Source organism: Nonomuraea sp. PA05 (assembly GCF_008086045.1).
Lineage (GTDB): Bacteria > Actinomycetota > Actinomycetes > Streptosporangiales > Streptosporangiaceae > Nonomuraea > Nonomuraea monospora.
Genome location: NZ_VSEY01000056.1, coordinates 1 through 57,671, shown reverse-complemented (window position 1 = coordinate 57,671; position 57,671 = coordinate 1). Strand labels below are relative to the sequence as shown.

Sequence of the window (57,671 nt, the reverse complement as noted above, 5' to 3'; positions counted from 1 at the left end):
GGGTGTGCCGCACGCTGCGCCTACGCCGTCGCGTGACCGCGAGGGGAAGGGTGCTCATTTGATCTTCTGTACGTCCTCGAGCACCTGCGCCCACGCCTCTTCCGGCGTCTGCTTGCCCTGCTCGACGCGGCCGAGGCCGTTGCCGATGGCGGTGCGCACGTCGGCCTCCTTGGGGCCGAGGTGCTGCGGCTTGAGCGCCTTGGCGGCGTCGGAGTAGATCTTGCCGATGGGGGCGTCGCCGAAGAACGGCTTGGTGAAGTTCTGGATCGACGGGTCGTCGTACAGGGCCGGGATCGACGGGAAGGTGCCCTCCTCCTTGAAGACCTTGGCCTGGTTCTCCTTGGAGGTGAGGAAGTCGATCAGCTCGGCCGCCTCCTTCGGGTGCTTGCTCTGCTTGGGCACCATCAGGTGCGAGCCGCCGCTGTTGCCCGAGCCGCCGGGCACGTTGGCGATGTCCCACTTGCCGGCCGAGTCCTTGGCCTGCTCCTGGATGAAGCCGGTCATCCAGGCCGGGCAGATGATCGTGGCGAACGAGCCCTTGGCGAAGCCGGTGTTCCACGGCGGCGAGAAGGCGGCCAGCTTGGCGGTCAAGCCGTCCGCGGTGAGCTGGTTCGACAGGTCCCAGGCCTTCTTCACGTCGGGGTTGGAGTCCACGATGATGTTGTCCTGGGCGTCGTACAGGCCGACGGGCGCCTGGTTGACCATGGCGCGGAAGATCTCACCGGGGGAGTCCACGAACTTGGCCCCGGCCACGTTGGCGGCGGCGAACTTCTTGCCCGTCTCGATGTACTGCTCCCAGGTGGGCCAGAGCGCCGACACCTCCTCGCGGCCCTCGGGCAGCCCGGCCTTCTTGAACAGGTCCTTGCGGTAGCACATGGCCAGGCCGCCGACGTCGGTGCCGAGGCCGAGCACCTGGGCGCCGTCCTTGCTCAGGCCCTGCTGCCACTTCCAGTCGAGGTAGTCGGCCTGGCGCTTGTCGAGCCCGTACTGCTTGAGGTCGGCGAACTTGCCCGGCTGGGCGGTGAACGTGCTGATGTAGCCCACCTCGACCGCCGCGACGTCCCCCGCGCCGGCGTTCGTGGCCAGCCGCTTGACCAGGTTGCTGTGGTGGTCGTTGAACTGCGTGACGTTCTCGACGATCTCGATGTTCGGGTGGGTCTTCTTGTACTCGTCGTAGAGCGGTTTGAAGCCGAAGTCGCCGAACAGGTCGACGGTCAGCTTGATCTTCTCTCCGGGCTTGGCGCTCGACTCGGTGGCGGTGTCGCCGCCTGCGCCGCCGCCTCCGCCGCACGCCGTCGCCAGGGCGAGAAGGGACGCGGTGAGCAACGGCAGGCCGAGCCGCCGGATGCGAGGGGCCATGGGAAACCCTCCTGGGGTCCTGCTAAGGGGGATGGGTGAGAGAGCGCTCTCTCAAGAGAGTCTCGGTGCTCACATGCTGCTGTCAACCGGGGTTAAATAACGATCTGTGTTACCCGAGAGAGCGCGTTCTCTCGAACGACACACCCCTCGGGAAGGCTGGGAGGAGGTTAGGTTAGGCTCCCCTAATTGAAATTAGGCATACCTAACTTGGAGTTGATGTGGCATCCCTCATCCGCGCCGGCCTCGCCGCGCTCCTGGCCGCGGTCAGCCTCGCCGCGTGCGGGTCCGGCGACGACCCGGCCCCCTCGGCGCAGGCGGGACCGGTACGTACGGTGCAGCACGAGGCCGGCACGACCGAGGTGCCCGCCACCCCGAAGCGCATCGTGTCCACCAGCGTCACCATGACCGGCCAGCTCCTCGCGCTCGGCGCCCCCGTCGTCTCCTCCCAGGCCACCCCTCCCGGCCCCATCACCGACGCCAACGGCTTCTTCAAACAGTGGTCCGACGCCGCCACCAAGGCCGGCGTGACCGTGCTCTACCAGGGCTACGAGGCCGACATCGAGAAGGTCATCGCGGCCAAGCCCGACCTCATCGTCGGCAGCGCCTCCGGCGCCGACAGCACCGCCAAGGTCTACGACCAGCTCAAGGCCGTCGCGCCGACCATCCTGTTCCGGCACGACAACGTCACCTGGCAGGAGCTCAGCACCAAGCTCGGCCAGGCGCTCGGCCTGGAGGCGAACGCCGCCAAGCTCGTCGCCGACTACGACCAGCGCGTCACCGAGGTCAAGGGCAAGATCAAGCTCCCCGCCGAGGACGCCGTCGTCCTGCGCGACAACAACACCGACATCCCCGTCTTCACCGACGCCTCCGCCCAGGGCGGCCTGCTCACCGCGCTCGGCTTCAAGCTGCACCCGGTGGACGCGGCCCTGGCCGCCGAGTCCAGCAAGGAGGGCGGCGGCCGCAAGGACATCGTGAACATCTCCCAGGAGAACGTCATCAAGGCGTTCGGCGACAGCTCCATCTTCTTCGCCGGCCACAGCCCCCAGCAGATCGCCGCCACCGAGGCCAAGGCCCTGTGGAAGGACCTGCCCGCCGTCACCGGCAAGCGCGTCTACGACCTGGGCCTCGACGCCTTCCGCATCGACTACTACAGCGCCACCAACATCCTCGGCCGCATCGAGCAGCAGTTCTCCTGATGCGCGACCGCCCGCCGCGGGTCCCCAGGCCCGCACCTCCGCAGACCCTGCCCGCCCCGACGCTCGACCTGGACGTCTCACCCCTGGTGACCGAAGTGGACGCCGGCCACCGGGCCGTGACGTTCTCGTGGCGCGGGCAGGCGGCGGAGGTGCGGGTGCTGGCCAACAAGCTGACCCACGACACCGACGCCGCCCTGATGGAGCGCACCGGCGACCTGTGGCACCGCACCTACCTGGTGCCCGCGGGCTGGCGCGCCTCCTACCGCCTGTCCGTGGACGGCGCCCTGACCGCCGACCCGCGCAACCCGCGGCTCTGGCAGGGCTTCTCGATCGCCGAAACCGTCCCGCCGTCGCCCTGGCTCACCCCCGGTGGCGAGCCGCGGCACGAGCTCACCCGCCACCCCATCGGCTGGCGGTACGACCCCGTGCGCCCGCCGCGCGCCACCCTCGTCGTGCTGGACGGCGAGCACTGGGTGGACGACCTGCCCGTCATGCTCGACAACCTCATCGAGGCGGGAACGCTGCCCCCGGTCACCGCCTGGCTCGTGGAGTCGGGGGCGGAGCGGGCGCGGCTGCTCACCTGCGACCCCGCCTTCGTGGACGCGCTGCCGTACGAAGGGGCCACGGTGATCGCGGGGCAGAGCTTCGGCGGGCTGGCGGCCGTGTACGCCGCCCATCGCCGGCCTGATCGGTTCGTGGCCGCGGTGTCGCAGTCGGGGTCGTTCTGGTGGCCCAACGGACCTTCGCCTGAGTGGCTCACGGGGGAGCTGTCCGGGGCTGCGCCGCCTACCGTGCACCTTCAGGTCGGCAGCGATGAGTGGGCTCTGGTGGGGCCGACGGCTCGGTTGCGGGAGCGGCTGGGGGAGATGAGCACGTTCCGGGAGTATGCGGGCGGGCATGATCGCTACTGCTGGCGCAACGAGCTCGCCGACGGCCTCATCACGGCCTTCGCCACCCTGCCCCGCTAGCAGCTAGCGGCGCCACTCCCGATACAGGAGCCAGGCCAGGTACAACCCGCCGAGCCCCCCGGTCAGCACCCCCACGGGAAGCTGGCCGGGCGTCGGCAGTCGTTGCGCCACCAGGTCGGCCGCCGCCAGCAGCAGCGCCCCCATGGCGGCCGACGACCCGATCCCCGGCCCCGGCGCGCGAGTGACCCGCTTGGCGAGCTGCGGCGCCGCCAGCGCCACGAACCCGACCGGCCCGGCACTCGACACCGCCACCCCCGACAGCCCGACCGCGACCAGCAGCAGCACCAGCCGCAGCCGCTCGACCCGCAACCCCAGCGCCCCCGCCGCCGCGTCTCCCATCTCCATCAGCGCGGCCGACCGGCCCAGCCCGAGCGCGACGGGCAGCCCCACGACGACGGCCAGCGCCACGGGCCACACCCGGTCCCAGCCGGCCCCGGCCAGGCTGCCGATCAGCCACACCTTGGCCCCCTGCGACTCGTACAGGTCGGCCCGGGTCAGCAGGTACGCGATGAGCGAGTGCAGCATCGCCGTCACCCCCACCCCGACCAGCACCAGCCGGGTCCCCTTGACTCCCCGCCTGAACGACAGCGCGTACACCGCCAGGCCCGCCGCCAGCCCGCAGGCCAGCGCCCCCAGTGAGACCCCCTGCCCGGTCTCCGAGCCCAGGACGAGGATCATCAGCACGGCTCCGGCGGCTGCTCCCGCGTTGACGCCGATGACGTCCGGGCTGCCCAGGGGGTTGCGTGACAGGCTCTGCACGACCGCCCCGCCGACGCCCAGCGCCGCCCCGACGAACAGGGCCAGCAGCACCCGGGGCGCTCGCAGGGTGTAGACGATCATCTCGGTGGCGGCGTCGCCGTACCCGAGGAGCGTCCGTAGCGCGTCGCCCGCCGACAGGGCCGACCCGGTGCTCAGCGCGACCAGGGCCAGCGCGGCGCTCGCCGCCAGCAGGCACACCAGCACCACGCAGGCCCGCACATGCACGCGCAGGGTCAACCCGGAGATCCGAACAGTCCTCACGCCTGCCACCGCCTTGCCGGCCCCGAGATCCGCACCGTCCTCACGCCGCCACCGCCTTGCGTCGGCGCAGCAGGTAGATGAAGATCGGCCCGCCCACGAACGCGGTGACGATCCCGCTCTCCAGCTCCCCGGGCCGCACCACCACCCGCCCCACCACGTCGGCGGCCAGCAGCAGCGCGGGCGCGAGCACGGCAGAGTAGGCCAGCACCCAGCGGTGGTCGGGCCCGGTGAAGGCCCGTACGGCGTGCGGCGCCATCAGCCCGACGAACCCGATCGGCCCGGCCGCCGCCGTGGCCGCCCCGCACAACAGCGTGATCGCCACCCCGGCGAGCAGCCGGGTACGCCCCAGCCGCACCCCCAGGGCCTGCCCCGTCTGCTCGCCGAGTGCGATCACGTTCAGCCCGCGCCCGAGCGCCAGCGCCAGCACGGCCCCCACCACCACGAACGGCGTCACCTGGATCACCACGTCGAGGGAGCGCCCGGCCAGCGCTCCGACGTCCCAGAACCGCCACTGGTCGAACACGCCGGAGTCCAGCGCCAGCACCCCGTTGATCGCGGCGACCAGCGAGGCGCTGATGGCGGCTCCGGCGAGCACGAGGCGGGTGGGGTGCTGGTTGCCGAGGGCGTACACGGCCACGGCCGCCACCAGCGCCCCCGCCATGGAGAACCACACCCAGGTGGTCATGTCGTGCGCGCCGAAGAACAGGATGGAGCAGACGACGGCCAGGGAGGCGCCCGAGTTCACGCCGAGCAGCCCTGGGTCGGCGAGCGGGTTGCGGGTCAGGCCCTGCATGAGCGCTCCGGCGAGGCCGAGCGACAGGCCGACGCAGAGGCCGAGGAGGGTGCGGGGCAGGCGCAGGTCGTAGATCACGGCGGCGGTCTCGCCGCCGTCAGGGTGCCAGAACTGCTGCCACACCTCGCTGATGGGTATCGCCTGCGCGCCGACGGCCAGGCTCAACGCCGCCATGGCCACCAGCACCGCCAGGGACAGCCCGAGTCCCGTCCACCGCATGCAACCTCTCCTCGTTAGGCAAGGCTTACCTTAGCGGTGGAGGGTTCAGGTGGTCAGGGCGCGTCCCGCCATGCGGGCGTACATGCGGCCGGGGCTCGGCGCCGCCGTCAGGAAGCCCGGCAGCATCGGCAGGTCCACGGCGAAGGGATCGAGCCGCCCGTACAGCTCGTCCGCGTCGGCGGGCCGGTCGTCCGGCTTCTTCTCCAGCAGTTGCGCCAGCAGCGCGCTCAGCGCGTCCGGCAGCCCGGGGATCAGCGGCGGGCGCTCCTTGACCTGCTTCTCGAAGACCACGTAGTCGGTCGGCCCGGTGAAGAGCTGCCGTCCGCTCAGCATCTCGTGCAGGACGCACCCGAGCGAGTAGAGGTCGCTGCGGGGCTCGGCGACGCCGTGCTGGATCTGCTCGGGCGCCATGTACGCCGGAGTGCCCAGGATCTGCCCGATCCGCGTGAACGTCGTGACGTCCGACTCCCGCAGCATGGCCAGCCCGAAGTCCAGCACCTTCACGCTGCCGTCGGGGCAGAGCATCAGGTTGGTCGGCTTGAGGTCGCGGTGGCAGATCGCCAGGCTGTGCGCCGCCGACAGCACCGCGCACGCCTGCGCCGCGATCGCCGCCGCCCACGGCACCGGCAGCGGCCCGTGCTCGTGCACCACGTCGGCCACGGTGACGCCCTCGATGAACTGCATCACCTGGTAGAGGCGCTGCTCGTGGGTGCCGAAGTCGTACAGGACGGGAGCGCCCGGATGCTCCAGCCTGGCCAGGATGCGCGCCTCGCGGATGAACCGGCGCTCCAGCTCGTGATCGGGCCCGCTGGGCAGCCGCAGCAGCTTCACCGCGACCCGGCGGTCGAGGTGGCGGTCGTGGCCCGCGTAGACCGCTCCCATGCCGCCCTGCCCCAGAGGGAGGTCGTCGAGCTCATAGCGGTCACCGATGACCATCAACGCCCCTCCCGCAGCCTTTCGGGGAAAAACTACACCGTCAGGACTGCGGGTGCAGGTGCCCGTCGGCGAGGCCGTCGAGGCCCAGCCGGATCAGGGTCTGCCCCAGCGTCGAGGTCTCACGGATGGCGTCCTCCAGCACGGCCAGTTGCCTGAACGCCTCGCCGTACGCGCGCTGCTCCTTCAGCGACAGCCGCGGCAGGCGGGTGCGCCGCACGTCGAACCTGCTGGAGCCGGTCGTCACCCGGCCGCCGGCCGCGCGCAGGAACCCGGCCAGGAAGTCGGGGTCGAGCCGGCGCGCGTCCACCCGGTAGAGCGTCAGATGCGGCCCCAGCACGGCTCCGCCGCCGTCCTCCATGACCCGTACGGCCGAGTAGGAGGCCACCACGTCGCCCGGCTGGATCGGCACGAGCCCCTGCTGCATGGTCGTCAGGCCGGACGGGGCGCCGCCGTTCAGCACGTCGTCGGAGGTCAGGACCGGCACCTCGCCGCCGTCGGCGGACATCTTGGGCGGCGCCTGGGACGTCGTCACCAGGCCCTCCTTGATCAGGTCGCCGAGCGTGGTGGCGGGCTGGTCGAGCGGCTGCTCCAGCACCTTCAGGTCGGGCGGCACGGCCGCCGCCGACAGGAAGCGGTCGCGCGCCTCGGCGAACGCCCGGCCCACGTCGTCGCGCCGCTGGTGCCGGGCCGGCGTCATGTCGACCTCGTCGGCCAGCAGGTCGATGATGCGTACGGTCTGGTCGGAACGGTCCTCCAGGTACGCCTGCCAGGCCGGCTCGACGATCGACAGGTCGGCCGTGGCGTCCAGGATGAGCACCTCGGACGGCGGCCGCTCACCGGCGGCCGGGCGGCGCAGCAGCCACAGGTCGCTGCCGGGCAGCGCGACGACCGCCCGCAGGGCGCCCGCGCGCAGCAGGTTGGCGCGGATGCGGCGGCCCGCCTTGCGGCTGGCGGCGGCGGGCGGCATGAGGATGGCGACCAGGCCGCGCGGCTTGACGTGGGTGAGGCAGTGCTGCACCCAGGCCAGCTCGGGCTCGCCGCGCGGCGGCAGGCCGTACTCCCAGCGCGGGTCGCCGGTCAGCTCCTCGTAGCCCCAGGCCCGCTCGTTGAACGGCGGATCGCACACGACGGCGTCGGCCCGCTCGCCCGCGAAGCCGTCGTGCCGCATGGTGTCGCCGGCCACGATGCTGGCCTCGACGCCGCGCAGCAGCAGCCTGGAGGCGGTGATGGCGGCCGCGGTCTCGCTCAGCTCCTGGCCGAGCACGCGCGCCGGGGCGAACGCGTCCCGGTCCTGGCCGAGCACGCGCGCCGGGGCGGACGCGTCCCGGTCCTGGCCGAGCACGCGTGCCGGGGCGGACGCGCCCGGGGCGGCGCCGCGTTCCTCTCCCTGCGCCCTCGCCGCGCGGAGGGGGGCGAGCAGCAGGGTGCCGACGCCGCAGGCCGGGTCGAGTACGGTGCCGCCGCCGGCCCCCACCAGCCGCACCATCAGGGCGGCGACGTCCTCGCGGGTGACGGAGAGCTGGCGTGAGTGGGCTTCGAGGTAGCGCTCGCAGAGGAACTCGTAGGCGGCCGACGCGCCGTGCTGCTCACCCAGCTCCCGGACGAGCCCGGCCAGCTCGCTGTCGAGCTCCCGGGCGGTGTCCGTACTGGTCAGCAGGGCTCCGGCCTGGGCGACCAGCTCGCCCAGCCGCAAATCGCCCGCGGCTTTCAGGCGTTGCCAGACCCGATCTCCCAGCGATACCTGGTAGGACTTCCCATAGCGCCGCAGCCACGCCTCGACCTGCCGCAGCGAGAAGAGGGGCTGGTTGGCGGTACCGCCGACGGGCTGGGGGAAGTCGTCGTGGCGACGGCGCCAGTTGCTCACCGCGGCACGCCCGACACCTGCGAGCCGGGCGATGTCCCCGGCGTTCACGGTCGGGTCGTGGCTCATGGAGCCCACAGTAGTTCACAAGAGTCTTCAGCGCATCTGCTTGTGAAGTCTTTCAACCAATGATTTACTGCAGGGTATGAAGCACAACATCCGCTATGCCGCCGGATCAGACGTGGGCCGCCGCAGGGAGCAGAACGAGGATTCTGGCTACGCGAGCGGCCGGTTGCTCGTGGTGGCTGACGGGATGGGTGGACATGCGGCCGGCGAGCTGGCGAGCTCGGCGGCGTGTGCCGTCATGCGCGAGCTGGATGCCACGCTTCCCGAAACGGGCTCCGACCTGGAGGCGGCGCTGGAAGGCGCCGTGCACGAGGCGGCTCGCAGGCTGGTCGAGCTGGCCGACATCGACCCCGCGCGCAGAGGCATGGGGACCACGGTGACCGCCATGCTGTGGGATGGCTACCACTTCGCCCTGGCTCATCTCGGTGACTCCCGCGGATACTTGCTTCGTGATGGCGCGCTCTACCAGATGACCAAGGATCACACACTTGTGCAGTCGATGGTGGACGAAGGCCGGATAACGGAGGATCAAGCCGCCGTGCACCCCCGCCGCTCGATGGTGCTGCGGGTGCTGGGCAGCGAGGGCAGGGCGGAGCCCGACATGGCGCTGCGCGAAGCCGAGCCTGATGATCGCTACCTCCTCTGCTCCGACGGGCTCACGACCGTGCTCGGGCCCGAGATGCTGCACGAAGTGCTGACCACGGTGACAGACCCGGCGGCGTGCGTCCAGCGGCTCATCGACCTGGCGAACGAGGGAGGCTCGCCGGACAACGTGACCGTGATCGTGGCCGACGTCGTCGCGCCCGGACTCGGCGACGAGGGCGTCTACCGCGTGGGCGCCGGCTCCTAAGGGCAGTAGTAGCCCGCCACATCCGTCTCAGGAGTCACATAGCCACCATTTCTGCTTACAACTAGACACTTTCCAGGGAGATACGCGCGAATTCGCGATGGCGCTACTACAGTCCATCGTGATTTGTCGGTTTTCTCGGGAGGAGTCACCCTGGACCCGATCGCGGACGAGCTGCTGAAGACGGTGCGGCAGGAACTCGGCTACAAGGAGAAGAGCGGCCAGTTCACCAAGTTCGGCCAGTGGTACGCGGATCGCGTCCAAGACACCCAGTACCGCGACGCGCCATGGTGCGACATGTTCCTCGCCTGGGCCGCGAACAAGTCCGGCCTCTCCGACTACGTCGGCGAGTTCGCCTGGACACCCTCCCACGCGGCCTGGTTCATCCAGCAGAACGCCTGGAGCAGACAGCCGGAGCCGGGAGCGCTGGTCTTCTTCGACTGGCGCGGCGGCAAGAGCTACAAGGGCATCGACCACGTCGGAGTCGTGGAGCGGGTCGAGGGCAAGAAGATCCACACCATCGAGGCGAACGTCGACCGGGTCTGGCTCAAACGCAAGACCAGGGAGACGGACAAGGTCGTCGGGTACGGCCTGCCGCGCATGGTCAAGGAGAACGTGGAGCGGCTGGAAGAGATCCGCTCCACCGAGCGGCCGATCGTGGCGCCGCCGCGCACCGGGACGGAGCACGGGTCGCCGCTGGACGTCCTGGGCACGCCGCCCGCGCTGCTGGCCGCGATGGTGCTCATGACGATCGTGCTCTCGTTACGCGTCACCGGACGCCGCCGGGGCACGCATCGGCGGCTGGCGTGGCTGCCGTGGCGCGGCGAGCGGACGAGCCCTCCGGCCGGGCCCAGGGTGCCGTCGCCCCGCAACCCGTTCGCGGACGCCGAGCAGGAGCAGCCCAAGCCACGTGCCGCCGCGAAGGCGCGCGTTCCGGCAGGAGCCGGTCCCGCCTCCCCGAAGCCGCACCCCACCCCGAAGAGGCGCAAACCCTACGACCCGAGCTGAGCGCCCGCGCGGCGGCCGTGCTCATGGCGTCGGTCCGCGCCTGCCTTGTCGGCTTCGCGTTCACGCCGTCAGGTCGATGACCACCTTGACGTCGTCCTCGGCGGGCTGGAACGCGTCCAGCGCGCTCGACAGCGGAACCCGCCGCGTGATCAGCCGCTCCAGCCACCCCCGATCCGCCGCCGCCAGCGCCGCCGCCGCGTCGCGGAAGTGACGCAGGTTGGCGTTGACGGTGCCGAAGATGACGTCGTTCTCCAGGACCACGTCCCGGTTGATGACCCCGGCGTCCACCCGGTGCGTACGCCCGCCCGGCGCGAGCCCGCACAGGCACACGATCCCCGTGGCGGCCGTGGTGATCATGGAGTCGATGACGAGCTGCCCCGCCCCCGTGCACTCGATGATGATGTCCGGCTTGTCCTGGGCGAACGACTCCAGGGACGAGGCCGAGTGATAGGTCCCGCCCAGCGCCTCGACCAGGTCCGACTTGAAGCCGCGCGGCGCGCGGTCGAGCACGTGCACCTCCATGCCGCGCTGCCGCCCCAGCAGCGCAGCCAGCAGCCCGATCGGCCCGGCCCCCGTGACCAGCAGCGTGTGCGGCTCGAACCAGGCCCGCGAGCCGATCCGCTCGATCTGCTCCCAGCCCTTGGCCACCACGGACGCGGGCTCGACCAGCACGCCGACGTCCGCCAGCGACGGGTCCAGCCGCACCGCGTAGGCGGCCTCGACGGTCCACTTCTGGCTGCCGTACCCGTCGATCTCCTTGATGCCCCGCTCGGTGTAGCGGCCGTTGCGGCACATGTCGAACTCGCCGTGCTTGCAGGCCCCGCACGGCTCCGGGTCGGGCCGGCGGACCACGCCGACCACCAGGTCACCAGGTGAGAACGCGGAGCCGTCCGGCGACTCAAGTACCCGGCCGAGCGACTCGTGGCCGATGACCATGCGGTCCTTGCCGGGTGGCGGCCAGCCGTACTCGGCCTCGTCCAGCTCCCGATCGGTCCCGCAGATCCCCAGGGCGAGTCCCTCGACCAGCAACTCGCCCCGATGTGGTTCCGGGTCCGGTAGTTCCTCCACGTCGAGCGTGCCCTTCTCCCCCGGCACGAACGTCAGCGCGCGCATCGGCGTCACCCCCCTGCACACCCCTCTACCCCGACGCTCTTGGGAAATAGTAGGACGTCCTAGTATCTTCGGAAGGAGAGGCCTCCACGAAGGAGTGATCAGGCGTGCACGTCCCGGTACACCCAGTACGCTTCGTGACCGCCGCGGCCCTGTTCGACGGGCACGACGCGGCGATCAACATCATGCGGCGCATCCTCCAGTCCCAGGGGGCCGAGGTCATCCACCTCGGGCACAACCGTTCGGTCGACGAGATCGTCACGGCCGCCATCCAGGAGGACGTCCAGGGCGTCGCGATCAGCTCCTACCAGGGCGGCCACGTCGAGTTCTTCTCCTACCTGGTGGAGCTGCTGCGCGAGCGCGGCGCGGGGCACGTCAAGGTGTACGGCGGCGGCGGGGGAGTGATCGTCCCCGAGGAGATCGAGCTGCTGCACTCGCGCGGCGTCACCCGCATCTTCTCGCCCGAGGACGGCCAGCGTTACGGCCTGCCCGGCATGATCAACAAGCTGATCGAGGACTGCGACGCCGAGCTGGGCGACCCGCCGCCGGTGGAGGCGGTCGTCTCCGGCGACCAGGCCGCGCTGGCCCGCGCGATCACCCTGATCGAGTCGGGCCGCGCCCCCGAAGGCCTGGTCGAGGGCCTGCGCGCGGCGGGCAGGCAGGCCCCCGTGCTCGGCATCACCGGTACGGGCGGCTCGGGCAAGTCCTCGCTCACCGACGAGCTGGTCCGCCGCTTCCGCGTCGACAACGACGACAAGCTGCGCATCGCGATCATCGCCATCGACCCCACCCGCAGGCGCGGCGGCGGCGCCCTGCTCGGCGACCGCATCAGGATGAACAGCCTGAGCGCCCAGACCTACTTCCGCTCCCTGGCCACCAGGGGCGCGCCCAACGAGGTGCCCGCCTGCCTCGACGACGTGATCACCGCCTGCCGCGCCGCCGGCCACGACCTGGTGATCGTCGAGACGCCCGGCATCGGCCAGGGCGACGCGGGCATCGTGCCGCACGTGGACGTGCCGATCTACGTGATGACGCCGGAGTTCGGCGCGGCCTCCCAGCTGGAGAAGATCGACATGCTGGACTTCGCCGAGGCCGTGGTGATCAACAAGTTCGAGCGGCGCGGCGCCGAGGACGCCCTGCGGGACGTGAGCCGCCAGCTCGTCCGCAACCGCGAGGCGTTCGGCGCCTCGCCCGGTGACATGCCGGTCTTCGGGACGATCGCCGCCCGCTACAACGACGCCGGGGTCACCGCGCTCTACCACCACCTCAAGCCGCTGCTCCCGACCGGCGCCGACGGCTCCGGGCTGCTCGCGGCGGTCGAGGGACGCACGTCCAAGGCGTCGGCCGCGATCGTGCCGCCCGCGAGGGCGCGTTACCTGGCCGACATCGCCGAGACCGTGCGCGCCTACCACGCCGAGACGCTCGCCCAGGCGGAGGTGGCGCGCCGCCGCCAGCAGCTCGCCGCCGTCCGTGACCTGCTGACCGAGGAGGGGGAGCGGGAGATCGAGCGGGCCGGGCGGGAGCTGTCGGACGAGAGCCGCGCCCTGCTCGACGGCTGGCCCGCCGTCAAGGAGCGCTACACCGCCGACGAGCTGGTGGTGAAGGTACGCGACCGCGAGATCCACACGCCGCTCTGGCGCGAGACGCTCTCCGGCAACCGCATCCCGAGGGTGGCGCTGCCCCGCTACAGCGACCACGGCGACCTGCTGCGCTTCCTCAGGAGCGAGAACCTGCCGGGCATGTTCCCGTTCACGGCCGGGGTGTTCCCGTTCAAGCGCGACGACGAGGACCCGACCAGGATGTTCGCAGGGGAGGGCGACCCGTTCCGCACGAACAGGCGGTTCAAGCTGCTGTCGGCGGGGCAGCCCGCGACCCGGCTGTCCACGGCGTTCGACTCGGTGACGCTGTACGGTCACGACCCCGACGTCCGACCCGACATCTACGGAAAAGTCGGCACTTCGGGGGTTTCGATTGCGACGCTCGACGACATGAAGGTGCTCTACGACGGGTTCGACCTGGCGGCGCCCAACACGTCGGTGTCCATGACCATCAACGGCCCGGCCCCCACCATCCTGGCCTTCTACCTCAACGCGGCCGTCGACCAGGCCAGGGACCGCTTCCGCGCCGAGCACGGCCGTGACCCCGGCGCGGACGAGGACCTCGAACTGCGCGCCCGCACCCTCGCCACGGTCAGGGGCACCGTCCAGGCCGACATCCTCAAGGAGGACCAGGGGCAGAACACCTGCATCTTCTCCACCGAGTTCTCCCTGCGGATGATGGCCGACATCCAGCAGTGGTTCATCGAGCACGGCGTCAGGAACTTCTACTCGGTCTCCATCTCCGGCTACCACATCGCCGAGGCCGGGGCCAACCCGATCAGCCAGCTCGCCTTCACCCTGGCCAACGGCTTCACGTACGTGGAGGCGTACCTGGCCAGAGGCATGCGGATCGACGACTTCGCGCCGAACCTGTCGTTCTTCTTCTCCAACGGCATGGACCCCGAGTACAGCGTGCTCGGCAGGGTCGCCCGCCGCATCTGGGCGGTGGCGATGCGCGAGCGCTACGGCGCGGGCGAGCGCTCGCAGAAGCTGAAGTACCACATCCAGACCTCGGGCCGCTCCCTGCACGCCCAGGAGATGAACTTCAACGACATCCGCACCACCCTCCAGGCCCTCATCGCCGTCTACGACAACTGCAACAGCCTGCACACCAACGCCTTCGACGAGGCCGTGACCACCCCGTCGGCCGACTCGGTGCGCCGCGCCATGGCCATCCAGCTCATCATCAACCGCGAGTGGGGCCTGGCCAGGAACGAGAACCCGTTGCAGGGCGCGTTCATCGTCGAGGAGCTCACCGACCTGGTGGAGGAGGCGGTGCTGAGCGAGTTCGAGCGGCTGTCGGACCGGGGCGGCGTGCTCGGCGCGATGGAGACCGGCTACCAGCGCGGCAAGATCCAGGACGAGTCCATGCTGTACGAGATGCGCAAGCACGACGGCTCGCTGCCCATCGTCGGCGTGAACACGTTCACCAAGGACAGCGACGAGCCCGAGCCGCACAAGCTGGAGCTGGCCAGGGGCACCGAGCAGGAGAAGCAGTCGCAACTGCGGCGGCTGCGCGACTTCCACGAGCGCAACCGCTCCGAGGCGCCCGCCCACCTGGCACGGCTGCGGGAGGCGGCGATGTCGGACGGGAACGCGTTCGCGGTGCTGATGGAGGCGGCCCGCCACTGCTCGCTGGGCCAGATCACCGACGCCCTGTTCGAGGCGGGCGGCCAATACCGGCGCAACGTCTGACGAACGGGTGATGGCGGGGTTGTGTCACGGCGGGTATTCGCCAGCCCGATGCCCTTCCCCGCCGATCATCCGAACCGGTGGAATCCGGTGCATGCCCCTCACTCCCAGAACCCTCACCGGCGTCCTGGCGGCGGCGCTGGCGGCGACCGGCCTGTCGGCGCCCTTAGCGGCGCACGCGGACACCCGGCCGGCCGCGCAGACCCCGCAGGACACGGAGATCACCCTCATCACCGGCCACCGGGTCCACTACGTGGACGGCCCCGGCGACCAGGACACCGTCACCGTGGACCGCCCGGCCGGCGCCCAGGGCGGCGTCCAGATCCAGCAGTCGGGCGGCGACCTGTACGTGCTGCCCGACGAGGCCGTGCCGCTGCTCGCGGCCGACCGGCTGGACCGGCGGCTGTTCAACGTCACCGCGCTGGCCGAGATGGGCTACCGCGGCACCCCGCCGGTGATCGTCTCCTACGCGGGCGCCGCGCCGCGCTCGGCGACCGGCGCGCAGGTCGTCCGGGCGCTGCCCAGCGTCAAGGGCGCGGCGCTGCGGCTCGGCGCGGACCCGCGCCCGTTCTGGAACTCGCTCGGCACGGCCGCGACCGCGCGGTCGGGCCCGGCCAAGGTGTGGCTGGACGGCAAGGCCAGGGTCGCGCTCAAGGAGAGCGTGCCGCAGGTCGGCGCCCCGCAGGCGTGGGCGGCCGGGCTCGACGGCGCGGGCGTCAAGGTCGCCGTGCTCGACACCGGCGTGGACGATACCCACCCCGACCTCAAGGGCCGCATCGCCGAGTCCACCAGCTTCGTGCCGGGCGAGGAGGTCAAGGACGTCAACGGCCACGGCACCCATGTGGCCTCCACGGTGGCGGGCACCGGCGCCGCGTCCAACGGCGACAACAAGGGCGTCGCCCCCGGCGCCGAACTGCTGATCGGCAAGGTGCTCGGCGACGACGGCTACGGCCAGGACTCGTGGATCATCGCGGGCATGGAGTGGGCGGCGGCCAGGGCCGAGGTCGTCAGCATGAGCCTGGGCAGCAGCCTGCCCGACGGCGGCGCCGACCCCATGGCGCAGGCCGTGGACACCCTGTCGGCGCAGCACGGCACGCTGTTCGTGATCGCCGCGGGCAACAGCTACGGCGAGGGCACGATCGGCGCGCCCGGCTCCGCGGCCTCGGCGCTGACCGTGGGCGCGGTGGACAAGTCCGACAGGCGGGCCGCGTTCTCCAGCATGGGGCCGCTCGACCGGACCTACGGCCTCAAGCCCGACATCTCCGCGCCCGGGGTCGCGATCAACGCGGCGCACTCGTCGTACAACACCGAGGCGGACGGGCCGTACTGGAAGCTGGACGGCACCTCCATGGCCACCCCGCACGTCGCGGGCGCGGCGGCCATCCTGCTCCAGCGGCACCCCGGCTGGACCGGGCAGCGGCTCAAGGACGCGCTGATGAGCTCCGCCGAGGCGGTGCCGTACACGCCGTTCGAGCAGGGCACGGGCCGGCTCGACGTGGCGGCGGCCGTGCGGGCCACGGTGACCGCGACGGGCTCGGTGCCCACCGCGTTCTACGACTGGCCGCACGCCGACGGCGACCCGAGGACCGACCGGACGATCACCTACCGCAACGACGGCGACGCCGGCGTCACGCTCGACCTGGCGGTCAGCGGCTCCACCGCGGCCACCCTGTCCGCGCCGCAGGTCACGGTGCCCGCGCACGGAACCGCCGACGTCACGCTGAGCATCGACCCGGCGGGGCTGGAGCCGGGCGCCAAGGCGTCCGGGCTGGTCACCGCCACGGCGGGGGAGACGTCCGTGCGCACCGCGTTCGGCGCGGTCAAGGAGCGCGAGCTGTACGACCTGACCCTGAAGCTGCGCGACCGCGACGGCGAGCCCGCCGCCGGACGGGTGGTGCTGGCCGCGTTCAACGGCGACATGATCCCGTACGACGTGGACGGCGAGCGGGTGCTGCGCCTGCCGCCGGACACCTACGTGGCGTACTCGCTGCTGGAGGTGGCCGGGCAGCGCGCCGACGCCCGCGGCATGGCCCTGCTGATCGACCCCGAGACCGTCCTCGACGGGAACAAGGAGGTCGTGCTCGACGCGAGCGAGGCCAGGCCGCTGAACGTCAGCACGCCGCGGCTCGCCGAGCGGCGGCAGACCCAGCTCGACTTCGCCAGGACGATCCCGGGCCAGGACCGCCCGATCAGGCTCGGCTACGTGCTGCCCATCTGGTACGACAGCGTCTACGTCTCGCCCACCGAGCGGGTCACGAAGGGCACGTTCGACTACCTGACCCGCTGGCGCGCCGGCGAGCCGAGCCTCACGCTCGACGTCTCCGGCCGCGCCCCGCTGATCACCACCGTGCAGGGCGGCGGCACCCTCACCGACGGCCGTTCGCTGCTGCGCACGGTCAGCGCGGGCAAGGGCGCCGCGCAGGACTACGCGGGCGTGGACGCCAGGGGCAAGGCCGTGATCGTCACCCGCAGCGCCGAGGTCACCGCCGAGGAGCGGGCCAAGCAGGCCGTCGCAGCCGGCGCCAAGCTGCTGGTGGTCGTCAACGACGCGCCTGGACGCCTGTACGAGAGCTACGGCGAGGGCCTGCCGATCCCGATCGTGCTGGTCACCCGCGACGAGGGCGCGAGCCTGGCCGGCAAGCTCGCCGTGGTGCGGCAGCGCGCCTACGCCACCTACCTGTACGACCTGGTGGACCTGCACCGGGGCGCCGTCCCCGACCGCGACCTGACCTACCGCGCCCGCGGCCTGGCCGAGATCCGCGGCGTGTACCGGGGCGCCACCACCGGCCAGGAGGGCGGCGGCTTCCGCTACAACCTGGTGGACGGCTGGGGGCCCGCCTTCGGCTTCCAGGAACGCGAGTACTTCCCGGCCGAACGCACCGAGTGGGTCACCACCGGATCGGGTTACCGCTGGTACGAGAACCACTTCATCGGCGGCGCCGACGACTGGGAGATGCGGCAGAAGCCGCAGACCTACCGGGCGGGGCAGAAGGTCACGCACGAGTGGTTCGCGCCGGTCGTCCGGCCGCGGCTGAGCACCGAGTACTGGGGGCCGTTCCGCGACCAGGGCAACGGCATGCAGTTCAACATCCCGCCGCTGGCCGACGGCACGCCGGGACACTCCGGTGGCGGCGGCGACGAGTACGCGAACATGTCGATCGCGCTCTACCAGGGCGACAAGCTGATCAGGAAGTCGGCGGGGCGCGCCATGGCCGTCTGGAACGGGCTGCCCGAACAGGCGGCGCCGTACCGGCTGACGCTCGACGTGAACAGGGACGCCGAGCGCTGGCGCACCTCCACCCGCACCCGCACCGAGTGGGGCTTCACCTCGGCCCCTGTCGACCCTGAGGGTCCTTATCAGGTGGACATCCCGATGATGCAGCTCGACTACGACGTCAAGGTGATCGGCCCGATCGTCAGGATCGGCCTGTCGGCGACCACGCAGGAGTGGCTGGACTCGCCGAGCAGGGCGAGCAAGGCCACGCTGTCGGTCTCCTACGACGACGGCGCGACGTGGCAGCCCGCCGTGCTCGTGCCGACAGGCAAGGGCGCGTGGACCACCGCCGTCCGCGGCGGCTCCCTGTCGCTGAAGGCCACCGCCTCGGACGCCAAGGGGAACACGGTGAGCCAGGAGATCATCCGGGCTCTTGTGAGCTAGATAACCGTGCAGTCACGATTCGGGGCCGAAGACGGCTATGTCGCCTTTGGCCCCATTTTCTCTCCCATACTGGTCGGCGATCCGGGCGAGCAGAGGGAGACGGGCACCGTGCTGGAGGCGCTGGGGCTCACGGCGGGCGAGGAAGCCGTCTACCGGCTGCTGGTGGATGCGCCCCGCTCCGTGGCCGACCTCGCCGCCGCCCTCGACCGGCCGGCCGCCGCGATCGAAGCGGACCTCACCACCCTGACCGGCCGCGGCCTGGTCTCCCGCCACCCTGACCACCGCCCGGACCGCCACCCTGGCCCCCGCCCGGACGACCGCCCGGATCGCCATGCGGGCGGCCACCGGGATCGCCACGCGGGCGTCCATCTAGACGGCCGCCCGGACCGCGACTCGGACCGCCGTGCGGGCGGCCGTTCGGGCAGGCAGGCGGATGGTCAGGCGGATCGGTGCGCGGACGGTCACGAGGGCCACCGCGCGGACGGCAGTGCGGATCGCCACGGCGACCGCTATGCCGCCGCCCCGCCGTCCGTGGCGCTGGGCGGCCTGCTCACCGCCCGCAGGGAGGAGCTGCGCACGGCGGAGCTGGCGATCGTGGCGCTGGCCGAGCAGCACCGGATGGCCGCCGCCGACCGCGCCGTCGGCGACCTGATCGAGGTCGTCACAGGGGTGGAGGCAGTGAGACAGCGTTTCCTGCAAATCCAGTGGGCCGCCCGCGAACGCGTCCGCTCGTTCTCCACGGCGCCGTTCGTGGCCGTGCCGCCCAGCGACAACACCGCCGAGGACCGGGGCGTGGACCGCGGGATCGAGTACCAGGTGGCGATCGAGCGCGAGGTGCTGGCCACGCCGGGCGCGGTCCCCGGCATCGTCGACTCGGTGCGCAAGGGCGTACAGGTCAGGGTGGCCGACAAGCTGCCGATCAAGCTGATGATGGCCGACTCCGAGCTGGCGCTGGTCCCGCTGACCACCGAGCCGGGCGGCGAGCCCGCGGCTGTGCTGCTGCACCGCAGCGGCCTGCTGACCGGGGTGGAGGCGCTGTTCGAGGCGGTGTGGCAGCGCGCATACCCGTTGCGGGCCGACGCGCTGGGCGAGTTACGGGAGTCGCACGAGCCCGAGATCGGCGAGCTGGACAGGAAGATCCTGGCGCTGCTGCTGTCGGGCCTGACGGACGAGGCGGTGGCCGGCCAGCTCGACCTGTCGTTGCGTACGCTCCAGCGGCGGCTGCGGGCGCTGATGGATCTGGCCGGCGTACGCACACGGGTCCAGCTCGGCTGGCACGCCGCCCGACACGACTGGGCCTGACAGACAGCGCGATCCGGCCCGCCCGCCGCCTGCTGCCCGCCGCCTGCTGCCCGCCGCCTGCCGCCTGCCGCCTGCTGCCCGCCGCCCGCTGCCCGCCGCCCGCCGCCCGCCACGACCGTCCCTTACGGGAGCGCGGCCCGCCACGACCGGGCCCGACGGGGACGCCGATAGGATCTCGATGCTGGGAGAACATCGTTATCAGGAGGCTTTCCATGTCCGTCACCTTCAAGGGCAACCCCATCACCGTGGCCGGCACCTTCCCGAAGCCCGGCGACAGCGCTCCCGCGTTCAAGCTGGTGGGCGCCGACCTGGCGGAACGCACGCTGGAGGACTTCGGCCAGAAGACGAAGGTCCTCAACATCTTCCCGAGCGTCGACACCGGCGTGTGCGCGGCCTCCGTGCGCCGCTTCAACGAGGTCGCCGCCGAGCACCCCGACGTGGCGGTGCTGTGCATCTCGGCCGACCTGCCCTTCGCCCAGAAGCGGTTCTGCGGCGCCGAGGGCCTGGAGAACGTCACCACGCTGTCGCTCATGCGCGGCCGTGAGTTCCTCGACGACTACGGCGTCTCCCAGGAGTCGGGGCCGCTGGCCGGGCTGGCCGCGCGGGCCGTGGTCGTGCTGGACGCCGACAACAACGTGGTCTACTCCGAGCTGGTGCCGGAGATCACGCAGGAGCCCGACTACGAGGGCGCGCTGTCCGCACTCAAGTAAGCCTCACCCGCCGCCCGAGCAGGCCTTCGCCCGCCACGGGACAAGCCCTCGCTCGCCGCCGAGCAGGCCCTCACCCGCCACGGGACAAGCCCTCGCTCGCCCGCCGAGCAAGCCCTCACCCGCCCAGCTCCGCCTGGAAGGCCGCCGCCAGATCGAGCAGGTTCCGGTCGTCCGTGGCGGTGTGCTGGAGGTCGAGGATCACCTCGTGCACCCCGGCCTCGGCCGCGGTGGCGAGGTAGGCGGCGATCCCGGCGACGGTGCCGCTTCTCGGCGGCGTGCCGTGCTCGTCGATCACCGGGTTGGCGCGCAGCACCATGCGCAGGCCGGCGGGGTCGCGGCCGGCCTGCTCCGCGGCGTGGCACACCGTCCGCCACATCGACGTCAGCGCGTGGATCGGTAGCGCGGCGGTCAGCCAGCCGTCGCCCCTGCGGCCGATGCGGCGCAGCGCCGGCTCGGAGAAGCCCGCCAGGTAGAGCGGCGGGCGCCGGGCCGGTTTGGGCTCGATGTGGCTCGGCGCGATCGTCCACAGCTCGTGCTCGTACGCCACCGGGTCGGTGGTCCAGATCGCCTCCAGGGCGTCGAGCGTGGCCTCGTAACGCCGGGCCCGGCCTTCCCAGGGCACGCCGGCGGCGGCGTACTCGTCGGAGGACCAGCCCAGCCCGAGGCCGGCGTCGAGCCGCCCGCCGCTGAGGTGGTCGATCGTGGTGAGCGACCGCGCCAGGACGGCCGGGGCGTACCAGCAGGCGTTGAGCGCGCTGGTGCCGAGCCGCACGGTGGAGGTGACCGACGCGGCGACCGACAGCACCGCGAACGGGTCGAGGAACACCCGGTGCGCCTCCGGGATGGTGCCGTCGCCGCCCGGGTAGCGGTCCTTCGGCCGCAGCGGGGTGAGCAGCCGGTCGCCGGCCCACAGGCTGTGCAAGCCCATCGACTCGGCCTCGCGCGCCACCCGCAGCACGCTGGACAGCTGCGCGAACCTGCCGTACTGCGGCACGGCCAGCCCGATCTCCACGGCCTCAGCCCTTCCTGCCCACGCCGCACAGGGTCAGCGACGACTCGGGGCCGTCGTGGAAGTCGATCAGGTCGGCCTGCTCGGGACGCCATTCGGGCAGCCAGACCAGGCCGGGCCGCACCAGCTCGAACCCCTGGAACAGCCTGCCGATCCGCTCCCGCCCGCGCAGCGTGAGCGGCGTGTCGGCGCCGAGGTAGACCTCGGTGGCCCGCTCGACGACGGCGGCCCTGGCGTCGCTGGTGCCGTGCGACAGGACCAGGTGGCTGCCGGGGGCGAGGGCGTCGCGCAGCGTGGCGACGATCGCCTCGGGGTCGTCGGCGTCGGCGACGTAGTGCAGGACCGCGGTCAGCAGCACGCCCACCGGCCTGTCGAGGTCGAGGGCCCGCAGCAGGTCGGGGTCCTTCAGCAGCGCGGCGGGCTCACGCAGGTCGCCCCTGACCACGGTCGTCTCGCCCTGCCCGGCGAGCAGCGCCCTGGCGTGCACGAGCACCACCGGATCATGGTCGACGTAGACCACCCGCGCCGAGGGCGCCACCTCGTGCACGTTGCCGTGGGCGGGCAGCCCGGTGCCGATGTCGAGGAACTGCTCGACGCCGGACGCGGCGAGGAAGCGCACCGCCCGGCCGAGGAACGAGCGGTTGGCCCGCGCCGCCGCCCGCAGCTCGGGCGCGACCTCCAGGATGCGCTCCGCCGCCGCGCGGTCGGCAGGGAAGTGGTCCTTGCCGCCCAGGTAGTAGTCGTAGAGCCTGGCCACGCTGGGTGTTTTCGGATCGAAGCCGAGCGACTCCCGCTGCAACCGTCGTCCCCCGATCACGAGTCGAACGATCTTTGGGCCGAAGTCTACGGCCATCGACCGACAAACGATCATCATAGGCTGGCCGGTGTGGATGACACCGGTGCGAGCGTGCGAATTCCCGAGACGGTGGGGCGGATCGTCTCCCTGGTGCCGTCGCTGACCGAGTCGGTGGCGGCGACCCTGCCCGGCGCGCTGGTCGGGGCGACCGACTGGTGCTCCCACCCGGCGGGCCTCGACGTGGCCAGGGTCAGGGGCACCAAGAACCCCGACCTCGAAGCGATCAGGCGGCTGGCCCCTGACGTGGTGCTGGCCAACGCCGAGGAGAACCGGCCGCCCGACATCGAGGCGCTGCGCGCGTCGGGCGTCCCGGTGTGGGTGACGCGGATCGAGACGGTGGAGGAGGCGTTCACCTCGTTGGAGCGCATGTTCGCCGTCGCCTGCCGCGTGGAGCCGCCCGGCTGGCTGGGGCGGGCGCGGGAGGCGTGGCGCGCGCCCTTCGACGGGCCGAGACGGACGGCGATCGTGCCGATCTGGCGCCGGCCGTGGATGGTGGTGGGCCGCGACACGTTCACGGGCGACGTGCTCAGGCGCCTCGGCGTGGACAACCTGTACGCCGCCCATCCGGAGCGCTACCCGAAGATCCCGCTCGCCGAGCTGAACGAGCGGCGCCCCGACCTGGTCGTCCTGCCCGACGAGCCGTACGCGTTCAGCCGGGACGACGGCCCTGAGTCCTTCCCCGGCCTGCGCTGCGCGCCGGTGAGCGGGCGGTTGCTCACCTGGTACGGCCCCTCGCTCGTCGAGGCACCCGCCCTCCTGCACGCCGCACTCGCCTGACCGCGCCCGCCCCAGTCGACGAGGCGACCACGCCCGCCAGACCGCGCCCGCCCCGGCCGACGAGGCGACCGCGCCCGGCTGACCGCGCTCACCGGGGCCGACGAGGCGACCGCGCTCAGTTGACCGCGTTCGCCTTGCCGGCCAGGGCGGCGTCCACGGAGGCGGGGGAGAGCACGTGTTCCATGACGATCACCGCCATCCCGACGATCCCGGCCCGGTCCCCGAGCGAGCTGGTGACGATCTCCAGGTTCCGCGTCGTGTACGGCAGGCTGCGTCGGTAGACGATCTCCCTGATGCCCGTGAGGTAGTGCTCCCTGGTCTCGGCCATGTCCCCGGCCAGCACCAGCACGCCGGGGTTGAGCAGGCTGACCGCGGTGGCCAGCACGACGCCCAGCGTGCGCCCGGCCTCCTGGACGCCGGCGATGGCGCCCGGATCGCCTGCATGCACGAGCCTGACCACGTCGCGGCTGGAGGCCACGCCCAGGTCGGTGGCCAGGGCGTGGCCGCTGGCCAGCGACGCCACGCAGCCGCGCGAGCCGCAGGTGCAGACCCGGTCGTCGGTCTCGCGCAGCCGTACGTGCCCGATGTTGCCCGCGGCCTCCTCGACGCCGCGGTAGATCTGCCCGTCGAGGATGATGCCGGTGCCGATGCCGGTGGAGACCTTGATGAGGACCAGTGAGTCGGTGTCGCGCCAGAACGACCACCACTCGCCCAGCGCCATCGCGTTCGCGTCGTTCTCCACCAGGATCGGCACGTCGAAGGTGGTGCCGATCGCCTCGCGCACCGGATGGTCGTCCCAGCCGGGCATCAGGAACGACCTGATCACCCGCCCGGTCGTGTGGTCCACCGAGCCGGGCAGGTCGAGGCCGATCCCGCACACCTCGGCGGCCGGCCGCCCGACCCGGTCCAGCATGCGCTGGAACGCCTCGCGCACCCAGGACAGCACGGCGTCGGGGCCGAGCTCGATGCGCATCTCGGTGCTCTCCTCGGCGATGGGCCGGGCGGCGAGGTCGGTGAGCGCCACCCTGGCGTGGGTGGCGCCCAGGTCGGCCACCAGCATCAGGCGCTGGGTGGCGTCCACGTCGAGCACCGAGGGCGGTCGCCCGCCCCCGGAGGTGCCGACGCCGGACTCATGGATGTAGCCGGCGTCGATGAGCCGGTCGACCCGGTCGGTGATCGTCGATCGGGACAGGCCGGTGAGCTCGATCAGTTCCTTGCGCGTCCGGCAGGAGCCATCGCGAATGAGCTGGAGGACCTGCCCTGCCGTCAGCATGGTTCATCCCTTCTCCGCTCCTGCGGTGAGTCCCTCCGTCAGCAGGCGCTCGCTGGCGAAGAACACGATCACGATGGGCAGCGTGAGCACCACCGATCCTGCCATCAGGACCGTCGTCGGGATCTCTATGCTTCCCGCGAGCTGAGAGAGCCCCAGGGAAACGGTCCAGCTCTCCCGCCTCTCCACCAGGAAGAGCAGGGCGAACAGGAACTCGTTCCAGGCGATCATGAAGGCGTAGAGGCCGGTGGCCATCAGCGCCGGCTTGGACAGCGGCAGCACCACGCGCCAGATGGTCGACAACCTCGTGCATCCGTCGATCGCCGCCGCTTCCTCCACGCTTTGCGGCACGGTCTCGAAGTAGTTGCGGAGCATGTATACCGTGACGGGCACGGTTTGCGCGATATACACGAGGATCAGTCCGATCAGCGACCCCCGCAGCCCGATCATGGTGAAGAGCACGAAGAGCGGGATGGCCAGCACGATCGCCGGGAACAGGTACACCGCCAGGAAGAGGAAGTGAACCTGACGGCGGCCGAAGAAGCGCAGCCGCGCGACCGCGTACGCGCCGGGGATCGAGATCAGCAGCGTGACCGCCACGGAGGCGATCGAGATGATGGCGCTGTTCTTGAGGAAGGTCAGGAAGCCCTGCCTGGTCAGCACGTTCACGTAGGTGTCGAGGGTGATGGCGTTCGGCCAGAGCGAGCCCGGCTCCAGGATGAGCTCCTGGATGTCGCGTACCGACAACATCACCATGTAGAGGAACGGGAACGCTGTGATCAGGAAGAGGAATGCGATCACCAGCGGCTTGAGCAGCGCGAACAGCCCGCGCTCGAACCTATCTCTGCTCACGTTCACCCCCGGAGAAGAACCTGAGGTAGATGATCAGGAAGACGACCAGGAAGACCGCCAGCACGATCGCCTGCGCCGCCGCGGCGCCGATGTCGTCGCGCGAGGTCAGGAAGTTGTAGACCCGCACGCTGACCACCTCGGTGCCGGCTCCGCCGCCGGTCAGCAGGTAGACGTCGTCGAACTTGGTGAAGGTGAACACGAACCGCAGCACCGCCAGCAGCGCGATCACCGACCACAGTTGCGGCAGGATCACGTGACGGAAGAGCTGGGTCGGCGCGGCCCCGTCGACCACCGCGGCCTCCTCCAGGTCCGCGGGCATGGCCTGCAGCCTGGCCAGGATGAACAGGAACGCGAACGGGAAGTACCGCCAGGCCTCGAACAGGATCACCGTCAGCAGCGCCACCGGGATCTTGAAGCCGAGGAAGTCGCCCTGGGCCTGGGTGAGGAACGCGATCGGCTCGCTCAGCCAGGTGTTGACGAGGCCGTACTGCGGGTTGAGCATCGTCTCCCACAGGAACGTCACGGCCACGACCGGCGCCACGTACGGGATCAGGATGGAGGCCCTGATGAGGGTCCGGCCCGCGAACCGCTGCCGCAGCGCCAGCGCGGCGACCAGCCCGAGCACGATCGACAGGCCCGTGCCCGCCACCGTGTAGACGAGCGTGTTGGCCAGGGACGTCCAGAAGCCAGGCTCGGAGATGACGTAGGTGAAGTTCTCCAGCGTGTAGTTCCCGAAGACGCCGGACCGGCGGATGTTGATCAGCCGCACGCTCTGGAACGCGAGCATGATCGCCCACATCAGCGGCAGCACCACCACGACGAGCGTGATGATCAGCGTGGGGGAGATGAGCAGGAGCCCGGCCCGCGCCTCCTGCTCCCGCAGCGTGCGCCCGCGCCGCTTGCGCTGCGGAGGTGACGCCGCCCGTCTGGGACGTGGCGGCGCGCTCTGCCCGGTCACTGCCTGATCCCGCGCTTGATGGCCTCCACGTCCTTCTGGGCCTGCTGGGCGGCCTGCTCGGGGGTCAGTGTGCCGTCGACGATCCCGCTCAGCGCCTTGGGCACGGGCAGCTCGCCCATCGTGGCGCCGACCAGCTTGCCCTGGCCCTGGGCGATGCCCCAGCGGGCGAAGGTGTCAGGGCTGGAGCGCAGCGCGTCGAGCACCTCGGGCGGGTAGATGTCGGCCAGCGGCTTCTTGGTGTCGACGCCGGCCGGCAGCTTGGTCCACTGCTCCTCGAAGCCCTTGCGGGTGGGGAACTTGCCCTCGGGCGCCATGCCGAGCCAGCGCACGTAGCCCTCGTTCATCATGTACGTGACGAACTTGGCGGCGGGGTCCTTGGCGGCGTCGGCGGTGATCGCCCAGGAGACGATCTCGCCGTACTGGGCGGGCGCGCTCCCGTCGGGCCCCTTCAGCGCCGTGACCACGCCGGTGTTCTTGGCCAGCCACTCCGGGTCCTCGCGGCATTCGGGGCAGCTCGGCAACGCGTCCTTACGCAGCCCGGCCATCTCGTCGAGGATGAACGACGACCAGATCATCATGGCCGCCTTGCCGGAGAAGTAGGTGGCCCTGGTGGTGTCGACGTCCTGCTTGCCCTTGACGGAGTGGTTGATCGCCAGGTTGGAGTAGAAGTCGAAGGACTTCACGCACTGCGGCGAGTTGAGGGCGACGTTGCCTGCGTTGTCGACGAGCTGGCAGTTGTTCGCCAGCGCCACGTGCTCGAAGCTCTGCGCGGTGAAGGAGTCCTTCGGCGCTATGGCCAGCGTGATGCCGGCGATCCCGCCCGTGTTCAGCTTGGCCGCCGCGGCCTGCAGCGCCTCGTAGGTGTCGGGCGGCTGCAGCCCGGCCTTCTCGAACAGGTCCTTGCGGTAGAGGATGAGCTGCGCCCACCCGTCGCTGGGCACCGCGAGCAGCTTCCCGCCGGAGGTGTCGAGCTCCAGCGCGCGCGGTGAGAACGTGTCGCGGCCGAGCTGATCGACGATCTTGCCCGGCGTCTCGGTGTCGAGCAGCTCGTTGGCCTCCATCTCGCGGATGGAGGCCAGCGGCAGCGCGCCGATCACGTCGGGCAGGTCGTCGGCCGCGGCGGCCGCCGTGAGGGTCTGGCTGAACTGGTCCTCGGCGACGCCGACCAGTTTCACCTTGATCCCGGTTTTCTGGGTGAACTCGGTGATGATCGCGTTCTGTGCGGCCATCCGGTCCTCGAGGTTCTCCTCGGTCCAGACGGTGATCTCGTTACTCGTTGACGACTGCTCGCCACCGCCGCCTGAGCAGGCCGTCAGGGCGGCGGCGGCCAGCAGGGCGACAGAGAGGACGGCGGTAACCTTCGTCGGCATGGCACGCTCCTCTGGTTGGGGATATGCCGCCCTTTACCCGTGCACAAGAGGCCGCAACGTGCGGTAGGCGATACCGAGACCGGTCTGTACCCTCTCCGTGCTTCCGCTCCACACGGGGTCCTCGTGCTCGACGGAGACCACTCCGTCGTATCCGCCCTCGTAGAGCGCGTCGATCACCCGGGTCCAGTCCACTTGCCCGAGCCCCGGCACGCGGAAGCGGTACCAGCCCTTTTCTCCACTTATCGGACCGTAAAAGCCGTAGTGGTCGATCCGTCCTGGAAGGAACTGGGTGTCCTTGGCCTGTACGTGTGCGATGTTGGCGACGTACGGGGTCAGTGCCGTTACCGGATCGATGCCCAGGGCCACCAGATGGGAGGGGTCGTAGTTGAGCTTGAGGCCCAAGGTGAACATCCATTCCCATAGTTCGGGCGAGTAGGCCAAATTGCCCGGATATCCATCGGGATGCCAGCTTTTCATCAAGCAGTTCTCGATGACGATCTCGACGCCGTTGGCGCGGGCGTGCTCGACGAGCGGCCCGAAGACCTCAGTGGCCCTGTCGAGGTTTTCGCGGACCGGCAGCCCGGCATCGCGGCCGATGAACGTGCCGACCGTGGGGCAGCCGAGTGCCGCGGCGGCGTCGATACACCGCCTGACGTGCGCGTTCACTTCCTTCCCTGTCGTAGGGTGGAGATTGTTCTCGTAGTAGGCGATCGAGGAGAGCGTGAGTCCGGTCTCCGCGAAGACTCGCCGGACTCGCTCGCATTCGGCGTCGTCGAAACGATCTACCCTGATGTGATTTCGGTCATCCGGAGCCGGCCAGCCGGCCACTTCCAGGGCCTCGAAGCCCTGGGTGGCGGCCCAGCGAGCAATGTCGGTAAGGTCGCTTTCCGGAAGACACGCTGTCAGAAACCCCAATTTCATCAGTCACCTCCGACGGAAGTCGTAGACTTAAGAGTGTTACGAGCGCAACTATCGTGTGCAAAGTAACGCTAAATCTTTGACTTTTGCATGATCAAAAAGCGTAAGTGTGGGGAATGCGCGTCATCACCTTCGAAGAGCCAGGCCATGTCCGCGTCAGCCTGGAGTCGCCCGCCGAGCTAGAGCCGGGCACAGTGCGAGTACGCACTCTCTATTCAGGAGTCTCAGCGGGCACCGAACTCACCGCCTACCGCGGTACCAACCCCTATCTCAGTCGCAAGTGGGACATCGATCGCAGGCTCTTCGTAGAAGGCCAGACGCATGCCTACCCACTCAGCGGCTGGGGCTACCAGGAGGTAGGCGAGGTGGTGGAGGCCGCGCCCGATGTGGCCGACCCACCGGTCGGCAGCCTCGTCTGGGGCATCTGGGGCCACCGCGCCGAGGCCGTCCTCCCGGCCGAGAAGCTCGTCGGCCACGTCCTGCCGCCCGGCGCCGACCCGCTGACCGGCGTCTTCGCCCGGGTCGGCGCGATCGCGCTGAACGCGGTGCACGCCGCCGACGTGCACCTCGGCGACCAGATCGCGATCTTCGGCCAGGGCGTCATCGGGCTGCTCGCCACCCGGCTGGCCGTGCTCAGCGGCGCCCGCGTGGTCGCCACCGACGCCATCCCCGACCGGCTGGAGCTGGCCAGGAAGTTCGGCGCGGCCGAGACGTTCGACGTGGCCTCCGGCTCGGTCGCCGAGTTCATGCGCAAGCGCGTCGTCGGCGCCGACACCGTCATCGAGCTCAGCGGCAGCCACCTCGGCCTGCACGAGGCGATCCGCACCGTCCGCAAGGGCGGCCGGGTCGTGGCCGCCGGGTTCTACCAGGGCGACGGCGTCGGGCTGCGGCTCGGCGAGGAGTTCCACCACAACCAGGTCCAGCTCGTCTCCTCCCAGATCGGCGGCGTCGCCTCGTGGCTGGCCCACCGCTGGGACGTCGAGCGGCTGCAGCTCACGTTCATGGAGCTCGTGCACCGCGGCGAGGTCGACGCCCGCGAGCTCGTCAGCCACGTCATGCCCGTCGACCGGGCCGCCGAGGCCTTCGACCTGCTCGACAAGCACCAGTCCGAGGTTCTCCAGCTCGTCTTCGAATTCAAGGAGTAAACGTGAAGCTCGCCGTACAGGAGCAGCTTCTGCCCGGTCGCTCGCTGCAGGAGAAGTTCGCGTTCGCGCTCGATGCCGGCTTCGACGCCATCGAGCTGCGCGGCAAGGGTGACTTCCACTTCGCGGGCCGCCTGACGGAGCTCAAGCGGGCGCTGGCCGACGGCGTGAAGATGCCGACGGTCTGCGTGGACATGCCGCACTTCATCGGCGACTTCGACCCGGCCAAGCGCAAGGACGCCATCCAGCAGCTCCGCTCCCAGCTCACCGTCATCGGCGAGCTGGGCGGCGTCGGCGTCATGACCCCCGCCTCCTGGGGGCAGTTCTCCCGCCGCCTGCCGCCGTTCGAGCCGCCGCGCAGCCCCGAGGAGGACCGCGAGGTGCTGGCCGAGGCGCTGGGCATCCTCGGCGAGCACGCGCACCGCAACGGCGTGCTGATCATGCTGGAGCCGCTCAACCGGTACGAGAACCACATGGTCAACACCCTGGCCGAGGCCGTCTCGTACTGCGCCATGGACTCCATCAGGATCGTCGGCGACACCTACCACATGAACATCGAGGAGGACGACCCCTGCCGTGCGCTGATCGACGCGGCCCCGTACATCGCCCACATGCAGATCAGCGAGTCGAACAGGAACCAGCCGGGCACCGGGCACCTCGACTGGGGCGCGCAGCTCGCCACGCTCGACGCCGTCGGCTTCGACGGCTACCTCGCCCTGGAGTGCAGGCTCCGCGGCGAGCCCGAGATCGTTCTTCCCCAAACCGCAGCATTCGTGAGGAAGTATCTATGATCCTCCGCGACGCCGTGCGCGTCCTGGCCAGCAACTGGGACGGCAGTTATACGGTTCCCTCCCGTCGCCTCTACCCGCACCAGTGGAGCTGGGACTCCGCCTTCATCGCGATCGGCAACGCCCGCTGGTCGCCGCGCAGAGCCCGTACGGAGCTGCTCAGCCTGTTCGGGGCCCAGTGGTACGACGGCAGGGTGCCGCACATCGTCTTCAACCCGCAGGTGCCCGAGGACGCGTACTTCCCCAGCTCCGACTTCTGGCGGACGGCGGCGCCCTCCGGGGTGCGCACCTCCGGCATCGTCCAGCCGCCGGTGCACGCGCTGGCGGCGTGGAAGACGTACCAGGCCGAGCCCGACCGCGCGTTCCTGCGCCGGATCTACCCCCGGCTGGTGGCCCAGCAGGAGTTCCTGCGCGACCAGCGGCGCTCCGACGAGGGGCTGATCTCGATCGTGCACCCCTGGGAGTCCGGGATGGACAACAGCCCGGCGTGGGACCTGCCGCTGGCCGCGGTGGAGACCACCGCGACCGGGTTCGTGCGCAGGGACCTGCAGAGCGTCAACGCCGACGAGCGGCCCACCGACCGCGACTATGTCCAGTACGTCGAGATCGCCCAGGCCTACCGCGAGTCCGGCTACCGCGAGCCAGGACCGTTCCACGTCGAGGACCCGCTGTTCAACGCCGCGTACGGGTCGGCGGAGTCGACGCTGGCCACCATCGCAGAGGAGCTCGGCCTGGACCCGGAGCCGCACCGGCGCGAGGCCGAGGCGCTCACCAAGGCCATGGTGAAGCACCTCTTCGACGGCAAGCTCTTCCAGCCCCGCGACATGCACAGCGGCACCCTGCTCGACTCCGGCAGCGTGGCGGGCCTGACGCCGCTCATGCTGCCCGGCCTGCCGCCCGAGGTCGCCGACGCGCTGATCGGCACGGCGATCGACCGGTTCGGGCTGCAGGACAGGCCGCTGCCCAGCTACGCCATGGACGCCCCCGAGTTCGAGGCGGCCCGCTACTGGCGTGGCCCGAGCTGGGTCAACGTGAGCTGGCTGGTCTGGCAGGGCCTGCGGGAACGCCGCCCCGACCTGGCCAGGACGCTCGCGGACGCGACCATGCGGGCGGTGTCCGTGTCGGGCTTCCGCGAGTACTTCAACCCGCTCACGCTGCGCGGTCACGGCTGCCGGGACTTCAGCTGGTCAGCGGCGCTCATCCTGGACATCGTCGCGGAGCACACCCTGAACGGTCTGAAGCCGTCGCGTCGCGAGGCCGGTCAGGAATCGGGGCGCGTCAGAAAAGCCGACGACATCAGTGATCACGTGCTCGCGTAGCGCGCCTCCGTGCTGCCTGAGCAGGGCGATGGTCTCGGCGGACAGCCGCTCCCTGTCCCAGGCGTGGGCCAGCCCGCGCGGCACCCGGCCGATCTGGGCGCAGCGCAGCGACAGCCCGTTGTGGTGGAACTCCTCGCCCAGCCGCACCTCGTCGGCGCCGTCGGTGTAGAAGGCCAGGTCCACCAGCGTGCCCTGGGGGCGCAGCAGCCGCAGGCCGAGCGCCAGCGCCCTGGGCCGGCCGCGGCACTGGAAGACCGCGTCCGCACCGCGGTCGTTCTGGCCGTGCCGCCAGCGGCGCTTGAGCGTCACGGCCGGGTCGTCGTCGGCGGCCAGCACGTTCGCGCCGAGCGCCGCGGCGATCTCCAGTCTGGCCGGGGTCTCGTCCACGACCACGACCTCGGCCGCGCCGCCGGAGATGGCGAACAGGGCCGTCAGCAGGCCCACCACGCCCGCGCCCACCACCACGATCCGCCTGCCGCGCACGCCGTCGCCCAGGTCGCGGGCGGCCGGGCCGTGCAGGTCGTGCGCCGCGTGCAGGAGGCCGTTGGCGCAGATCGGGCCCATGTGGGCGACGTAGATGCCGAGGATGGGGTCGAGGTCGGGCGGCAGCTCGACGAACCGGTCCGTCATCGGGTCGGCCACGTACGCCGTGCGGTGCCCGTAACACATGGCGACCAGCGCGCCCTCGCGCACGGCCCGCGTCCGCGTCTCGACCACCCTGCCGACCTGCATGTACCCGATGCCGCGCACCGGGTACGACACCGACGGCGCGCCCTCCATGAACAGCCCGAGCGCCGGGTCCCACGTCGCGGACAGGTAGGGGTTGGTGCCCTTGACGAAGGTCAGCTCGGTGCCGGCCGAGACCCCGCTGTAGACGGTCTCCACCAGGAAGCCGCCCTCGGGCACGTCGGGCAGCTTCTCCTCGGCCAGGCAGACCTCGCCCGGCTCGTCGATGCTGAGAACGTTACTGGTCATCATCGAGCATCACCGGCCTCTGTTCGATGGCGGAGCGCGCGAGTGCCAGCGCCAGGCGGTGGGTGCGCAGCGCCTCCTCGTACGGTACGCGGACGTCCGCCGGCCTTCCTTGCACGGCGTTGATGAACTCGCGGTCCACCCGCACCTTGGCCTGGCCGTCGTCCTCGATCACCCGCTCGCCGTCCACGAGCAGGCGGGTCTCGCTGAGCTCCAGCGCGATGCCGTCGGCGCACACCTCCAGCCCCACCCGGTGCTTGTGGGTGAGCAGGCAGGAGGTGGCCAGCAGGCCGGCGGCCCCGCCGTCGAAGCGCAGCACCGCGGCCGTGGCCCGGTCCACCTCGCCGTCCACGGCGTTCTCTGCAGGCACGGCGTGCACCATGGTGACCTCGCCGACGAGCAGCCGTGCCAGGTCCAGCACGTGGACGGCCTGCTCCACGATCTGGCCGCCGGACATGGTGGGATCCAGCCACCAGCCCACGGGGGGCACCTTGTCCAGCCAGTGGCCGAGCGCCAGCCGTACGGGGCGGCCGGAGAGCAGGTCACGGGCCTGTTGAAGGATGTCGAGATAGCGCCAGTGGTGGCCGACCGCCGAAGGGAGAGATCTCCGCTCGATTTCGGTCGCGATGGATTCTGCGGTTTTGAGATCTAGCGAAAGGGGTTTTTCTACGAAAATCGGGAGATTGCACGACAGAACATCAAGCTCCGGGTTACCGTGCGCGAAAGGAGGCACGCAGACGTAGACAGCGTCAAGACCGCCGGCACTGAGCAGGTCGGCATGGCCGCCATAGGCGGGGGAGCCATGCTTCGAGGCCAGGGCCTCGGCCCTGTTGAGGTCTGTGTCGGCGATCCCAGCGATCGTGACATCGGGGAACCCGGACAGGACGTCAGCATGACGAGCGGCGACATTTCCGGCACCTACGATGCCGACACGGGTCATAGGGGACACAACCCGGCATATGCCACGTCTAGGCGGAATCAAACAAACATGTTCAAGTCCCCATAGACCGGGCAGAAGCCGTGACCTCATGAGATCGGGGCTGATGCATGGAGACTGATATGCGAGCCTTGGCCAGGGTCCAGGAGTGGTACGGCCCGCACTCGAGCACCGCGGCGGAATGGCCCGCGGATGCCTTAATGATGGCCAAGGGAGACACCACGGTAAGCGTGGTCCTTCCCGCACGTGACGAGGAACGCACGGTGGGCGGCATCGTCGCCGCCATCCGCCGCGACCTGGTCGAACGCACACCGCTCGTCGACGAGATCCTCGTCGTCGACTCCAACTCGACCGACGCCACGGCCCAGCGGGCCCGCGACGCGGGCGCCCGGGTGGTGGCACAGCGTGAGGTGCTGCCGCACCTGCCCCCGCTCACAGGCAAGGGGGAGGCCCTGTGGAAAGGGCTTGCCGCCTGCAAGGGGGACATCGTCGTCTACATCGACGCCGACCTGCGCAGCTTCGGCCCGCACTACGTGTCGGGCCTCATCGGCCCGCTGCTGGTCGACGCTGACATCCATTTCGTCAAGGCCACCTACGAACGGCCCTACATCGGCTCGGACGGCGTCGCCCAGCAGGGCGGCGGCGGGCGTGTGACCGAGCTGGTGGCCAGGCCGCTGCTCAATATGTTCTGGCCGGAGCTGTCCGGCTTCGCCCAGCCGCTCGGCGGCGAGTACGCCGCCCGGCGCGAGGTGCTCGAACAGGTCCCCTTCGTCACCGAGTACGGCGTCGAGTTCGGCCTCCTCGTAGACCTGCTCCAGCTCGTCGGGCTGGACGCGATGGCCCAGGTGGACCTGGGACACCGCACGCACACACACCAGTCGATCCCCGCGCTCGGCCGCATGGCCGGGCAGATCATGCTCACCGCCTGGTCCCGCCTCGAACGGCAGGGCCGCGTGCTGGCGTCGGAACCCCCGGCGCACACGCTCCTGCAGTTCGGGCTCGAAGGGCAGGCGGACCTGGTGGACGTGGGCGTGGCGGAGCGACCGCCACTCGCCTCCCTCGTCCTTGAGGAGGATGTGGCATGAAAGTCCTGGTGAACGCGGGGCCGTGGCTCGCGGTCCCGCCCCGCGACTACGGCGGGATCGAGAACGTGGTGGCCACGCTCGTGCCCGCACTCCGCTCACGCGGCGTGCAGGTCGTGCTGGCCTCGGTCGGCTCCAGCACCCTTGAGGTGGACGAGCTGATCAGCGCCTACGACGACGAGCAGTTCACCGAGCTGCAGAAGCCGTACAACCAGGTCATGGGCATCACCCACGCCCACCTGGCCCGCGTGGTGTCCGAGCTGCGCGGGCGCGACGACATCGATCTCGTGCACGACCACGTCGAGGTGGTCGGCCCGGCGACGTTCTCCGCGTTCGGCGGCCCGCCCGTCCTGCACACCCTGCACTGGGACCTGCACAAGCATCCCGCCTTCTACGGCGCGTTCCCGCCGTCGATCGCGGTCAACGGCGTCTCGGAGTCGCAGATCGCCCGCGCCCCCGACGCCCTGCGCGCCGCCTCACTCGGCGCCGTCCACCTGGCCACCCCGCTCGCCGACCGCGACCTGCGCCGGGAGCGGGGCGAGCACCTGATGGTGATGGGCCGCATCTGCGGGCTCAAGGGCCAGCACGTGGCGGCCAGGATCTGCCAGAAACTCGGCCTCCCGCTGGTCCTGGCCGGCCCGGTCAGCGGCCGCAACACGGCCGCCGAGCTGGACGACGTCACCCAGAACCCCTACCACCCGCTGCACAGCCACCCGGACGTGCGCTACCACCTCGACCAGGTCTCCCGGTATCTCGACGGGGACCTCGTCCGGTGGGTCGGCGCGGTGGGCGGCGACGAGCGGGACGAGCTGTACGCCACGGCCCGCGCCGCCCTCTTCCCCATCCAGTGGGACGAACCGGGCGGCACGGCCGTCGTCGAGGCGATGGCACTCGGCGTCCCGCCGGTGGGCCTGCGGCGGGGCTGCCTGCCCGAGCTCATCGACCACGGCCGCACCGGCTTCCTCGCCGACACCGAGGAGGAGCTGGCGGAGTGGGTGCTCCGGGTCGACGAGCTGGACCCGGAGGAGTGCCGCCAGGAGGCCCGCCGCCGCTTCTCGCCGTCGGTGATGGCGGACCAGTACCTGGAGCTGTACGAGAAGGTCATCTCAGGTCGATGACACCGCCTCCGCCGGGCGGGTCCTGAGGGCCAGCCGGGCGGGGACAGAGGTGGAGACCAGGGCCAGGACGGCCGCCGCGGCGATCACCAGCAGGTACGCCGCCGGCGGCACGTACGGCACCGCAGAACCCGTCATCCCCGCCCCGAACGCCGCCAGCGTCACCAGCGCCACCGCCGTGCCCGCCACCACCGAGGTCAGCACGGCGGACAGCGTCTCCATGCGCAGCATGCGCAGGACCTGGCGGCGGGTGGCGCCCGCCAGGCGCAGCACGGCCAGCTCCCTGGCCCGGCCCGAGGTGGCCATGGCCAGGGTGTTGACCACGGTGATGGCGGTGAAGGCGATGATCAGGCCCAGCGCCACGAACGCGACCTGCGGGTCGGCGGAGCCCGTCGTGGCCGTCGCCGCGGTCGCGCCCGGCAGGGCGACTCCCGGGGCGGAGACCAGCAGGGTGCCCGCCGGGTCGTCCACGTGGCCGCGGACCAGCTCGTACGGCAGCGTCACGGCACCGAAGCCCAGGCCGCGCGAGTAGACGGCGGCCACCTTCAGCGTGGCGGGGGTGCCGTCGCCCAGCGTCAGCCTGGCCCGGTCGCCCGGCCGCAGATCCAGGTGGGCGGCCGCGGTGGCGCTGATCGCCACCGAGCCGGCGCCGAAGCCGTCCATCGTGCCGGACACGACGCCCAGGTCCAGAGTGCGCGGGTCGTAGGTGACGGCCTGCGCCGGATACTTGTCCAGGCCGAAACGGACCGACGTGCGCAGCACCGGCGTGACCGCCTGAACGCCCGGCACTTCACTGATCTCCTCTGCGGAGGCGCCTTGCAGCACGTGGTCCGCGCGGATGCCTGCGGCGGCCTGCTCCTGGGCGGCGGCCCCCATCGTGGTCTGGGTGAACAGGATCGTGCAGGTCATCGCCACCATCAGAGTCAGCGGCGACAGCACGGAAGCCAGCGCCTTGGGCGTGGCGCGCAGGCTCCTGGCGGCCAGATAGCCGCTCGCCCCTGCCATCCGCGACGGCAGCAGCGGGCCGATCACGGCGACCGCGACCCTGGCGACCAGCGGGCCCAGCACCGTGACGGCGACCGTCCACAGCAGCGCCGTCAGCATCGTCACCGGCGTGGCCGCGGCCTCCGTGTCCAGCCCCGACAGCACCAGCGTCAGCGCCACGCCCCCGGCCAGCAGCACCGGCCCGGCCACCAGCCGCCACCTCGGCAGCCGCCCGTCGTCGATCGCGGCCTCACCCAGCGCCTCCACCGGACGGATCCGCGCCAGCCGGCGGGCGGAGACGCGGGCCGCCGCCCAGGCCGCGGCGACGGTGGCCAGCAGCGCGACCAGCGGCGGGAACGGGCTGACGACCAGCGGCAGGTTCGCCGGGGTCGCGCCCAGCACCACGAACGCCGCGTGCAACCCCAGGCCCAGCCCGACGCCAGCCGCCGCCCCCGGCACCCCGGCCAGCACACCCACCACGAGCGCCTGGCCGCCGACCAGCTTGCGCACCTGCCGCGGCGTCGCCGCCACGGCCCGCAGCAGGGCCAGCTCGCGCTGACGCTGCTGGATCGACAGCGCGAACGTGCCCACCACGACCAGGATCGCCACGATCAGCGACGTCCCGGCCAGCGCGCCGCCCATGCTGATCAGCTTCACCCTGGCCGCCTCCGCGTCCAGGAACTCCAGCCTGCCGCGCTCGTCCCCGGTGTACAGCACGGCGCCCCGCGGCGCCCGCGCGATCGCGGGGTGGACGCCGACGGCGCTGACCATGCCGGGGTGCCCCGCCAGCCGGCGGGCCTGCGCGGTGCTGAAGAAGACGGTGTCCTGGCTCGGCAGGGCCTGCGCGGTGACGCCCACGACGCGGTACCCGCGCAGCCGCGCGCCCACCTCCAGCCCGGCGCGGGCGTCCACCACGATCTCATCCGCGCCGCGCGGCTCGCGGCCCCGCGCGATCGTGAACGGGGTCAGCCCGGCCGACTCCCAGCCGTGCCCCGTGAACGTGCCGAACGGGAACGTCACCTCGGGCACCACCTTCGACACGCCGGGCGTGCGCCGCAGCGTCTCGACCACCTGCTCCGGCAACCAGGCCCGCTCGGCCAGCGGCTTGGCCTTCGTCTTCGTCTCGCCGTCGCCCTTGTCGACGGTTTCGCGGACGTACTGGTCGGCGGCCACGATCGCGGGCGCGCCCGCGTACCGCTCGGGGGAGACCGCGCCACGCAACCCCGTTTCCAGCAGCATGAGGCACGCGCACACCAGGGCCGCCGCGCACAGCAGCGCCACGAACGCCCCCGCGAACGCGCCCTTGCGGTCCCGCAGCGTCCGCACCGCGAAGCCGATCATCACTTCCACGCTCCCAGCCTGGTCATCCGCTCGGCCACCTTCTCGGGGGTCGGGCCGCTCATCGAGTCCACGATCCGGCCGTCGGCCAGGAACAGCACCGTGTCGGCGTACGAGGCGGCCAGCGGGTCGTGCGTCACCATCACCACGGTCTGGCCCATGCCGTCCACCACCTCGCGCAGCAGCCGCAGCACGTCCCTGGCCGTCATCGTGTCCAGCGCGCCGGTCGGCTCGTCGCCGAACACCACCTCGGGGCCGGTGATCAGCGCCCTGGCGATCGCGACCCGCTGCTGCTGGCCGCCCGAGAGCTGCGCGGGACGGTGCCCGGCGCGGCCCTCCAGCCCCACCCTGCGCAGGATCTCCTCCAGCAGGCCCCGCGGTGCCCTGGCGCCGGAGAGGCGGAGGGGGAGGGTGACGTTCTCGACCACGTCCAGCGCCTGGACCAGGTTGAACGCCTGGAACACGAAGCCGACCCGCTGCCTGCGCAGCTCCGTCAGCTCCGTCTCGCCCATCCCGGTCAGCTCGGTGCCGCCCAGCCGCACCGAGCCGGACGACGGCACGTCCAGGCCCGCCGCGCAGTGCAGGAACGTGCTCTTGCCCGACCCCGACGGGCCCATCACGGCGGTGAACGAGCCGCGCGGGATGCCGACGGAGACCTCGCGCAGGGCCGCGACCGCGCCCTGGCCCTTCCCGTACACCTTGCTCACGGCGTCCAGCCGCACTGCTTCCACCACTGCCTCTGTCATGCCATCAAGCCTGCCGACCGGCGTGTACGCGTCCCAGAGACGTCATCACCCCGCACCCATGACGTCCTCATGATTCGGACACTGGGGGACAATGCTTGAGTGATTCGCATCATCCTGGCCGAAGACCAGGCGGTCATCAGAGGCGCGCTCGCGGCGCTGCTGGGCCTGGAGCCGGACATCGAGGTGGTCGCCGCCGTGGAGTCCGGCGCCGCCGCCGTCGCCTCGGCCGCCGTGGAGCTGCCCGACGTGGCCGTCCTCGACATCGACATGCCCGGCGAGCTCGACGGGCTGGAGGCCGCCGCCAGGATCCACGCGCGCGTGCCGTCCTGCCGGACCCTCATGCTCACCGGGCACGCCAAGCCCGCGCACCTGAAGCGGGCCCTGGCGGCTCAGGTGGGCGGGTTCATGCTGAAGACCGCGCCGCCCGAGGACGTGGCGGGCGCGATCCGCGACGTCGCGGCCGGCAAGCGGGTGCTGGACCCGTCGCTCGCGGTCACGGCCTGGGACCTGGCCGACAACCCGCTCACGCCGCGCGAGGCCGACGTGCTGCGGCTGGTCGCCGACGGCCTGGACGCCCCCGACATCGCGGCCCGGCTGCACCTCACGCCGGGCACCGTGCGGAACTACCTGACGGCCATCGTGGCCAAGCTAAACGCGCGCAACCGCACCGACGCCGTCCGCGTCGCCACCGAGGCGGGCTGGATCTAGCGGCGCCGTGGCGTCGAGCACGAACCAGCCTTCGCTCCCGGCGTTTCCGGCGGCGGTGAGCCGGCCGTCCAGGGCCGCCAGGCGGGTGGTCAGGTTGCCCAGCCCGGACGAGCCGCGCCGGGCCCCCGTGGCGCGGGCGCCGTCGTTGCGCACGGTCAGGCGCACCCGGTCGCCCTCGGCGGACGTGCTGATCAGGCAGTGCCGCGCGGTGCTGTGGCGCAGCACGTTCGTGACGGCCTCGCGCAGGACGGCGCTGAGCACGGTCTCCACCTCGGCGGGCAGCGGCGGGTGCGCCAGCTCGGTCGTCACCTCGACGCGGGCCGCGCTCAGCACGGACGCCGCCGACTCGGCCTCGGCGGCGAGCGACAGGTCGAGCTGTTCGCCCGAGACCGAGCGCAGGTCGTGCCCGGCGCGTTCGGCCATCTCCAGCACGTCCGCCAGCTCCGCCCGCGCACGGTCCGGCGGCAGGCGGCGGGCCAGCTCGCACTTGAGCAGGATCGCCGCCAGGCTGTGACCGAGCAGGTCGTGCAGGTCGCGGGCGGCGCGCAGGCGTTCCGCCACGACGGCCGAGCGGGCCAGGCCCTCCCTGGCCGCCTGGAGCTCCTTCGCCAGCCCGGCCAGGCGCAGCAGGCTGTAGATGACCAGGCCAGTGATCAGGTTGCTGACCGTGACGTTCGCCGCCGCCGGGAACGGGAGGCCGAAGGCGGCGGCGACGGCGGCCGTGGCGGCCAGGATCGCGGCGACCAGCGGCCAGGCCGTGCGCGGGCGGAAGGCCAGCAGCACCGGGCCCGCCAGGAAACCGCCCGTGCCCAGCCAGATCGGGCCGAACAGCGGGATCGGCGCGAACGCCAGCACCGCCATCACGCTCAACGCCGTCATGTGGCGGCCCGTCACGGACCTGAGCTGCATCACCACGATGACCGCCAGCAGCGCGATCGCGGGCAGCAGCAGGTGCGCGGGGATCTGGAGCAGGGCCTTGAGGCTGAAGCCGACCAGCACCGCGGCCAGGATCAGCACCGACAGGTCGGCCCTCGGGCGCTCCTCCGGCTTGCGCTGCGGGGCGGGCAGCGTCGCCGCCACCGTGTGGCGGCCCTGGTCGGACAGACCGCCGGTCAGCCTGCCGCCGGCCGCCGCGACCTGGGTGGCCAGGTCGCTCAGCGCGTCGTCCTCGGCGGTGCGGCGGCCGTCGTCCGTGATGCGCAGGGTCACGGTGCCTGACTGCTCCGCCGTCGCTATCCGGCAGTGGGTGGCCGTGGCGCGGCGTACGACGTCCGTGACGGCCTCACGCAGCACGGACGCCAGCAGCGTACCCGCCGGGCCCAGCGGCTCGGCGTGCCCGGCGCGCACCTCCACGCTCATCCCGGCGGCGGTCAGCATGGCCTTGGCCGTGGTCAGCTCGGGGGTCAGCGACATCGCCCGGTAACCGGCGGCGGCGGCCCGCGCGTCCGCCAGTGACTGCCGCGCCACGGCGACCACCTCGCCCAGCCTCTCGGCGTCCGCGCTCTTCAGGGCGCGGCGCACCCCGTCCATGATCGTCGCCAGCCCGCGCCCCAGCCCGTCACTCAGCTCCGCCGCGATGCGCAGCCGCTCCTCGCCCACCGCCGCCGCGGCCAGCGCCTGCCGGGTGGCGTGCAGCTCGTCCACGCGTTCGACCAGCCGGATGAGCCCCGGCACGATCAACGTCATCAGCACCGTGGTGATCGCCAGGTCCAGCGTCGTGCCGACGTCCCCGCCCCGGGCGTACGCGATCACCACCGCGCTGAACACCACCGCCGGCGCCACCGCCCACAGTCGCGTCACCAGCAGCGACCCCGCCAGGAAGCCCAGCACGACCACCGACGAGCCCGTCCCCAGCGTCACCAGGTAGACGAGCACGGCCTGCGCGGCCAGCAGCCACCACGCCCGGGACCAGAGCGTGTAGAGGCACTGCACCGCGAACACCAGCACCGCTCCCGGCGCGCCCGCCAGCACGTACACGCTGGACAGCGCGGCCAGCACCGCCACCACGATCGCCCGAGCCAGGAACACACCCGCAAGCCTAGGAGAAGCCCCTCGGCAGCACGGTGACCGGGCAGGCCGAGGCGCGCAGGACCTTCATGGCCAGCTCCCCGAGGAACACCCGGTGCGGCTGCGCGTCCTCGCTCGCCGCGCACACCAGCAACTCGCCCGCCAGCCACTCCAGGTCGCCGAGCGCCGCCGTCACGTCGTGGCCCTCGGCCACCGCCGACTCCGCCTCGATCCCGGTCTTCTCCCACGCCAGCCGGACGGCCAGCGCCAGGTCGTCCCTGAGCCTGCCCTGGTCCTCGGTGCGCAGGTCGAGGGTGATCAGCCGGAGCGGCACGCCCAGCCGCAGCGCCGCCTGCGCCACCTGCCCGACGGCCGCGTCGCACTGCGGGCGGTGCACGTACGCCAGCGTGAGGCGGCCCGGCTCGACGGGCGGCACGTATCCGGCGGGCGCCAGCATGACCGCCTCGGACGACAGGTGCAGCAGGTGGTCGGCGGTCGTGCCGATCGCGATGCGCCCGTGCTGCCCGCCCGACGCCGAGCCGATCACGATCAGGTCGGCCCTGATCCTGCTCGCCAGCACCGACAGGCCGCGCCCGGTGCCCCTGCTCTCGTACGTGATGTACTCGGCGGGCACCGGCCCCAGCTCCTCGGCCGCGTGCGCCAGGTTCGCCTGCGCCTCCACCGCCAGCCCAGGGCTGCCCGGCGGGTAGATCGTGGCGATCGTGAGCTCGCCGCCCGTGACACGGGTGATCGCCGAACCGAGGGCGAGAGCGTCTCTCCCGCCCGCGTCGTTCGTGTATCCGACGATCACGTGCGCTCCGATCACGATTGCCCTCTTACCCGCTCTGAACTGGGAATACGCGGCATTCATCCGAACGTTGTAAACCTTTGGAGGCGCAAAGAAAGTGAAGATCACCCTTGATACCCGTTTCAACGGGTCCCTCGGCCCCGTCACGCTTCGTGAAGCGGTTCAGCAGCTCCGGGAGCACGACCTCGCGTGCACCGTGGCGGCGGAAGTGCTGGAGCGGAAGGTGTCCGTCTTCTCCGACTGCGTGGAGCGCGGGTTCACGCCGCTGCGCAGCGAGATCATGGCCGCGTACTACGTCGCCGAGCGTGACGCGACGACCGAGGCGTTCGACCGGGGGCTGATCACCCGCGGAGAGCTGGAGACCAAGCACGCCGCCCTGGCCCGCCAGCTCCTCACTTAAGTCAGGGCAGGTTTCGGCCGGATGACCGAGGCATTTGACGCGTTCAGTCCGTAAGGTCGTGTCCATTCGTCGTTCACGGATTGGACACGCGTGTACCAGGACATCGTCGGCTTCTCGCTCACCACGCCCGCATGGCTGCACACCTTCGCCGAGGTCGGCACGGACGCCGGGTTATTCCTCTTCGCGGCGCTCTTCCTGGTGGCCGCCGTACGAGCGTGGCGAGGCCCGGCGCGTGACCTGGCCCTCGTGATCGCCGGACCCGCCGGCATCGTGGGGGCGTACGTGGTGAGCGAGGTCGTCAAGCTCGTCGTCCGGGAGGACCGGCCGTGCCGGGGCGGCCTGACGACCATCGCCGCCTGCCCGCCCCCGGACGACTGGTCCTTCCCCAGCAACCACTCCGTCATCGCGGCCGGTGCGGCGGCCACGCTCGTCCTGGCCTGGCGGGGGCTGGCCTGGCTGGTGTTCCCGCTGGCGGCGGTGATGGCGTTCTCGCGGGTGTTCGTGGGGGTGCACTACCCGCACGACGTGGCCGCCGGCTTCGTGCTGGGTGCGGCGCTCGCGCCGCTGTTCGCGTTGCTGCTGGTGGGGGCCGTCACGCCTGCGGTACGGCTCATCCGCGCCCGCCTCACAGGCGCAACAGCCCTCGCCCACCCCGCCACCGGATCGGCCCCCAGCCACTCCACCACGGCATCGGCCCCCGCCCGCCCCGCCACCGGATCGGCCCCCGGCCACCCCGCCACTGGAACGGCCTTCGCGGCGCATCCGGCGGCCGGCGTTGCTCAGCCCTTCCCCACGGGCCCTCATGCCCCTCAGGCCTCTCAAGCACCTCCTGCACATCAGGCACCTCAGGGCCCTCGGGCACATCAGGCACCCCATAACCCTCAGGCCGCCCGAGCCCCTCAGGCTCCTCGGGTTTCTCAGGCCCCTGGCACCCCGAACCGGTCCGTCGCCGCGATGAGCCGATCCAATATCCCCGGCTCCGAGTAGGCGTGCCCGGCGTCGTCGACCACGTGGAACTCGGCCTCGGGCCACGCCTTGTGCAGGTCCCAGGCCGTCGCCATGGGCGTACAGGAGTCATGACGACCCTGCACGATCACCGCCGGAATGTCCCGGATCGCGTCCACGCCCCTGAGAAGCTGATCGGCCGGCTCGAACCACCCGCCGTGCCGGAAGTAGTGGTTCTCGATCCGGGCGAAACAGACGGCCCTCCTGTCCTCGCCGAACTCCTCCACCAGCTCCGGATCGGGCAGCAGCGTGACCGTGCCCCCCTCCCACTGCGACCACGCCTTGCCCGCCGCGAGCCGCTCCTTGTCGTCCGCCCCCTCCAGCCTCCTGCCGAACGCGGCGATCAGATCCCCGCGCTCCTCCTCCGGGATCGGCTCGACGTACTGCTCCCACAGGTCGGGGAACAGGTAGGAGGCGCCCTCCTGGTAGAACCAGCGCAGCTCCTGCGGCCGCAACAGGAAGATCCCGCGCAGCACGAGCTCGCTCGTCCTGCCGGGATGCGTCTGTGCGTACGCCAGCGCCAGCGCGCTGCCCCACGACCCCCCGAACACCTGCCACCGCTCGATGCCGAGGTGCTCGCGCAGCTTCTCCATGTCGGCGACCAGGTGCCAGGTGGTGTTGGCAGTGAGGTCGGTGGCGGGGTCGGAGGCGTGCGGCACGCTCCGGCCGCAGTTGCGCTGGTCGAACAGGACGATGCGGTAGAGCTCCGGGTTCCACTGGCGGCGGTGGTTGGCGCCGCACCCGCCTCCGGGGCCGCCGTGGATCATGACGGCGGGCTTGCCGTCGGGGTTGCCGCAGACCTCGTAGTAGATCCGGTTGCCGTCACCGACGTCGAGCAGGCCGGAGTCGTACGGTTCGATGGGCGGGTACAGGGTTCTCATACGCCCTGATCCTGCCGCATCCCACACCCTGAATCGCGATACTGGGGGTGTGGCAATGGAGACGCTGGCCCTGTCCGTGGGCAAGGCGGTAGGCGAGCGGGCGGCGCGGGTCTGGCTGACGGCCAGATCCGGCAAGGAGAGCCGGTCCAAGGAGCTGATCGAGCTGATGCGGGCGGGCTTTCCCGACCAGCTCGTCCGGCGCAAGGCCGAGCGCCAGATCGAGGACATCGCCGACTCGGTGGCGGGGCGCGTGCTGAAGGCGTGCTCGCACGAGTATCCAGGCCTGTCCGACGACGACAGGGAAGTGGTCCTGGCCGAGGCCGTCTCCACCCTGACCCGCGCCGACCTGTCCGACCGCGCCCTGTTCTCCGCCGACACCGACCCGGTACGCCTCGCCCAGGCCGTCAGAGCCGCTCTCCCGGCCTCGAAAGACCTTCCTGAGGCCGCCTCCCGGCTGTACGAGGTGGTGCTGGACGAGTGCTGCGACTGCCTCGTACGGATCGTCCGCCACCTGCCGGAGTTCCAGCCTCGCGCCACCAGTGAGCTTCTCGCCCGGATCTCGCGGATGGGGGAGCAGGTGACGCTCGTGCTCGAACGGCTGCCCGCTCGCACGCTGGAAGCACCGGACGGGACCGGCAGGGACAGCGAGTTCACACGACGCTACCTGCAGCACGTCAGCGAGACGCTCGACGCTCTGGAGCTCATCGGGATGCAGGCCGAGCAGTATGCGCCGCGGATGTCGCTGAGCACGGCGTACGTCAGTCTGTCCGTCTCGACCCAGGCGGGCGAGCCCCGGGACGAGACGTGGCACGAGCAACACGTTCCCATGCCGGCCACCGTGCGGGTGGAGCAGGCGCTGGGGCAGGGGCGGCGGACTCTGCTCAGGGGCGAGGCGGGGGGCGGGAAGAGCACGCTACTGCGCTGGCTCATGATCACGGCAGCGCGCGGAGGGTTCCAGGGCTCGCTGTCGGAGTGGAACGGTTGCGTGCCCTTCCTGATCAAGCTGCGCGCTTACGCCGACGACGCTCTGCCACGTCCCGAACAGTTTCTCGACGGCGTGGCGGATCCGCTCGTCGGGCTCATGCCTGCCGGATGGGTGCATCGGCGGCTCTCGTCAGGGCAGGCGATGCTGCTCGTCGACGGGGTGGATGAGCTCACCGGCACACAGCGCAGAGCCGTCAAGCCGTGGCTGCGCGGGCTACTGGCCCAGTTCGGCGCCGTGAAGGTGATCGTCAGTTCACGTCCGTCGGCCGCGCAGGCCTCCTGGTTGAAGGACGAGGAGTTCGTGCCCGCCTTTCTGGAGCGGATGACGCCGTCCGACACGCGTGCGCTCATCGAGCACTGGCACGTGGCGGTGGCCGGCGGTGGGAGCCTGCCGTGCGCGCCGGAGATGTTGCCCGTCATTGAATCGCGCCTCTACAGCCAGCTCGACAACAGCGCGAGCCTGCGTTCGCTCGCCTCCACCCCGCTGCTCGCCTCGATGTTGTGCGCGCTCAACCTGGACCGGGCGGCGCGCCTGCCGCTCGACCGCATGGGGCTCTACACAGCCGTGCTGGACATGCTGCTCGAACGGCGGGATCACGAGCGCTCGATCCCCAGCTACAGCGAGCTTCACCTGGATCGCGAGCAGAAGCTGCAGATTCTGCAGATGCTGGCCTGGGAGCTGTCCCTCGGCAATCGGGTCGAGTTGCCCAGCCGCGTCGCCGAGACCCGCATCCACCGGCTGGTGCAGGGCATGCCGATGGTGCGTGCGACTGGGCAGGAGGTGCTGCGTCACCTGCTGGAACGCAGCGGGGTGATCAGAGAGCCGGTGCCGGGCCGGATCGACTTCGTCCACAGAACCGTGCAGGAATACCTGACGGCCAGGGCCGCGGCACAGGACGGGTACATCGAACCGCTGATCGACTACGCTCACCGGGACACCTGGCGGGAAACCGTGGTCATGGCGGCAGGTCACGTCATCACGCCGCTGCGCAGGGAACTGCTCGAAGGGCTACTGCGGCGCAGCGAGGCGGAGCCGCGGCGACGGAGACGGCTCAGGCTCCTGATCGTGGCGTGCCTGGAGACCATGCCGCACGTACCCGAGGAGCTGCGTCCCGCGATCGAGCAGTGCGTCCGCGAGCTCGTGCCACCGCGTGACGTGTCCACGGCGCGGACCTTGGCCACCGGAGGCCAGGCGGTGCTGGACCGGCTGCCCGCCGGCCTCGACGGGCTGACCGACGCCGTGGCGAAGGCGACCGTGACCACGGCCTGGCTGGTCAACGGGCCCAAGGCCATCGACGTGCTGGCGCGATACTCCGGCGATCGGCGCGTGACTGCCGAGCTCGTCGAGGGCTGGCGCTATTTCAATCCCGACCTCTACGCGCGCCGCATCCTGTCCGAGCTGAAACCGCACAGGGTGGGGGTGACCACCGCCGGGCAGTTGCGGGCCCTGCGTCATCTCTCCGGTGTCGAAGAAGTCCTCATCCATGCTGTGGACGTGCCGGATCTAAGCCCACTGCCGGCCTTGCGCGACTCGCTCACCACTCTGGACCTCGTGAGCCTCGTTCTGGGCGCCCGAACGGACCCCTTGGGTGTCCTGGAGAACCTTCGCCAGCTGAGCGTTTTCGATGTCCTGATCCGGGACCTGAACTTCCTCGGAGGAGTGGCGTACCTGCACACGCTGCAGCTCGGCGTGCTCAGCAGCGTTAGCGACTACCGGCCTCTGCGCGCGGTGGCCGGGCTGCGGATGTTGTCACTCCATGACGCGCAGCGGCTCCGTGATTGGGCTGACCTGCCGCCACTCGATCACCTGCGGTCGCTCACCGTCGAACAATCGCCGCTGGTCACACACTTCGGCGAGCTGGTCAGCCGGGCCCCGAGGCTGACGCGGCTGAACCTGCTCCAGCGCGAGCTGCCGCCGGATGCCGAGGCCTTGGGCGACCTTCCCTTGAAGCACCTGACCTTGTCGGGCACGAAGGGGCTGTTCTGCGAGCTGACCGGACTCGCACGATGCTCCCTGCTGCAGAATCTTCACGTCTCCGGAGTACGCGTGAACGACCTTCGCCCGCTCGCCTCGCTGCACCAGCTGAGGAGCTTGAGGCTGAACAACGTGTCCGTCGGCATCGACCTCGCCCCGTTGGCCGAGCTGCCGCACCTGAAGTCCGTCGTCATTCCCGTCCAGCGCAGCCCCCGCAACGCCGCCCTGCTCGGAAACAGGGTCATGCGCTCCATGTGAACCGGGTGAGAAACGCCTGATCCCCCGTCGCGTACTCGTTGAACATCTGCCGCACCTCTTCGAGCCCGGGCACGAGGGTGCGGACCATCGTCCCTTCCTTGTACTCCACCTCGAACCCCGGCGAGACCTGCAAGAAGTGCCTGCCGAAGTTCACCAGCGCCACGAACGGATTCTGCGCGGACATAGTCCCCAGCACGTCGTGAACCAGCCCCAGGTCGGGATCGTTGACCACCATCCCGTCCCCGGTATGTAGCTGCATCCCTTCGTACACCCCCAGTGGCGCCACGTTGTGCACCAGGTCCCGCTGAGGGTCGTAACACACCATCCCGTGCGCCCGCGCGACCGTGAACACCTGCGCCGACATCTCGTCCATGGTGTCCAGGTCCATGCTCACCAGCACGTGCCCCGGATAGAGCGTGACCTCTCCGGGCAACTCCTTGGCCACCTCGGGCTCGACGCCGGCGCCGGGCGGGGTCCGCTTGACCGCCAGGTACGTGGCGCGCGCCTGGTCCCTGCTGATCGGCACCGGCTCGTCCCAGACCATCAACTCAACGCTCATCGGTCCATCTTGACGGACGGGCACCGGCCGCCGCGCGTCACTGCCTGGGTTTTTCCGAATCCGGCACCAGCTCCGCCGTGCAGTGCGCGCACCGGCGGGCCTCGGTCGGGATGTCGGACAGGCATTCCGGGCACTGCTTGGTCGCGGCCGTCCTGTCGCGGTCGAGGAGGCTGATCAGCCGGGTCATCGGGGCGACGATCAGCCAGTAGACGATCGCCGAGATGATCAAGAAGGTGATCAGGTGGTTGAGGAAGTCGCCGTACTTGAACTGGCTGCCGTTGATCGTGAAGGAGTACTCGGCGAAGTTCGGTTGCCGGCCGCCGGTGACCGCGCCGATCAGCGGGGTGACCAGGTCGCGCACGAGAGCTTGGACGAGGCCGCTGAAGGTGGCGCCGATGATCACGGCGACGGCGAGCTCGACGATGTTGCCACGGAGTAAGAACTGCTTGAAACCGCCCATGGGGTCGGCACATTGCCGCAGACGGCGCTTCGAAACCGCCCGGCGGGCTTGACGTCGGGAGGATGCTGGGTGCGTGGGCCGTCTCCGATACCGCGCCATCGGGGCGGCCCACCCCTTTTGACCTCGTACGAAACAACCCGGAGTAATGACGCCGCAAGCGTGGGAAGGAACAGAGTGATCTAGTGGGGGCCCGGGGTTGTCCGGTGGAGCGGGGGAACAGAACATGGGGAGAGACCGCAAGGGAGCCTCGATGATCGAGATCTGGCCGGGAGACCCCTATCCGCTCGGGGCGACCTACGACGGCGCCGGCACCAACTTCTCGCTCTACACCGAGGTCGCCGACCAGGTCGAGCTGTGCCTGTTCGACGAGGACAACGTCGAGTCGCGGGTGCCGCTGAGCGAGGTGGACGGGTTCATCTGGCACGGGTACCTGCCGGGCATCGGGCCGGGGCAGCGGTACGGGTACCGCGTCCATGGCCCGTACGAGCCGGCGCACGGCATGCGGTGCAACCCGAGCAAGCTGCTGCTCGACCCGTACGCGATGGCCATCGAGGGCGGGGTCAACTGGAACGAGGCGGTCTACGGCTACCGGTTCGGCTCACCCGACGTCAGGAACGACCGCGACTCGGCGCCGTACGTGCCGCGTTCTGTGGTGATCAACCCGTTCTTCGGCTGGGGGCACGACCGGCCGCCCGCGACGCCGTACCACGACACCGTGATCTACGAGGCGCACGTGCGCGGGCTCACGATAAGCCACCCCAAGATCCCCAAGCACCTGCGCGGCACGTACGCGGCGCTCGGCCACCCCGAGATCCTCGACCATCTCACCAAGCTGGGCGTGACGGCGCTGGAGCTGATGCCGGTCCACCAGTTCGTCACCGACCACATCCTGGAGCAGCGCGGGCTGTCCAACTACTGGGGCTACAACTCGATCGGCTTCTTCGCCCCGCACAACCGCTACTCCAGCCAGGGGCAGCGCGGAGGGCAGGTGCTGGAGTTCAAGGCGATGGTGCGCTCGCTGCACGAAGCGGGCATCGAGGTCATTCTCGACGTCGTCTACAACCACACCGCCGAGGGCAACCACCTGGGGCCCACGCTGGGGTTCCGGGGGATCGACAACCTCAACTACTACCGGCTGGTCGAGAACGACAGACGGTACTACGTGGACACTACGGGCACCGGCAACAGCCTGCTCATGCGCTCCCCGCACGTCCTCCAGATGATCATGGACTCGCTGCGGTACTGGGTCATCGAGATGCACGTCGACGGGTTCAGGTTCGACCTGGCCTCGACGCTGGCGCGGGAGCTGCACGAGGTCGACCGGCTGAGCGCCTTCTTCGACCTGGTGCAGCAGGACCCGGTGCTGTCGCAGGTCAAGCTCATCGCCGAGCCGTGGGACGTGGGCCCCGGCGGATACCAGGTGGGCAACTTCCCGTCCCGCTGGACGGAGTGGAACGGGCGTTACCGCGACACGATCCGCGACCTGTGGCGCGGGCAGGCGGCCACGCTGCCCGAGTTCGGCTCCAGGTTCACCGGGTCGAGCGACCTGTACAAGGACGACAGCCGCCGCCCCGCCGCCTCCATCAACTTCGTGACCTGCCACGACGGCTTCACCTTGCAGGACCTCGTCTCGTTCAGCAACAAGCACAACGAGGCGAACAAGGAAGGCAACCGCGACGGCACCGACGACAACCGGTCGTGGAACTGCGGCGAGGAAGGCCCCGCGGGCATCGCCATCGAGTCGCTGCGCGAGCAGCAGAAACGCAACTTCCTCACCACGCTGTTCCTCTCCCAGGGAGTGCCGATGCTCTCGCACGGCGACGAGCTGGGACGCACGCAGCGCGGCAACAACAACGGCTACTGCCAGGACAACGAGCTGACCTGGGTGGACTGGTCCGACGTCAGGGAGAACTGGCTGCTGCTGGAGTTCACCCAGAGCCTGGCCGAGCTGCGCAAGAAACATCCGGTGTTCCGGCGGCGCAGGTTCTTCTACGGCAAGCCGGTACGCGGGCTGCGCGACATCGCCTGGCTCACCCCGGCGGGCGAGGAGATGAACGACGGCGACTGGCACGTCGGATACGCCAAGTCCCTGGCCGTCTTCCTGAACGGCGACGCCATCACCGAGCCCGACCGGCGCGGCCGGCCGATCAGGGACGACTCCTTCCTCCTGCTGTTCAACGCGCACTACGACACGATCAAGTTCACGATCCCCAAGGACTATGGCGAGATGTGGCATACGGAGATCGACACGGCCATGCCGATCAGGCTGGACGCGCGGATGGTGAAGGCGGGCGACGCGATCGCGGTGCCGGGCCGCAGCGTGCGGGTGCTGCGCCGTGTCTAGGCCCCCGGGCACGTCCAGACGCGTCATGTCCAGGCCGCCGGGCTTGACCAGGCCCGTGTCCACCTACCGGGTGCAGCTCACCCCCGACTTCGGCTTCGCCCAGGTGGCCGAGATCGCCGGCTACCTGCGCGACCTCGGCGTCAGCCACGTCTACCTCTCGCCCATCCTGCAGTCCACGCCCGAGTCGCGGCACGGCTACGACGTCACCGACCACTCCAGGATCAGGGAGGAGTTCGGCGGCGCCACCGGGTTCAGGAAGATGGCGCAGCAACTCGCCGCCCAGGACCTCGGCATCGTGGTCGACATCGTGCCGAACCACATGAACACCGTGAACGCCCAGTTCTGGTCGGTGCTCAAGGACGGGCCCGCCTCGCCGTACGCCACCTGGTTCGACCTCGACTGGGTGGACGGCAAGGTCGCGCTGCCCGTCCTCGGCGACGACACCCCGCCCGTCGTGGACGGCGACGTGCTGCGCTACCACGAGCACGCCTTCCCCCACCCCGGCCACTACCGGCTCGTCGACTGGCGCGAAGGCCCCGGCTACCGGCGCTTCTTCGACGTGTCGACGCTGATCGGCCTGCGCGTCGAAGACCCCGCCGTGCTGTTCGCCACGCACGAGGTGATCTTCTGGCTGCTCGACGAAGGGCTCGTCGACGGGCTGCGCGTCGACCACCCCGACGGCCTCGCCGACCCGCGCGGCTACCTCGAACGGCTGCGCGCCCGCGCCGGCAACGCCTGGACCGTCGTCGAGAAGATCCTCATCGGCCCCGAACGGCTGCCCGCCGACTGGGCCTGCGACGGCACCACCGGCTACGACGTGCTCAACCGCGTCAACGGCCTGTTCGTCGACCCCGCCGGCAAGGAGCCGCTCATCCGGCTCTTCGCCGGCCTGACCGGGCAGCCCGCCGAGTACCGGCCGGTGATGGCGCAGGCCAAACAGGAGGTGCTCGACCTGTTCTTCGGCGCCGAGGTGGACCGCCTCGCCAGGGTCACCTCCTGCGACCCCGCCGCCGTCCGCGAACTGCTCGCCGCCATGCCCGTCTACCGCGCGTACGTGGTGCCAGGCGAGCCGCCGCCCGCCTCCGCGATCGACACCGTCGAACTGGCCGCCGCCTCCTGCTCCGCCGCCGTCCGCCCCCTGGTCCAGGAGGTCCTGTACGGCTCCGCCGAGGCGATCGTCCGCTTCCAGCAGGCGTGCGGGCCCGTCATGGCCAAGGGCGTGGAGGACACCGCGCTCTACCGCTGGTTCCCGCTCGCCTGCCTGAACGAGGTGGGCGGGGAGCCCGACGTCTTCGGCGTGTCCGCGGAGGAGTTCCACGAGTTCTGCGCTGACCTGCCTCCCTACACGATGACCACGCTCTCCACCCACGACACCAAACGCTCCGAGGACGTACGGGCCCGGCTGTCCGTGCTCTCCGAGATGCCCGGCGAATGGGCGGCCGCCGTCGCCGAATGGTCGGCCCAGGTCAGCTTCGACCCGCACCTCGACTACCTGGCCTGGCAGAACCTCATGGCCGCCTGGCCCATCTCCGCCGAACGCTTCACCGACTACCTCCTCAAGGCCGCCCGCGAAGCCAAGACCGCCATCTCCTGGGTGAACCCCGACCCCGACTACGAACGGCGCCTGCGCGCCTTCGCCGAGGCCGCCGTCCGCCTTCCGGTCGGTGGCTTCACCGAGCGCATCGATCCGTACGCCATGTCCAACTCCCTCGGGGCCAAGCTGGTACAGCTCATGATGCCGGGGGTGCCTGACGTGTACCAGGGGAACGAGACGAGCGACTTCTCCCTGGTCGACCCGGATAATCGGCGGCCCGTGACGTACCCGCGCAAGCCCGAGACGTCGTGGGACTCGGCCAAGCTCCTGGTCACCACCCAGGCACTGCGGCTGAGGCGGCGGTTGGGGGGTGCGGCGGCGTACCTGCCGTTGCGGGCTGAGGGGGCGCGGGCGGACCATGTGATCGCTTTCGCTCGGGCGTCTGCGGGTGATGTTGCGGCGGACCATGGGATCGCCTCCGCTCGGGCGTCTGCGGGTGATGTTGCGGGGGACCGTGGGATCGCCTCCGCCCGGGGCTCTGCGGGTGATGTCGCGGCGGATGTTGATGTCGATCCCCGGCAGCTCGACGCGGACGCCGCCGCCCCCGATTTCGGTGGTGGTGCTGGCGCTGGCGCTGGTGCCGATCTCGGTGCCGATGCCGAGGCTCGCGGCGACCACCCACACCAGGCAGCGAACGCGCACCTTACCCAGGCGGCGACCAGCGACCACCGACCCCAGGCAGCGGCCAGTGACCACCAGGCGGCCGATGAGCACCATGCCCAGCCGACGGGCGAGCACCAGGCGCGGGCCGAGGCGGGGGAGCGGGCGCAGGCCGTCGCTGAGGCCGGAGTGCGGCCGAGGGCGGTCGTGGTCGCCACCCGGCTCCCCGTTGGCCTGGCCGCCTCGGGCGGATGGGGCGCCACCACGCTGACGTTGCCCGCGGGCACCTGGCGCGACCTGCTCACCGGTGGCCTGTTCACCGGACGCATCCCGCTCGCGCACCTGCTCGGTCAGTATCCGGTCTCACTCCTGGAGAGACATGATCTTTGAGGTCTGGGCACCGAAGGCCACGGCGGTGGAAGTGGACGTCCTGGGCGGGCGGCGGGCGTTGTCGCCCGGTGAGGGGGGCTGGTGGTCGGCGGAGGTGGAGGGTGCCCAGCACGGCACCCGGTACGCCTTCGTGGTGGACGGCGACGGGCCGTATCCCGACCCGCGCACCCGGCGGCAGCCGGACGGGATCTTCGGGCAGAGCGCGGTGTACGACCACGGCCGCTTCACCTGGTCCGACCACGACTGGAAGGGCCGCGACCTGCGCGGAGCCGTGATCTACGAGCTGCACATCGGGACGTTCACGCCGGAGGGCACGTTCGCGGCGGCCATCGAGAAGCTGCCGCACCTGGTGGAGCTCTGCGTCGACTTCGTGGAGGTCATGCCCGTCGCGCCCGTGCCCGGTGGGCGGAACTGGGGCTACGACGGCGTCGATCTCTACGCCGTGAACGAGACGTACGGCGGGCCGGACGGGCTCAAGTCGTTCGTCGACGCCTGCCACCAGGCCGGGATCGGGGTCATCCTGGACGTCGTCTACAACCATCTCGGGCCTTCCGGGAACTTCCTGCGGCCGTTCGGACCGTACTTCTCCGGCTTTGACGGCAGCTACTGGGGCGAAGCGGTCAACCTGGACGGGCCGGAGTCCGACGAGGTGCGGCGCTACTTCATCGGCAACGCGCTGCAATGGCTGCGCGACTACCACATCGACGGGCTGCGGCTGGACGCCGTCCACGCGCTGCACGACAAGCGCGCCAAGCACCTGCTGGCCGAGCTGGCGGAAGAGGTGGACACGCTGGCCTGCTCGGTCGGCCGGCCGCTGTCGCTGATCGCCGAATCCGACCTCAACGACCCACGCATGGTGCGCTCGCTCGACGCCGGCGGCCTGGGCATGACCGCCCAATGGGACGACGACGTCCACCACGCCCTGCACTGCGCAGTCAGCGGCGAGAGCCACGGCTACTACCAGGACTTCACCCAGCTCACGGCCCTGGCCAAGGTGCTCACGCACGGCGTCTTGCACGACGGCACCCACTCCAGCTTCCGCGCCAGGGCGCACGGCAGCTCGTTCGCGGGGGTGCCGGGATACCGGCTGGTCGCCTGCCTGCAGAACCACGACCAGATCGGCAACCGGCCCGCCGGCGACCGGCTCCCGATCCCGGCGCTCAAGCTCGGCGCCGGACTGCTCCTGACCTCGCCGTTCACGCCCATGCTGTTCATGGGCGAGGAGTGGGGGGCGCGTACGCCGTTCCTGTTCTTCTCCGATCATGTCGAGCCCGAGCTGCGGGACAGCGAAGGGGTGCGGCGGGAGCGGGAGTTCGACGGGTTCGGATACGTATGGGAGGCGCCGAACCCCTCGGCCGAGGAGACGTTCCTGCGGTGCAAGCTGGACTGGGGGGAGGTGAAGGAGGAGGCGCACTGGTCGTTGCTGTGCTGGTATCGCGACCTGATCGCGCTGCGCAAGGCGTTGCCCGAGCTGTCGGACCCGCGGCTGGACCGGGTGCGGGTGGAGATGGATCCGCTGGGGAAGTGGCTGCTGGTCTGGCGGGGGGAGCTGGCGGTGGCGGTGAACTTCTCGCAGGAGTCGGTGACCTTGCCGTTGTCGCCTGGGACGGTGTTGCTGGCTTCGGACGAGCCGGTGGTGGCGGGTGAGGAAGGGATGCGGCTTCCTGCGCAGTCCATGGTGATTTGTCGGCCTGCTTCCGAGTGAGTGAGGTGGGTGCTGCCTCGGCTTCTGCGCCCGCTTCGGCTTCCGGCTTGGAGTGACTGATGCCGGGTGGCCGCGTGGTGGCTCAAGCTCATGCCTCCTGAGAACGGGGGGGCGCGGCGGGCGCGCGGACGCGACCCGGGGCGCGGGAGGCGTGCGTGGGGATGGTGTCGCGGGCTCGCTCTGGGGGTGGACGCGACTCAGTAGTGCGGCGGGCGTGTTGAGGGGCGGGGTGGGTCACGCTGCGAGGACTCGGGCCGGCTCGGGTGGGCGGAAGTCGACTGAGGTCAGCGTGGCGTGGTGAGGGGCCTGGGTGGCGCAGAGCCAGTCGTTCAGGGAGCCCGTGAAGCCCGAGGGCGGCCCGACCTTGAGGCAGGTGACCTGACCGGTGCCAGGGGCCGGGCCGACCTTCAGGCGACGGATGCTGCCGGTGCGGCCCAGCTCTCCCGCGTCCGCGTCGTACGGGGTGAGGCGGACGCCGAAGGGGAGGCCGCCATCCGGCTGATCCGAGGGCTGGATGTGGAGGAAGTCATCGATCTTGTGGGTGGTGGCTTCCGGGTGGGTGGCCAGGTAGGAGAGGTGGTCGGTCAGCAGGCGGTTGGCGACCGTGCGCAGGAGGTTGGTGGCGCACAGGTTGTGGGCGCAGGCGGCGCCGTCCAGGGTGATCTCCGGGAGGGCGAAGCGGCGCAGGCCCCGGGACGTGACGCGCAGGCAGTCGCACGCGCCCATGTCGGACGGGTCCCACGGGGGGCAGGTGGCGGCGTCGTGAACCTGGACGTCCCAGGACAGCCAGTCGTCGTCCAGGCGGAAGTGGGTGGGCTCGCCCGCGCATCGGCCGCACGTGAGGATCGTCGAGTCGGTCACGGGGTCTATCAGCAGGCCGTCGCTCTCCCTGGCCAGGGCTCTGGCTGAGGCGCGGGCCACCTGCACCACGGTCGGGAGCCGGTGCGGGGGTGCGGTGGTGGAGATGATCACGTGTTGTTTCGTGCGGCGGAGGCGGCGTCTCTCGTCGTCGGTGAAGGTGGTGGCCGTTGGTTTCCACGGGGTTGCGTGGTGGGTGACCGAGAGGGTGCCGTGGGCGGCTGCGGTGATGGTGGCGCGTTTGAACGGGCCGCCGACGCGCCAGGGGACGAAGGACTCGACGTCGAAGGGGACTTGTTCCATGGCGACGATGAAGTGGGAGGTCATGGTGGTGGGGAGAGGGATTGTGATCTTCATGGTGGGGCCTCCGGGTGGGTGGGCTGAGGTCAGCTCCGGGCTTGGCTGGGGTTCGGAGGCACCCAGGATCTGGGATTGGGGGTGGTGGCTGTGGAGCCGAACGGGGTTCTGTGGATGAGTGGGGGAGGGTGGCGCGGCCTGTGGATAACTGTGTCAGGTGAGTGGTTGGTGGCGATCGGGTGGGGCGGCGGCTCGGAAGGTGGGCATCCGGGAAGGTGGGCATCCGGGGAAGCCGAGTGGTTAAGGGGTGGCGTCAGGAGAGGTGGGCGTCCCGGGGCGTTCGGGGAGGTGGGCGTCCGGGAGTGGGCGTCTAAGGAGGTGGGCGTCCAGGAGGGATCGGTGAAGTGAGGTGGGTGCGCCGCTGAGCCGAGCGGGGGTGGCCTGGGCTGAACTAGGTGAAGGTCAGCGGAGGGTGTGGGCGGCTTGGGTGGCTTCGATGATGGCCGCTGGGATGTCCAGGACCGGGAAGACGACGTGGCGGATGATCCGCGTGCGGTCGATCACCAGGATCAGGCGCTTGAGCTTCAGGTCCTGACCGGCCCGGAAGGTCGGCAGGCGCAGGGCCGCCGTGAGACGCAGGTCCACGTCCGAGAGCAGGGGGAACGGGATCGACTCTGCGGTGGCGAAGGCGGCCTGCTGGTCCGGGCGTTGCGTGCTGACGCCGTGGACGGTGATGCCGGCGGCCGTGAGGTCGGGGTGCCGGTCGCGGAACAGGCGGTTCTCTAGCGTGCAGCCGGATGCTCCCGGCACCTGGTCCCAGTCCGGGGGGAGGGAGGTGGCCGTGCCGGTCGAGGGATAGGTGAACAAGATGGTGGCGCTCACGTCGGCGACCACGTCGAGGTGGGGAGGCGGCGCGGTGCCGAGGGTGGCGAGCGGCGTGGCGCTGGGGGTGATGGGCGGCGTGGCGCTGGGGGTGATGGGCGGCGTGGCGCTGGGGGTGATGGGCGGCGTGGCGCTGGGGGTGATGGGCGGCGTGGCGCTGGGGGTGGTGGGTGACGTGGT

General features: G+C 70.9%; 46 protein-coding genes and 1 pseudogene (1 of these 47 running past the window's edge). 22 read left to right on the top strand and 25 right to left on the bottom strand.

Going from position 1 to position 57,671, the window contains the following annotated elements; all coding sequences use genetic code 11:
• Window positions 1-58, bottom strand: partial view of a carbohydrate ABC transporter permease gene (locus tag FXF51_RS53110; RefSeq protein WP_148442477.1) — the start only. 905 nt of this gene lie to the left of the window's left edge; the window shows 58 of its 963 coding nt (coding positions 1-58); it begins with the start codon at window positions 56-58; the stop codon falls past the left edge of the window.
• Window positions 55-1,359 (bottom strand): extracellular solute-binding protein, encoded by a 1,305-nt coding sequence (locus FXF51_RS53105; protein WP_148442476.1) that lies wholly within the window; start codon window positions 1,357-1,359, stop codon window positions 55-57. The genes FXF51_RS53110 and FXF51_RS53105 overlap by 4 nt, the downstream gene beginning before the upstream one ends.
• A 218-nt stretch (window positions 1,360-1,577) precedes the next feature.
• On the opposite strand from FXF51_RS53105, the gene fepB reads away from it, so the two are divergent.
• A complete protein-coding gene (gene fepB, locus FXF51_RS53100) occupies window positions 1,578-2,555 on the top strand; it encodes a Fe2+-enterobactin ABC transporter substrate-binding protein (RefSeq protein ID WP_148442475.1) in 978 nt (325 codons plus the stop codon).
• Window positions 2,555-3,523 (top strand): alpha/beta hydrolase-fold protein, encoded by a 969-nt coding sequence (locus FXF51_RS53095; RefSeq protein WP_148442474.1) that lies wholly within the window; start codon window positions 2,555-2,557, stop codon window positions 3,521-3,523. The genes fepB and FXF51_RS53095 overlap by 1 nt, the downstream gene beginning before the upstream one ends.
• A 3-nt stretch (window positions 3,524-3,526) precedes the next feature.
• Here the strand turns inward: FXF51_RS53095 and FXF51_RS53090 are convergent, their stop codons facing one another.
• The 4 genes from FXF51_RS53090 to FXF51_RS53075 are packed head-to-tail and all read right to left on the bottom strand — an operon-like array spanning window position 3,527 to window position 8,421.
• On the bottom strand, window positions 3,527-4,543 hold the full coding sequence (locus tag FXF51_RS53090; protein ID WP_222871872.1) for a FecCD family ABC transporter permease: 1,017 nt from the start codon (window positions 4,541-4,543) through the stop codon (window positions 3,527-3,529).
• A gap of 40 nt (window positions 4,544-4,583) precedes the next feature.
• Window positions 4,584-5,555 (bottom strand): FecCD family ABC transporter permease, encoded by a 972-nt coding sequence (locus FXF51_RS53085; protein ID WP_148442472.1) that lies wholly within the window; start codon window positions 5,553-5,555, stop codon window positions 4,584-4,586.
• Window positions 5,556-5,600: 45 nt separating this feature from the next.
• A complete protein-coding gene (locus FXF51_RS53080; RefSeq protein ID WP_148442471.1) occupies window positions 5,601-6,491 on the bottom strand; it encodes a serine/threonine-protein kinase in 891 nt (296 codons plus the stop codon).
• Between the two features lie 40 nt (window positions 6,492-6,531).
• Entirely contained in the window at window positions 6,532-8,421 is a 1,890-nt protein-coding gene (locus FXF51_RS53075) for an N-6 DNA methylase (RefSeq protein WP_262380471.1), read from the bottom strand.
• Between the two features lie 76 nt (window positions 8,422-8,497).
• On the opposite strand from FXF51_RS53075, the gene FXF51_RS53070 reads away from it, so the two are divergent.
• On the top strand, window positions 8,498-9,268 hold the full coding sequence (locus FXF51_RS53070; protein WP_148442469.1) for a PP2C family protein-serine/threonine phosphatase: 771 nt from the start codon (window positions 8,498-8,500) through the stop codon (window positions 9,266-9,268).
• Window positions 9,269-9,391: 123 nt separating this feature from the next.
• Window positions 9,392-10,273, top strand: coding sequence for a CHAP domain-containing protein (locus FXF51_RS53065; RefSeq protein WP_148442468.1), 882 nt, complete (start codon window positions 9,392-9,394; stop codon window positions 10,271-10,273).
• A gap of 60 nt (window positions 10,274-10,333) precedes the next feature.
• Here the strand turns inward: FXF51_RS53065 and FXF51_RS53060 are convergent, their stop codons facing one another.
• Window positions 10,334-11,386 carry a glucose 1-dehydrogenase gene (locus FXF51_RS53060; protein WP_148442467.1) on the bottom strand — a complete coding sequence of 351 codons (1,053 nt, stop codon included), beginning with the start codon at window positions 11,384-11,386 and terminating at the stop codon, window positions 10,334-10,336.
• A gap of 104 nt (window positions 11,387-11,490) precedes the next feature.
• Here FXF51_RS53060 and icmF point away from each other — a divergent pair, with 104 nt between their 5' ends.
• The 4 genes from icmF to tpx all read left to right on the top strand — a co-directional run bounded on the left by icmF (window position 11,491) and on the right by tpx (window position 20,343).
• Window positions 11,491-14,676 carry a fused isobutyryl-CoA mutase/GTPase IcmF gene (icmF, locus tag FXF51_RS53055; protein WP_148442466.1) on the top strand — a complete coding sequence of 1,062 codons (3,186 nt, stop codon included), beginning with the start codon at window positions 11,491-11,493 and terminating at the stop codon, window positions 14,674-14,676.
• A gap of 91 nt (window positions 14,677-14,767) precedes the next feature.
• On the top strand, window positions 14,768-18,331 hold the full coding sequence (locus tag FXF51_RS53050; RefSeq protein WP_148442465.1) for a S8 family peptidase: 3,564 nt from the start codon (window positions 14,768-14,770) through the stop codon (window positions 18,329-18,331).
• A gap of 108 nt (window positions 18,332-18,439) precedes the next feature.
• Complete coding sequence (locus FXF51_RS53045) at window positions 18,440-19,633, top strand: response regulator transcription factor (RefSeq protein WP_148442464.1); 1,194 nt, start codon at window positions 18,440-18,442, stop codon at window positions 19,631-19,633.
• Window positions 19,634-19,845: 212 nt separating this feature from the next.
• Complete coding sequence (gene tpx / locus FXF51_RS53035) at window positions 19,846-20,343, top strand: thiol peroxidase (RefSeq protein WP_148442463.1); 498 nt, start codon at window positions 19,846-19,848, stop codon at window positions 20,341-20,343.
• Between the two features lie 115 nt (window positions 20,344-20,458).
• Here the strand turns inward: tpx and FXF51_RS53030 are convergent, their stop codons facing one another.
• On the bottom strand, window positions 20,459-21,355 hold the full coding sequence (locus FXF51_RS53030) for a TIGR03619 family F420-dependent LLM class oxidoreductase (protein ID WP_148442462.1): 897 nt from the start codon (window positions 21,353-21,355) through the stop codon (window positions 20,459-20,461).
• Between the two features lie 4 nt (window positions 21,356-21,359).
• On the bottom strand, window positions 21,360-22,169 hold the full coding sequence (locus FXF51_RS53025) for an SAM-dependent methyltransferase (protein WP_262380469.1): 810 nt from the start codon (window positions 22,167-22,169) through the stop codon (window positions 21,360-21,362).
• 69 nt (window positions 22,170-22,238) lie between these two features.
• On the opposite strand from FXF51_RS53025, the gene FXF51_RS53020 reads away from it, so the two are divergent.
• Complete coding sequence (locus tag FXF51_RS53020) at window positions 22,239-22,985, top strand: helical backbone metal receptor (RefSeq protein ID WP_148442460.1); 747 nt, start codon at window positions 22,239-22,241, stop codon at window positions 22,983-22,985.
• Between the two features lie 115 nt (window positions 22,986-23,100).
• Here the strand turns inward: FXF51_RS53020 and FXF51_RS53015 are convergent, their stop codons facing one another.
• Genes FXF51_RS53015 through FXF51_RS52995 form a run of 5 tightly spaced genes read right to left on the bottom strand, consistent with a single transcriptional unit; the run spans window position 23,101 to window position 28,356 of the window.
• Window positions 23,101-24,258 carry an ROK family transcriptional regulator gene (locus FXF51_RS53015; RefSeq protein ID WP_148442459.1) on the bottom strand — a complete coding sequence of 386 codons (1,158 nt, stop codon included), beginning with the start codon at window positions 24,256-24,258 and terminating at the stop codon, window positions 23,101-23,103.
• 3 nt (window positions 24,259-24,261) lie between these two features.
• Window positions 24,262-25,107, bottom strand: a complete 846-nt coding sequence (locus tag FXF51_RS53010; protein WP_187415053.1) for a carbohydrate ABC transporter permease — start codon at window positions 25,105-25,107, stop codon at window positions 24,262-24,264.
• The gene (locus FXF51_RS53005) at window positions 25,094-26,065 is read right to left on the bottom strand and encodes a carbohydrate ABC transporter permease (RefSeq protein WP_148442458.1); all 972 of its coding nucleotides are present in this window, start codon (window positions 26,063-26,065) and stop codon (window positions 25,094-25,096) included. The genes FXF51_RS53010 and FXF51_RS53005 overlap by 14 nt, the downstream gene beginning before the upstream one ends.
• Complete coding sequence (locus tag FXF51_RS53000) at window positions 26,062-27,435, bottom strand: ABC transporter substrate-binding protein (RefSeq protein ID WP_148442457.1); 1,374 nt, start codon at window positions 27,433-27,435, stop codon at window positions 26,062-26,064. Before FXF51_RS53000 ends, FXF51_RS53005 begins: the two co-directional genes overlap by 4 nt.
• 33 nt (window positions 27,436-27,468) lie before the next feature.
• Window positions 27,469-28,356, bottom strand: coding sequence for a sugar phosphate isomerase/epimerase family protein (locus FXF51_RS52995; protein WP_148442456.1), 888 nt, complete (start codon window positions 28,354-28,356; stop codon window positions 27,469-27,471).
• 362 nt (window positions 28,357-28,718) lie between these two features.
• Here FXF51_RS52995 and FXF51_RS52990 point away from each other — a divergent pair, with 362 nt between their 5' ends.
• The 3 genes and pseudogenes from FXF51_RS52990 to FXF51_RS63990 form a co-directional block, all read left to right on the top strand.
• Entirely contained in the window at window positions 28,719-29,498 is a 780-nt protein-coding gene (locus FXF51_RS52990; RefSeq protein WP_262380468.1) for a zinc-dependent alcohol dehydrogenase, read from the top strand.
• Window positions 29,499-29,500: 2 nt separating this feature from the next.
• Window positions 29,501-30,286, top strand: a complete 786-nt coding sequence (locus FXF51_RS52985; RefSeq protein WP_148442454.1) for a sugar phosphate isomerase/epimerase family protein — start codon at window positions 29,501-29,503, stop codon at window positions 30,284-30,286.
• Window positions 30,283-31,461 (top strand): annotated as a pseudogene (locus tag FXF51_RS63990) (MGH1-like glycoside hydrolase domain-containing protein); the annotation flags it as partial. The gene FXF51_RS52985 and the pseudogene FXF51_RS63990, both read left to right, overlap by 4 nt.
• A 9-nt stretch (window positions 31,462-31,470) precedes the next feature.
• Here the strand turns inward: FXF51_RS63990 and FXF51_RS52975 are convergent.
• Window positions 31,471-32,580, bottom strand: a complete 1,110-nt coding sequence (locus FXF51_RS52975; protein ID WP_262380467.1) for a zinc-binding dehydrogenase — start codon at window positions 32,578-32,580, stop codon at window positions 31,471-31,473.
• A complete protein-coding gene (locus FXF51_RS52970) occupies window positions 32,567-33,514 on the bottom strand; it encodes a Gfo/Idh/MocA family protein (protein WP_148442453.1) in 948 nt (315 codons plus the stop codon). The genes FXF51_RS52975 and FXF51_RS52970 overlap by 14 nt, the downstream gene beginning before the upstream one ends.
• 119 nt (window positions 33,515-33,633) lie before the next feature.
• On the opposite strand from FXF51_RS52970, the gene FXF51_RS52965 reads away from it, so the two are divergent.
• Both FXF51_RS52965 and FXF51_RS52960 read left to right on the top strand, forming a co-directional pair.
• Window positions 33,634-34,596: a glucosyl-3-phosphoglycerate synthase gene (locus FXF51_RS52965; protein ID WP_148442452.1), complete on the top strand. Its 963-nt coding sequence runs from the start codon at window positions 33,634-33,636 to the stop codon at window positions 34,594-34,596.
• Complete coding sequence (locus FXF51_RS52960; protein WP_148442451.1) at window positions 34,593-35,711, top strand: glycosyltransferase; 1,119 nt, start codon at window positions 34,593-34,595, stop codon at window positions 35,709-35,711. The genes FXF51_RS52965 and FXF51_RS52960 overlap by 4 nt, the downstream gene beginning before the upstream one ends.
• Here FXF51_RS52960 and FXF51_RS52955 read toward each other — a convergent pair.
• Window positions 35,700-38,033 carry an ABC transporter permease gene (locus FXF51_RS52955; RefSeq protein ID WP_148442491.1) on the bottom strand — a complete coding sequence of 778 codons (2,334 nt, stop codon included), beginning with the start codon at window positions 38,031-38,033 and terminating at the stop codon, window positions 35,700-35,702. The two genes, FXF51_RS52960 and FXF51_RS52955, sit on opposite strands and share 12 nt — an antisense overlap.
• Window positions 38,033-38,776, bottom strand: coding sequence for an ABC transporter ATP-binding protein (locus FXF51_RS52950; protein WP_148442450.1), 744 nt, complete (start codon window positions 38,774-38,776; stop codon window positions 38,033-38,035). The genes FXF51_RS52955 and FXF51_RS52950 overlap by 1 nt, the downstream gene beginning before the upstream one ends.
• A gap of 99 nt (window positions 38,777-38,875) precedes the next feature.
• Between FXF51_RS52950 and FXF51_RS52945 the strand changes: the two genes are divergently transcribed.
• Entirely contained in the window at window positions 38,876-39,484 is a 609-nt protein-coding gene (locus FXF51_RS52945) for a DNA-binding response regulator (RefSeq protein WP_148442449.1), read from the top strand.
• Here FXF51_RS52945 and FXF51_RS52940 read toward each other — a convergent pair.
• Together FXF51_RS52940 and FXF51_RS52935 are read right to left on the bottom strand one after the other, a co-directional pair.
• A complete protein-coding gene (locus FXF51_RS52940) occupies window positions 39,425-41,512 on the bottom strand; it encodes a sensor histidine kinase (protein WP_222871871.1) in 2,088 nt (695 codons plus the stop codon). The two genes, FXF51_RS52945 and FXF51_RS52940, sit on opposite strands and share 60 nt — an antisense overlap.
• Window positions 41,513-41,522: 10 nt before the next feature.
• On the bottom strand, window positions 41,523-42,317 hold the full coding sequence (locus tag FXF51_RS52935) for a universal stress protein (protein ID WP_262380466.1): 795 nt from the start codon (window positions 42,315-42,317) through the stop codon (window positions 41,523-41,525).
• A gap of 79 nt (window positions 42,318-42,396) precedes the next feature.
• Here FXF51_RS52935 and FXF51_RS52930 point away from each other — a divergent pair, with 79 nt between their 5' ends.
• Together FXF51_RS52930 and FXF51_RS63285 are read left to right on the top strand one after the other, a co-directional pair.
• The gene (locus FXF51_RS52930) at window positions 42,397-42,699 is read left to right on the top strand and encodes a hypothetical protein (RefSeq protein WP_148442448.1); all 303 of its coding nucleotides are present in this window, start codon (window positions 42,397-42,399) and stop codon (window positions 42,697-42,699) included.
• A gap of 90 nt (window positions 42,700-42,789) precedes the next feature.
• On the top strand, window positions 42,790-43,686 hold the full coding sequence (locus tag FXF51_RS63285) for a phosphatase PAP2 family protein (protein WP_262380465.1): 897 nt from the start codon (window positions 42,790-42,792) through the stop codon (window positions 43,684-43,686).
• On the opposite strand, the gene pip is transcribed toward FXF51_RS63285, so the two are convergent.
• Complete coding sequence (pip, locus tag FXF51_RS52915; protein ID WP_148442447.1) at window positions 43,617-44,585, bottom strand: prolyl aminopeptidase; 969 nt, start codon at window positions 44,583-44,585, stop codon at window positions 43,617-43,619. The genes FXF51_RS63285 and pip overlap by 70 nt on opposite strands.
• 55 nt (window positions 44,586-44,640) lie before the next feature.
• On the opposite strand from pip, the gene FXF51_RS52910 reads away from it, so the two are divergent.
• Window positions 44,641-47,802, top strand: a complete 3,162-nt coding sequence (locus FXF51_RS52910) for an NACHT domain-containing protein (RefSeq protein ID WP_262380475.1) — start codon at window positions 44,641-44,643, stop codon at window positions 47,800-47,802.
• Here FXF51_RS52910 and FXF51_RS52905 read toward each other — a convergent pair.
• Together FXF51_RS52905 and mscL are read right to left on the bottom strand one after the other, a co-directional pair.
• Window positions 47,786-48,361 (bottom strand): hypothetical protein, encoded by a 576-nt coding sequence (locus FXF51_RS52905; RefSeq protein WP_262380464.1) that lies wholly within the window; start codon window positions 48,359-48,361, stop codon window positions 47,786-47,788. The two genes, FXF51_RS52910 and FXF51_RS52905, sit on opposite strands and share 17 nt — an antisense overlap.
• 37 nt (window positions 48,362-48,398) lie before the next feature.
• The gene (gene mscL / locus FXF51_RS52900; protein WP_148442445.1) at window positions 48,399-48,821 is read right to left on the bottom strand and encodes a large conductance mechanosensitive channel protein MscL; all 423 of its coding nucleotides are present in this window, start codon (window positions 48,819-48,821) and stop codon (window positions 48,399-48,401) included.
• 250 nt (window positions 48,822-49,071) lie between these two features.
• Here mscL and glgX point away from each other — a divergent pair, with 250 nt between their 5' ends.
• The 3 genes from glgX to treZ are packed head-to-tail and all read left to right on the top strand — an operon-like array spanning window position 49,072 to window position 55,454.
• Entirely contained in the window at window positions 49,072-51,165 is a 2,094-nt protein-coding gene (glgX, locus tag FXF51_RS52895; protein WP_148442444.1) for a glycogen debranching protein GlgX, read from the top strand.
• Window positions 51,158-53,749 carry a malto-oligosyltrehalose synthase gene (gene treY, locus FXF51_RS52890; protein ID WP_316247679.1) on the top strand — a complete coding sequence of 864 codons (2,592 nt, stop codon included), beginning with the start codon at window positions 51,158-51,160 and terminating at the stop codon, window positions 53,747-53,749. Before glgX ends, treY begins: the two co-directional genes overlap by 8 nt.
• On the top strand, window positions 53,739-55,454 hold the full coding sequence (gene treZ, locus FXF51_RS52880) for a malto-oligosyltrehalose trehalohydrolase (RefSeq protein WP_148442443.1): 1,716 nt from the start codon (window positions 53,739-53,741) through the stop codon (window positions 55,452-55,454). Before treY ends, treZ begins: the two co-directional genes overlap by 11 nt.
• Before the next feature lie 234 nt (window positions 55,455-55,688).
• On the opposite strand, the gene FXF51_RS52875 is transcribed toward treZ, so the two are convergent.
• Window positions 55,689-56,669 (bottom strand): hypothetical protein, encoded by a 981-nt coding sequence (locus FXF51_RS52875; RefSeq protein WP_148442442.1) that lies wholly within the window; start codon window positions 56,667-56,669, stop codon window positions 55,689-55,691.
• Window positions 56,670-57,071: 402 nt separating this feature from the next.
• Window positions 57,072-57,491, bottom strand: a complete 420-nt coding sequence (locus FXF51_RS52870) for a peroxiredoxin (RefSeq protein ID WP_222871870.1) — start codon at window positions 57,489-57,491, stop codon at window positions 57,072-57,074.
• Between FXF51_RS52870 and FXF51_RS62240 the strand changes: the two genes are divergently transcribed.
• On the top strand, window positions 57,478-57,671 hold a 194-nt coding region (locus FXF51_RS62240; protein ID WP_222871869.1), incomplete at its 3' end, for a hypothetical protein. The genes FXF51_RS52870 and FXF51_RS62240 overlap by 14 nt on opposite strands.

Excerpts from the sequence above, each read along its gene's own strand:
- FXF51_RS53105 (WP_148442476.1), bottom strand. The coding sequence starts at position 1,359 with ATGGCCCCTCGCATCCGGCGGCTCGGCCTGCCGTTGCTCACCGCGTCC.
- FXF51_RS53095 (WP_148442474.1), top strand. The coding sequence starts at position 2,555 with ATGCGCGACCGCCCGCCGCGGGTCCCCAGGCCCGCACCTCCGCAGACC.
- FXF51_RS53085 (WP_148442472.1), bottom strand. The coding sequence starts at position 5,555 with ATGCGGTGGACGGGACTCGGGCTGTCCCTGGCGGTGCTGGTGGCCATG.
- FXF51_RS53080 (WP_148442471.1), bottom strand. The coding sequence starts at position 6,491 with ATGGTCATCGGTGACCGCTATGAGCTCGACGACCTCCCTCTGGGGCAG.
- FXF51_RS53075 (WP_262380471.1), bottom strand. The coding sequence starts at position 8,421 with ATGAGCCACGACCCGACCGTGAACGCCGGGGACATCGCCCGGCTCGCA.
- FXF51_RS53070 (WP_148442469.1), top strand. The coding sequence starts at position 8,498 with ATGAAGCACAACATCCGCTATGCCGCCGGATCAGACGTGGGCCGCCGC.
- FXF51_RS53060 (WP_148442467.1), bottom strand. The coding sequence starts at position 11,386 with ATGCGCGCGCTGACGTTCGTGCCGGGGGAGAAGGGCACGCTCGACGTG.
- FXF51_RS53050 (WP_148442465.1), top strand. The coding sequence starts at position 14,768 with ATGCCCCTCACTCCCAGAACCCTCACCGGCGTCCTGGCGGCGGCGCTG.
- tpx (WP_148442463.1), top strand. The coding sequence starts at position 19,846 with ATGTCCGTCACCTTCAAGGGCAACCCCATCACCGTGGCCGGCACCTTC.
- FXF51_RS53015 (WP_148442459.1), bottom strand. The coding sequence starts at position 24,258 with ATGCTGACGGCAGGGCAGGTCCTCCAGCTCATTCGCGATGGCTCCTGC.
- FXF51_RS53000 (WP_148442457.1), bottom strand. The coding sequence starts at position 27,435 with ATGCCGACGAAGGTTACCGCCGTCCTCTCTGTCGCCCTGCTGGCCGCC.
- FXF51_RS52995 (WP_148442456.1), bottom strand. The coding sequence starts at position 28,356 with ATGAAATTGGGGTTTCTGACAGCGTGTCTTCCGGAAAGCGACCTTACC.
- FXF51_RS52975 (WP_262380467.1), bottom strand. The coding sequence starts at position 32,580 with ATGATGACCAGTAACGTTCTCAGCATCGACGAGCCGGGCGAGGTCTGC.
- FXF51_RS52970 (WP_148442453.1), bottom strand. The coding sequence starts at position 33,514 with ATGACCCGTGTCGGCATCGTAGGTGCCGGAAATGTCGCCGCTCGTCAT.
- FXF51_RS52965 (WP_148442452.1), top strand. The coding sequence starts at position 33,634 with ATGCGAGCCTTGGCCAGGGTCCAGGAGTGGTACGGCCCGCACTCGAGC.
- FXF51_RS52960 (WP_148442451.1), top strand. The coding sequence starts at position 34,593 with ATGAAAGTCCTGGTGAACGCGGGGCCGTGGCTCGCGGTCCCGCCCCGC.
- FXF51_RS52955 (WP_148442491.1), bottom strand. The coding sequence starts at position 38,033 with ATGATCGGCTTCGCGGTGCGGACGCTGCGGGACCGCAAGGGCGCGTTC.
- FXF51_RS52950 (WP_148442450.1), bottom strand. The coding sequence starts at position 38,776 with ATGACAGAGGCAGTGGTGGAAGCAGTGCGGCTGGACGCCGTGAGCAAG.
- pip (WP_148442447.1), bottom strand. The coding sequence starts at position 44,585 with ATGAGAACCCTGTACCCGCCCATCGAACCGTACGACTCCGGCCTGCTC.
- FXF51_RS52910 (WP_262380475.1), top strand. The coding sequence starts at position 44,641 with ATGGAGACGCTGGCCCTGTCCGTGGGCAAGGCGGTAGGCGAGCGGGCG.
- FXF51_RS52905 (WP_262380464.1), bottom strand. The coding sequence starts at position 48,361 with ATGAGCGTTGAGTTGATGGTCTGGGACGAGCCGGTGCCGATCAGCAGG.
- mscL (WP_148442445.1), bottom strand. The coding sequence starts at position 48,821 with ATGGGCGGTTTCAAGCAGTTCTTACTCCGTGGCAACATCGTCGAGCTC.
- glgX (WP_148442444.1), top strand. The coding sequence starts at position 49,072 with ATGATCGAGATCTGGCCGGGAGACCCCTATCCGCTCGGGGCGACCTAC.
- treZ (WP_148442443.1), top strand. The coding sequence starts at position 53,739 with ATGATCTTTGAGGTCTGGGCACCGAAGGCCACGGCGGTGGAAGTGGAC.
- FXF51_RS52875 (WP_148442442.1), bottom strand. The coding sequence starts at position 56,669 with ATGAAGATCACAATCCCTCTCCCCACCACCATGACCTCCCACTTCATC.